Origin of the sequence: Cognatilysobacter xinjiangensis (assembly GCF_014651995.1) — a bacterium.
Taxonomy (GTDB): Bacteria; Pseudomonadota; Gammaproteobacteria; order Xanthomonadales; family Xanthomonadaceae; genus Cognatilysobacter; species Cognatilysobacter xinjiangensis.
Genome location: NZ_BMXY01000003.1, coordinates 111,246 through 165,215, shown reverse-complemented (window position 1 = coordinate 165,215; position 53,970 = coordinate 111,246). Strand labels below are relative to the sequence as shown.

The window sequence follows — 53,970 nt, the reverse complement described above, 5'->3', positions numbered from 1 at the left end:
CGTGCTGGTGCACTGGCGCGATCGCATCGAGTGCCGCGCCGGCACGCGCGAGTCGGCCATGCACCTGCTGATGTGCCTGCAGATGGGCGTGCCGGTGCTCGCAGTGCTGTTCCTCGAGGTCACCGCGCCGGTGTTCCTGCTCTCCACCGCGCTGGTCGCGCTGCATGGCTGGACGTCCTGGCGCGATTCGCGCTTCGCCGACAGCGTGCGGCGCATTGGCCCGACCGAGCAGAAGATCCACGTGGCGCTCGATGCGGTGCCGTGGTTCGGCCTCGCGCTGATCGCGCTGCTGCATCGCGACGCGTTGGTGCCGCTGCTGCAGGCCGGTCCGGCCGACTGGTCGGTGCGCTGGCGCGAGCCGCCGTTCGCGCGGGCGACCATCATCACGGTGCTGCTCACGTCGGCCGTGTTCGGGGTGTTGCCTTCCGCGCTCGAACTGGCGCGCGCGTGGCGTACGGTGCGACGCGCCGCGCTGTGAGGCCCGGCGGCGCTGCGGCACACTGGGGCGTCCCTCGCCGGAGCCCACCATGTCGACGCCCGAGACCGTCCCGGTCGATCCCGCCTTCGCCGCCCGTGCCCGCCTCGATGCCGACGGCGCCGCCCGCCTGCGCGAGCGCGCGGCGCGCGATCCCGACGGCGTCTGGCGCGAGCTCGCCGGCCGGCTCGAGTGGATGCGCGCGCCAACCGAGATCCGCGACGTCAGCTTCGACCGCGACGACTTCCGCATCCGCTGGTATGCGGACGGCGAGCTCAACGCCAGCGTCAGCTGCCTCGATCGCCACCTCGACGCGCGCGGCGACCGCACCGCGCTGATCGTCGAGCCGGACGATCCGGCCGGCGAGGCGCAGCGCATCAGCTACCGCGAGCTGCATGCGCGCGTCTGCCGGCTCGGCAACGCGCTGCGCAACCTCGGCGTGCGCCGCGGCGACCGCGTCACGATCTATCTGCCGATGACTGCCGACGCGGTGGTCGCGATGCTGGCCTGCGCGCGCATCGGCGCGGTGCACTCGGTGGTGTTCGGCGGCTTCGCGCCGCAGTCGATCGCCGACCGCATCGCCGACTGCCGCAGCAAGCTGGTCATCACCGCCGACGAGGGCTGCCGCGGCGGCCGGCGCGTGCCGCTCAAGGCGAACGTCGATGCCGCACTGAAGCTGGCGGGCACGAATTCGGTGGAGACCGTGCTGGTGGTGCGCCATACCGGCGCCGGCATCGACATGCAGATGCCGCGCGACCGCTGGATGCACGCGGTGGTCGACGGCCAGCCGGACGTCTGCGAGCCCGAGCGCATGAACGCCGAGGACCCGCTGTTCATCCTCTACACCTCGGGCAGCACCGGAAAGCCCAAGGGCGTGCTGCACACCACCGGCGGCTATCTCGCATGGGCGGCGTGGACGCACGAACAGGTGTTCGACCTGCGCGAGGACGACGTCTACTGGTGCACCGCCGACGTCGGCTGGATCACCGGTCACAGCTACGTCGTCTACGGCCCGCTGGCCAACGGCGCGACGCAGGTGGTGTTCGAGGGCGTGCCGAACTACCCCGACGTCTCGCGCTTCTGGAACGTCGTCGACCGCCATCGCGTGACGATCTTCTACACCGCCCCCACGGCGATCCGCGCGCTGATGCGCGAGGGCGAGGCGCCGGTCAAGCGCGCCTCGCGCGCGTCGCTGCGCGTGCTGGGCAGCGTCGGCGAACCGATCAATCCGGAAGCCTGGCGCTGGTACTACGAGGTCGTCGGCGACTCGCGCTGCCCGATCGTCGATACGTGGTGGCAGACCGAGACCGGCGGCATCCTGATCTCGCCGCTGCCCGGCGCCGGCCCGCTCAAGCCCGGTTCGGCGACGAAGCCGCTGCCGGGCATCCGCGCCGCGCTGGTCGATGCCGAGGGCCGCGCCGTCGAGGGCGAAGGCGAGGGCAACCTCGTGCTGCTCGATTCCTGGCCGGGCCAGATGCGCACCGTCTATGGCGACCATGCGCGCTTCATCGAAACGTACTTCTCGACGTATCCAGGCATGTACTTCACCGGCGACGGCGCGCGACGCGATGCCGATGGCGACTACTGGATCACCGGCCGCGTCGACGACGTGCTCAACATCAGCGGCCACCGAATCGGCACCGCGGAAGTCGAGAGCGCGCTGGTCGCGCACCGCGATGTGGCCGAGGCCGCGGTGGTCGGCTATCCGCACGACATCAAGGGCCAGGGCCTGCATGCCTACGTGACGCTGAAGGCGGGCGTCGAGCCGACGGATGCTTTGCGCGCCGAACTCGTGCAGTGCGTGCGCAGCGCGATCGGCGCGATCGCGACGCCCGACCGCATCCAGTGGGCGCCGGGCCTGCCGAAGACGCGCTCGGGCAAGATCATGCGCCGCATCCTGCGCAAGATCGCCGAGGGCGCGGCCGACCAGCTCGGCGACACCTCGACGCTGGCCGAGCCCGCGGTGGTGGAGACGCTGGTCGCCGATGCGCGCGCCTGGTCGTGATGCATTGATGTGCAGCGGCGCCGCGGCCGTGCGGCATCCATCGCGATGACGCTGGCCACGCTGTCGACGCCTCACCTGTCGATGCCGCCGCTGCAGGCGCGGCACGAGGCGCTGTACACCGCGCTGTACGCCGACCCGCGGGTGATGTCGCGCATCGCCGCGCCGCTCGCGCCCGACGAGGCACGGCGCGCGTTCGCCGCGGCGTTGTCCGCGCTCGACGATCCCGAGCCCGCCCTGCGCACCTGGGCGGTGCTCGAACGCGATACCGGCCGTGCGTTGGGCATCGGCGCGATGATCCGTCGCGAACGCGACACCGAACTCGGCCTGATGCTGCTGCCCGCGGCCTGGAACGCACGCTACTCGCACGAGGTGATCGACGCGCTGGTCGCGCATGCGTTCGACGGCCTCGGCATCGATCGGCTGGTCGGCATCTGCCGCGCCGGCGCCAACGAGCGCATGTCGCGCCGCCTGTTGCGCGCGCACGGTTTCGTCGACGTGACGCCCGACCGGCCCGGCACCGCGCAGTGGGCGCTGGACCGCGGCGACTGGCTGCAGCCGGTTGGCATGCCGCCCGCGGCGGGGTAGGGTGGGCCGGTCGTCGTTGGGGAGCGACTGCGTGGACATCGAGAGCGCGCGACCGGGCCATCTGGCCTGCGTCGGGCTGGGAATGCTGCTGGGCGGCCATCTGGCCCCGCGCGCCCGCGCCTACCTGGAACAGGCCGACGTCGTCTTCGTGGCCGCGTCGGACGCGGTCGTCGAGCTCTGGGTGCAGTCCATCCGCGCCGACGCACGCAGCCTCCAGCCCTACTACGCGGAGGGCAAGCCGCGCCGGCAGACCTACCGCGAGATGATCGAGGCGATGCTGGCCGAGGTGCGCGCCGGCCGTCGCGTCTGCGCCGCGTTCTACGGCCACCCCGGCGTGTTCGCACAGGTGCCGCACGACGCCATCGCGCAGGCCCGTGCCGAAGGCCTCGCTGCGGTGATGGAGCCCGGCGTCTCGGCCGAGGCCTGCCTCTACGCCGACCTCGGCATCGATCCCGGCCGCTGGGGCTGCCAGCACTACGAGGCCACCCAGTTCCTGCTCTACCAGCGCCGCATCGACCCGACCGCGCACCTGGTGCTGTGGCAGGTCGGCGTGGTCGGCGACGCGGCCTGCCGCCGTTATGCGTCCACGCGCGCGCATCGCCAGTTGCTGGTCGACCGCCTGCTCGCCGACTACCCACCGGAGCATGAGGTGGTGGTCTACGAGGCCGCCACGTTGCCGATCGCCACGCCGCGCATGGAACGCCTGCCGCTCTCGCGCCTGGCGGGCGCCGAGTTGTCCATGCAGTCCACGCTGGTGGTGCCGCCCGCGCGGCCGCCCGTGCCCGATCCCGCGATGCGCGCGCTGTTCGCGCGCCTCGACGCCGATTCCGACGCCGTACCTGCCTGAAACGAGGAGTTCCTCCATGTCCAGCCTGCCGCTCCTGCTCGAACAGCTCGCCTGCACGCCTTACGGTGACGACGCCTTCGTCGCCGCCGTCGACGGCCTCGAGCCCGAACTGCGCGCCGCCCTGCTCGGCCGCGACACCGCCGGGCTCGTCGCCGCGCTCAGCGGCCGGCCGGTGATGGCCTGCCTGATCATGTCGCCGGACGAGGAATCGCCCGAGCCGGCCGAGCAGCCGGACGAGGACGAGCCGGGCAGCGAGGACGCTCCGGGCGCGTAAAGCGTTATGCTCAGCTCGGATTCAGTCTCCGAGCCGAGCGCGGAGTCGCGGCATGGCAATCCATTCCCTGCGGTCGTTGCTGCTGGGGGCAGGCCTGTTCCTGCTCCCCGCGATGGCGTGCGCGACGTCCTTCGCCGATCGCCTGCGTGAGGCCGATGCGGTGCGCAGCGGGGATTCGGCGCGCTTCGTGGCACTGGTCGATGGCCTCGCCCGCGACCGCGACCGGGCCGACGAGTCCGAGCTTCGCCACCTTCGCCTGCTGCAGGACTACCGGCGCGCGTTCGCGGGCGATTACCAGGGCGCCTCGGCCGATGCGATGGCGCTCGTCGAGCAGGCACCCGAGCCGGTACTGCGCTACCGCGCCGCGTTGCTGGTCAGCAACATCGCCGCGCTCAAGCGCGACTACCTCGTCGGCCTGCGTTACCTCGATCGTGCGCTGTCGATGCGCGACCGCATCGAAGATCCGGCGATCCGCAACCTCAGCGGCACGGTCGCCGGCACGCTCTACAACGAATTCGGCCATTACGAGCTCGCGCTCAATGAAGCCGAGCGCGTGCTCGCCGACCATCCTGACCCGCACAACCGCTGCGGCGCACGGCAGATCCGCGCGCGTGCGCTCAACGGACTGGGACGCACGCTGGACGAGGGGCGCGACATCCAGGAGGCGATCGCCGACTGCGCCGCGCAACGGCAGCCGATGGCGGTCAACGCCATTCGCGCCACGCTGGCCGAGTATTGGGCGGCGCACGGGCGTCGCAAGCAGGCGATCGCGCTGCTGGAGAAGAACCTGCCGGAGACGCTCGACACGGGCTACACCCGCCTGATCGGCGAAGTGCGCCAGCTTCTCGCGCAGTTCCATCTCGACGAGGGCGACGTCGCCAAGGCCCAGGCCCAGGCGCGCGCCATCGTCACCGCGCCCGGCCAGGACCCGACCTCGTTGGCGACCGTCGTCGCGCACCGCGTGCTCTACCTGGCGGCGATGCAGCGCGGCGACACCGCCGAGGCCTTCCGCCACTACCGCCTCTACGCCGAGGCCGACAAGGCGCGGCTGGACGACATCAAGGCGCGCGAATACGCGTTCCAGCTCAGCCGCCATGAGATCAAGCAGAAGAACCAGTCGATCGCGCTGCTGACCAGCAAGAACCGCCTGCTGAGCCTGCAGCAGGAGGTCGACCGCCGCACCAAGTGGAACTTCAGCCTGGCCATCGCGCTGCTGCTGGTGCTGGTGGCCTCGTTCGGCTACTGGGGCTGGCGCGCGCGCCGCATGCACGGCTCGCTGCGCCGTCTCGCCGAGACCGACGGGCTGACCGGGCTGGCCAACCGTCGCCATTTCCGCGAGCGATCCGAAGCCGTGCTCGCGGCCTGCGCCGAGCGACGGCGCCCGGTCAGCGTGCTGCTGCTCGACCTCGACCACTTCAAGCAGATCAACGACCAGTGCGGCCATGCCGCCGGCGACTGGGTGCTGCGCGAGGTCGCGCGCGTCGGGCGTCTGCATTGCCGCGAGCAGGATCTGTTCGGACGACTCGGCGGCGAGGAGTTCGCGCTGACGCTGGTCGACTGCGATGCCGATGCGGCCATGCGCACGGCCGAGGCCTGCCGCCGCGCGATCGCCTCGATCGACGCAGGGTCCACCGGCTGCGGGCTGCCGGTGACGGCGAGCGTCGGGGTGGTCGCCACCCGGGGCGCCTCGGACTACGACTACGAGGCGCTGATCGCCCATGCCGACGCGGCGATGTACCGCTCCAAGCTGGCCGGCCGCAACCGGGTGGCGCTGTACACGCCGCCGCCGGTACCCGGCGCCGGTCAGGCCGAGCCCGCGCTCGACCGCCGCAATGCCGAGGCGATGCTGCGCGAATACTGAGCCGTCGCTGCACGTCGACATGGTCGCGACACGCGGGCGGTAGCGTGGGGCCCACGCCCGAGCCGCGACGACCTCCGCATGGATGAGAACCGACGCATAGCGGACTACCTGCGTTCCACCGCCGACCTCACCGAGTACTTCCGCACCTGCCGGGAGACCGGGGACCTGACGCTGGTCGAGAGCGCGCTTCGCGACATGCCCGAATGGGCGACCTTCCACGAGGTCAAGAGCGCGCTCGGCGCGGCAGGCCTGCGCCTGAGCGTCACGCCGCTCACCGCCGCCGACAAGGTACTGCCCGATTACGTGGAGCGCCGTCGCGGCCCGCGCATGCACTGACCGCGACACGCATCGGCCGCGCAACAAAAAACCCGCCGGAAGGCGGGTTTTTCGCAGGAAAGCGATCGCAAGCCAGGGCTTACTTGATCTTGCCTTCCTTGTACGGCACGTGCTTGCGCACCACCGGATCGTACTTCTTGATTTCCATCTTGCCGGGCGTGTTCTTCTTGTTCTTGTCGGTCGTGTAGAAGTGACCGGTGCCGGCCGAGGAGATCAGGCGGATCTTGTCGCGCTTGGAAGCCATCGTCGTCTACTCCTCAGATCTTTTCGCCGCGGGCGCGAAGATCGGCGAGCACGGCGTCGATGCCGTTCTTGTCGATGGTGCGCAGGGCATTGGCGGAAATACGCAGCTTGACCCAGCGATTCTCCGAAGCGACCCAGAAGCGGCGCTCGTGGAGGTTCGGCTGGAAACGGCGGCGGGTCTTGTTGTTGGCGTGGGAGACGTTGTTACCCGTCACCGTACGCTTGCCGGTGACCTGGCATACCTTGGACATACGCACCTCGAGAGGTATTGGGCTTCCCTTGGCCAGGGAGGCGGCGGCCCCGACGCGCCTTGTGGGCGTCGCGCGATGCGGGCGGGGTGCCCACGCACGCAGGAAGCGCGGCGGGCGATTCGCAGGTGCCGGAAAACGCGCTTTCCGGTGGACGTCCGCGCCGATGGAAGACGGCGGACGCAGCGAGCCGCGCATTATGGCCGCAGATCCCTTTGCGGGCAAGCACTTACGCGTGCCGCGCCGCGGCGGGCCCGTTCAGCCGGGCGGCGCAGTGCTCAGTGCGGGGCGCGGTCGCGCCGCCAGCCGCGATGGCGGATGTCCAGCCACAGGCTGTAGACGGCGGTGAACGCCGGGAACAGGTTCTGGATCACGCCCACCGAGTCGCGCTTCTGCGAGAACACGAAGTAGCTCAGCGTCATCAGGCTGCCGACCACGCTCATGTACCAGAACAGGCGAGGGATCACCGGCTTGCCGGCACGGCGGCTGGCGGTGAACTGCACCAGCCAGCGCCCGCCGAACATGGCCGCGCCGACCAGGCCGATCAGTTTCCACGGCGAGGCATGCAGCCCCGTCCACGCGAGCCACGGGATCGGGCTGTTCATGAAGTCGCCCACCACGGTCAGACCTCCTCGGTCCGCGTGAGGCGCGAGCGGGTGATCAGCCAGGCCACGCCGCGCAGGTCGCGGATGCCGACCAGCGCGCGGTTCAAGTTGTTGTACTTCGACACGCCGGCGCCGCGCGGGCGGTGGTTCACCGGCACGCTCACCGTCTTCCAGCCGGCGCGCTGCATCAGCGCGGGCAGGTAGCGGTGCATGTGGTCGAAGTAGGGCAGGTCGAGGAAGGCCTCGCGCTCGAACAGCTTGATGCCGCAGCCGGTGTCGGGCGTGGAATCGCGCAGCATCCGCGAGCGGATCGCGTTGGCGATCTTCGACGCCCAGCGCTTGCTGCCGGTGTCCTTTCGCTGCACGCGCCAGCCGGCGAACAGTTTCACGTCGGCCGGCGACTCGTCGCGCATGGCGAGCAGCTTGGGAATGTCGGTCGGATCGTTCTGGCCGTCGCCATCGAGCGTGGCGATCCACGCGCCGCGCGCGGCCTTGACGCCGTTGCGCGTCGCCGTGCTCTGCCCGCTGTTGCTCAGGTGCCGCACGATGCGCAGCTCGGGCGCCTCGGCCTTCAGTGCCTGCAGCGCGGCGACGGTGTCGTCCTTCGAGCAGTCGTCGACGTAGACGATCTCGAACTCGGTGACGCCACGCAGGGCCTGCACGATCTCGCGTACCAGCGGCGCGACGTTGCCCGCCTCGTTGTAGACCGGAACGACGACGGAGAGCGGAAAAGCGGGCGTCATGGGGATCTCGATGGGTGGCCGCGTCCGTGCGACGGGGCTCGTGGGCCCGTTGGAGCGGCATTGTCGCCGATAGTTCCGCGGCCGCCGTCGCCGCAGGGCGACGCTGCGGTACGCCGCGCGCCTGCAGCCTCGACCGGGTTCGACCGCGGTCAGCCCGCGCGCGGGCCCCGCAGGCGCTCGAGCACGCCGTCCAGCGATTCGAGGTCGCTGTAGTGGATGACCAGCCGGCCCTTGTTGCCGCGGCCGTTGAGCACGTTGACCTTGGTGCCCAGCGTCTCCGCGAGCTCGCGCTCGAGCGCGACGATGTCGGCCTGCGGACGCGCCTTGGCCGCGCGCGGCTTCGCGCCGCCTGGCACTTGCCCCGCCATCAGCTGCTGCACGCGGTGCTCGACCTCGCGCACCGACCAGCCGTTTTCCGCGGCCTGCCGCGCGAGCGCGACGGCGGCCTGCGGCTGCAGCGGCAGCAATGCGCGCGCATGGCCCATCTCGATCGCGCGGGTTTCCACCAGCACGCGGATCTCGGGCGGCAATTCCAGCAGACGCAGCAGGTTCGACACCGCGGCGCGCGAACGGCCCACGGCTTCCGCGGCCTGCGCATGGGTGAGGTCGAACTCGTCGATCAGGCGCTGCAGCGCCTGCGCCTCTTCCAGCGGGTTGAGGTCCTCGCGCTGGATGTTCTCGATCAGCGCCATCGCGACCACGGTGCGGTCGTCGACCTCGCGCACCACCACCGGGATCTCGGCGAGGCCCGCGAGCTTGGACGCGCGCCAGCGGCGTTCGCCGGCGATGATCTCGTAGGTCTTGCCGCCGTGGTCGCGGATCTCGCGCACCACGATCGGCTGGATCACGCCCTGCGCCTTGATCGATTCCGACAGCTCGGCGAGCTTGGCTTCGTCCCAGTGGCGGCGCGGCTGGTACTTGCCGGCGACCAGCGCGTCGACGGGGAGCTGGCGCAGCGTGTCGCCCGGCTGCGCCTCGACGATCTGCGGCGCCTCCGCCGCGGCCTTCGGGCCGAGCAGCGCTTCCAGCCCGCGGCCGAGGCCGCGCTTCTTCGCCGTGCTCATGCCGCAGCCTCCTGCGCCTTCTTCGCCGCGACGTCGCGCTCGCGCGCACGGCGCACCACTTCGCCGGCGAGGCCGAGGTATGCCACGCCGCCGCGGCTGGCGCGGTCGTAGCCGACGATCGACTGGCCGTGGCTCGGCGCCTCCGCGAGGCGCACGTTGCGCGGCACGATGGTGCGGAAGACCTTGTCGCCGAAATGGTTGATGAGCTCGGCCGACACCGCGTTGGCGAGGTTGTTGCGCACGTCGAACATGGTGCGCAGCACGCCCTCGATCTCGAGCTTCGGATTCAGGCGCGCGCGAATGGCCTCGATCGTTTCGACCAGCGCCGAAATGCCTTCGAGCGCGTAGTACTCGCACTGCATCGGCACGATCACCGAGTCCGCGGCGGTCAGCGCGTTGAGCGTGAGCAGCGACAGCGCCGGCGGGCAGTCGATGAGGATGAAGTCGTAGTCGGCGCGCAGCGGTTCCAGCGCGGCCTTGAGCTGCTGCTCGCGCTCGCCGCGATCCATCAGCTGGATCTCGGCGGCGGTGAGGTCGATGTTGCCGGGCAGCAGGTCGAAGTCCTCGGCGGTGCGCACGATGGCGGATTTCGCGTCGGACTCGCCGAGCAGCACCTCGGTGATCGACGCCTCGATCGCGCGCTTGTCCACGCCCGAGCCCATCGTCGCGTTGCCCTGCGGATCGAGGTCGACCAGCAGCACCTTCTGCGGCGCGCGGGCGAGCCCGGCGGCGAGGTTCACGGCCGTGGTCGATCGCGATGATGCGGGCCATTCGGCTCGTTCCCCTGGCTGGCTGCGGTGGACGCGGAACGGAACCGGGCCGCCTGCGCGGCGGTCGGTCGGGTCCGCTCCGGACCGCCTAGGATACCCGCCCGCGCGCCGCACCATGAGGCGCGGAGCGCGCGGGCGGGCGCCGGTCATACTGTCGCGATGCCTGCCGACCTGCCCTCCGACCTTCGTCCGATGCTCGAGTCGGGCCTGACCGACCTCGGCCTCGACACCGCGCATGCCCCGCGCCTGCTCGCCTACCTGGCGCTGCTGGTGCGCTGGAACGCGACCTACAACCTCACCGCCATCCGCGACCCGCGCGAGATGGTGACCAAGCACCTGCTGGACTCGCTGGCCATGCACGCCTTCGTCGACCCGCTGGTCGCCTCGAACGGCGCGTTGGCCGACCTCGGCACCGGCGCCGGCCTGCCCGGCATCCCGCTGGCGATCGTCAAGCCGGGCCTGCGCGTCACGCTGGTCGAGAGCGCGGGCAAGAAGGCGCGCTTCATGCGCCAGGCGATCCGTGAGCTGGGGCTGGACGGCGCGCGCGTGGCCGAGTCGCGCATCGAGGCGCTGGACGAGCCAGGCGCCTACGCCGCGATCACCGCGCGCGCGCTGGCGACGATCCCGCTGATCCTCGAATTGGGCGGGCATCTGCTCGCCGGGGACGGCGTGCTGCTGGCGATGAAGGGCGTCCATCCCGCCGACGAGCTGGCGCAGCTGCCGGCCGGCTGGGTGCTGCGCGACAGCCGGCCGCTGCGGGTGCCGGGCCTGACCGCCGAGCGCCACCTGGTGACGGTCGGCCGCGCCTAGTCGGAAAAGCGCGGCCCGGCCGGGTGCCAGGCCAGCATGCCGACGAACCCGTCCAGCGGCAGGCGCCGCAGGGTCCAGTCGCCCGGTGCGCCGAGCGCGGCGTCCATGGCGACAAGGCGTGGCGCGGCCGCCGGATCTTCGAAGCCGTCGAAGCACAGCCGGTGCAGGCCGAAGGCCAGTCCGCGCCCATGCGCCTTCAGCACGGACTCCTTGGCGCACCACAGGCGCAGGAAGGCATCGGCGCGCCGGTCCTCGGGGAGGGCGGCAAGGCCGGCGGTCTCGCCCGGGGCGAAGTAGCGGTCGGCGAGTTCGAGCACGCGCGGGCGGGCCCGCGGGCGCTCGATATCGATGCCCACGCGCACGCCCTCGCCCAGCGCGATCGCCAGCCGGTCGCCGCTGTGGCTCCAGTTGCAGTCCCAGTCGCCGAGCTGCAGCGCGGGGCGGCCGTGCGGGCCGCGGCCGATCGCCAGCGCCGCCGGGTCCACGCCGAGTTCGGCGCCCAGCCAGGCGCGCGCGGCCGGCTCGGCCGCCGCCTTCGGCGGCAACGCGAGGTCGGCGACGAGCACCGGGCCGAAGCGGCGGGGGCGGGCGGAAGCGGGCATCGCGGCTGACCGGGCGGGGCCCGCAGCGTAAAGTAAGCCGCCGGGGAACGCAGGTCGGAACCAGCATGTCGGCGGTGGTCGGAACAGAACTCGACGGGGGCGCGCGCCTGCAGGCGCTGGTGACCGGCCCGTCCACGCGCGTGGTCGCCTACGACCACGGCCGCCCGGTCACCCGCGAGACCTTCGAGTCGCACGTGCGCGCCGTCGCCGGCACCTTGCCGCCGGCCGCGTACGCGGTGAACCTTTGCGAGGATCGCTACCGCTTCATCGTCGCGCTCGCCGCCGCCGCCCTGCGCGGGCAGGTGACGCTGCTGCCGTCCTCGCGCGCGCCGGCGGTGGTCGACGCCGTGCGGGTCGAGCACCCCGATTCGATCTGCATCGGCGACGGCATGCTCGATCCCGCGCCGCCCGGCTACCACCGCCTGCCCGACACGCTGCCCGCGCTCGACGGCCCGCCGCTGGAGATCGATGCAGACGCCGCGCTGGTGATCGGCTTCACGTCCGGCAGCACCGGCCAGCCCAAGCCCAACCTCAAGACGCTCGCGAGCTTCGTCGCCAGCACCGCGCAGAACCTCGCCGCGCTCGACGACCTGCTCGCGCCTGGCATCACCACGCCGCTGGTGGCGACGGTGCCGCCGCAGCACATGTACGGCATGGAGATGTCGGTGCTGCTGCCGCTGCTGGGCGATCTCGCCGTGCACGGCGGCCGCCCGTTCTTCCCGCAGGACGTCGCGCGTGCGCTCGCTGAATGCCCACGCCCCGCGCTGCTGGTCAGCACGCCGGTGCACCTGCGCGCGCTGGTGCAGGCGAGCGTCGACGATTCGTCGTTCCGCATGCCGCCGCTCGCGGGCATCGTCTCGGCCACGGCACCGCTGCCCGCCGAACTTGCGCGGGCCGCGGAGGCTGCGTTCGGCTGCGAGGTGCGCGAGATGTTCGGCTCGACCGAGACCTGCATCTTCGCGCGCCGCCGCACCGCGCAGGACGATGCATGGACGCTGTTGCCGGGCGTGCGACTGCATCCGCAGCCCGACGGCACGCTGGTCGACGCGCCGCATCTCGCCGCGCCGGTCGCGCTCGCCGACATCGTCGAGCTGCTGCCCGATGCGCGCTTCCGCCTCTGCGGTCGCAATGCCGATCTTCTCGAGATCGCCGGCAAGCGCGCTTCGCTCGGCGACCTCACGCGGCGACTGCTCGCGGTGCCGGGCGTTGTCGACGGCGTCGTCGTGCAGCTCGATGCGGATGCGCACGGCGTCGCGCGCATCGCCGCACTCGCGGTCGCGCCCACGCTCGATGCCGATGCGATCCTGCGCGTGCTGCGCACGCAGATGGATCCGGTGTTCCTGCCGCGCCGTCTCCGTTGCGTCGCATCATTGCCGCGCAACGAAACAGGCAAGCTCCCGCGTGCCACCGTCATCGAGCTGCTGCAGGGCTGAACGCACGGCCACTTTCACGCAATGCCGACGCCGCGCGTCGGCAAACGCCTGAAAACGCGGCGGATTTAATACGCGCCCGTCACAGCCGCCTTCCCAGACTGAGCTCGCCCCCATCGCAGGGGTGCCGAATTCACCCTCTGACTGGAAAGGAGAAACCCCATGAGCTTCATCATTTGGCTGATCGTCGGCGGCATCATCGGTTGGGTCGCCAGCATGATCATGCGGACCGACGCCCAGCAGGGCGCGCTCATGAACATCGTCGTCGGCATCGTCGGCGCGTTCCTCGGCGGCTGGCTGGGCGGCATGCTGCTGGGTGATGCGGGCAGCATCAACAACGGCGACTTCTCGCTGTCGGGCCTGCTGATGTCGCTGCTGGGCGCCGTCGTCCTGCTCGCCATCGTCAACCTGTTCCGTCGCGGCCGCGTGCGTTAACAGGCGACACGGTTTCGACGAAAAAGGCCCGGATTTCCGGGCCTTTTTCGTTATGCGGCTTCGTGCGAATCACTCGTGATCGCCGATCTCGACCCAAGCCGGCGCATGGTCGCTCGGCCGCTCCCACTTGCGCGGCTCCTTGTCGATGCCGGCGGCGACGCACCCGCTCTTCAGCGCGTCCGACACCAGCGTCAGGTCGATGCGCAGGCCGAGGTTGCGGCGGAACGCGAACTGGCGGTAGTCCCACCAGCTGAAGCTGCGATCGTCGGGATTGAGCGCGCGGAACGCGTCGTGCAGGCCGAGCGCGCGCAGGCGATCGAGTGCATCGCGTTCGGCGCGCGAGGTGAGGATGCGTTCCTCGTTCCAGTACACGGGATCGTGCACGTCGCGTTCGTCGGGCGCGATGTTGAAGTCGCCGAGCAGCACCAGCTTCGGATGCCGCGCGATCTCGCCCGACAGCCAGGCATGCAGCGCATCGAGCCAGCGCAGCTTGTAGGCGTACTTGTCGCTGCCCACCGACTGCCCGTTGACCACGTAGACATCGACGACACGCACGCCGTTCACCGTCGCGGCGAGCACGCGCTTCTGCTCGTCCTCGAAGTCGGGAATGCCGACCTGCACGTCCTCGATCGCGCCGCCGCCGGGGCCGTCCATGCGCGAGAGGATCGCCACGCCGTTGTAGGTCTTCTGCCCGGAGAACACGCTGCGGTAGCCCGCCGCCGCGAGCGCGGCGTCCGGGAACTTCGCATCCTCGAGCTTGGTTTCCTGCAGCGCGACCACGTCGGGGCGCGCGGCCGCGAGCCACTGCTCGAGGTGCGGGAGCCGCACGTTCAGGGAATTGACGTTCCAGCTGGCGATCTTCATGACGGAAGTCTAGCCGCAGCCGCCAGCCCGGCTGGCATGATCGCGGGCCCGAACCCGATCGCCCGGCCATGATGCCCATCGACCTGCGCAGCGACACCGTCACCCGTCCCACGGCCGCGATGCGCGAGGCGATGCTGCGCGCGGAGGTCGGCGACGACGTCTACGGCGAGGATCCGACGGTGATCGCGCTCCAAGAACGCGTGGCCGCCGACCTCGGCTTCGAGGCCGCGCTGTTCACGCCCAGCGGCACGCAGGCCAACCTCATCGGCCTGATGGCGCATTGCGCGCGCGGCGACGAATACATCGTCGGCATGGACGCGCATACCTACAAGTTCGAGGGCGGCGGCGCGGCGGTGCTCGGCTCGATCCAGCCGCAGCCGATTCCGCAGGCCGCCGACGGCAGCCTGCCGCTGGAGGTGGTCGAGCGCGCGATCAAGCCGGTCGACCCGCACTTCGCGCGCACGCGCCTGCTCGCGCTGGAGAACACCTGGCACGGCCGCGTTCTGCCGATGGGTTACCTGCGCGATGCGCGCGAGTTCTGCGACCACCACGGCCTCGCGCTGCACCTCGACGGCGCGCGCCTGTACAACGCCGCCGTCGCGCTCGGCGTGCCGGCCGGCGACATCGCGCGGCATTTCGACAGCGTGTCGGTCTGCCTGTCGAAGGGCCTCGGCGCGCCGGTGGGTTCGGTGCTCGCCGGCTCGCGCGTGTTGATCGAATCGGCGAAGCGCTGGCGCAAGGTCTGCGGCGGCGGCATGCGCCAGGCCGGCATCCTCGCCGCGGGCGCGTTGCACGCGCTCGACCACCACGTCGCGCGCCTGGCCGATGACCACCGCCGCGCCGACACGCTGGCGCGCGAACTCGCCGCGCTGGGCCTGCCCGCGCAGGCGCATACCAACATGGTGTTCGTCGACACGCCCGTCGAGCGCCAGGCCGCCTTGAAGGCGCACCTGGCCGCGCACGGCATCGTGATCTCGACCGGCTACCTGCCGACGATCCGCCTGGTCATGCACCTCGACGTGGACGACGATGGCGTCGCGCGCACCATCGAGGCGTTCCGCGCGTTCGCCTGATCAGCGCGCCAGCCAGCGGATCACGCGGTCCAGCCGCGAATAGGGCGGCCGCAGCAGGTCGGTGACGGCGAGGCGCCGCTGCTGGAACACCGGCAGCAGCTTGCTGAAGGTGTCGAAGCCGGCCTGCCCGTGGATCGCGCCCATGCCGCTGGGGCCGATGCCGCCGAACGGCAGGCCCTGCGCGCCGAAATGCAGCAGCGTGTCGTTGACGGTGACGCCGCCGGCGAGCGTGCCGTCGACCAGTGTCTCGACGTTCGCGCGCGCGTGGCTGAAGGGGTACATCGCCAACGGGCGCTCCAGCGACGCGATGCGCGCGACGGCGTCGTCCAGCGTGGCGTACGACAGAACCGGCAGGATCGGGCCGAAGATCTCCTCGCGCATCAGTCGCAATGACGACGGCGGGTCGACGACCAGCACCGGCGGCAGCAGGCGGGTGGCCGCGTCGCCGTCGCCGAACGGCGCGATCACCGTCGCGCCGGCCGCGCGTGCTTCCTCGACGTAACCGGAGAGTCGCGCGTACTGCGCGCCGTTGATGATGCGGGTGTAGTCGGGCGAGGCAGCGAGGTCGCCGTAACGCGCGCGAAGCTGCGCGAGGATCGCCTCGACGAACGCATCGCGGCGTGTCGCATCGACCAGCGCGTAGTCCACGCCGATACAGGTCTGCCCGGCGTTGAACCACTTGCCGGTGGCGATGCGCGCGGCGGCGGTTTCGACTTCGAAATCCGGGCAGACGATCGCCGGTGCCTTGCCGCCGAGTTCCAGCGTCACCGGCGTGAGGTTCGGCGCGGCCGCGGCCATGACCTTGCGGCCCACCGCGGTGGAGCCGGTGAAAAGCAGATGGTCGAACGGCAGCGCGGCGAAGTCGGCGCCGACGTCGGCGCCGCCGATGGCGACGGCGACGCGATCGCCCGGGAACACGTCGGCAAGCAACTCGCGCAGCCATTCGCTGGTGCGCGGCGTGTGCTCCGACGGTTTCAGGTAGACGTGGTTGCCGGCGGCGATCGCACTCACCAGCGGCACCAATGCAAGGTTGACCGGATAGTTCCAGGGCGCGATCACGCCGACCACGCCCACCGGCATCGGCCGCACTCGCGCGCGCGCCGGCCACAGGCGCCAGCCGACCTTCGCGCTGCGTGCGCGCGACCAGCGCCGCAGGTGCGCGAGGCAGTGGTCGATCTCGGCCAGCACGATCAGCGTCTCGGCTATGAGGTTCTCGTGCGCGGAGCGATGGCCGAAGTCGGCGCGGATCGCCGCGTCCATCGTCGATTGCCGCGCGTGGAAGGCCCCGCGCAGGCGGCGCAGGTCGGCCACGCGCTGCGCGAGGTCGGGCTTGCGCGCGCGCCAGGCGGCCTGCAGGCGCGCATGCGTGGCGACGAGTTCGGGATTCAGCGTGTTCATGCGTTCGGGCCGGCCGGCGGACGCCACAGCCTACAATCCGCGCATGGCGATCCGACCCTACCTCGAGCATTTCCCCGTCCTCGGCGCGCGTGCCTACGTCGACGAGGCGGCCACCGTCATCGGCGACGTCGTGCTCGGCGACGACACGTCCGTGTGGCCCGGCACGGTGATCCGCGGCGACGTCAACTTCATCCGCATCGGCGCGCGCACCAACGTGCAGGACGGCACGGTGATCCACGTCAGCCACGACGGCCCGCACGCCAAGCTCGGCGGCTTCGCCACGCGCATCGGCGACGACGTCACCATCGGCCACAAGGCGGTGATCCACGCCTGCGTGATCGAGGACGCGGTCCTGATCGGCATGGGCGCGATCGTGCTCGACGGCGCGGTGGTGCGAAAGCACGGCTTCGTCGGCGCCGGCACGGTAGTGCCGCCGGGCAAGGTGGTCGGCGAAGGTGAGCTGTGGCTCGGCAATCCGGGCAGGAAGGTGCGCATGCTCCGCGACGCCGAGATCGAAGGCCTGTACTACTCGGCGCAGCACTATGTGCGCCTCAAGGATAGCTATCTCGGCGGTGGCTGAGCGCCGCCGCGACCGGTAGAGTCGCGACGGGGAAATCCGAGGGACCAGTCCATGACGCAGCAGGACGCGCACGGCCGCGCGAGGCCATCCGTGGGTAGCGCGTCGCGCATCCGCTGACGCCGCGACGCCGCATGCTGCTCGATACGCATCTGGACGTGGTGACGCCCGAAGGCGTCGCCCTGCACCTGCCCGTCGCCGGGCCGGTGCCGCGCGCGCTGGCCTGGCTGATCGACTTCGCGCTGCGGCTGGCCGTCGTGTTCGTCGCCTCGATCGTGTTCGGCCTGCTCGGCCGCGCGGGCACGGGCTCGATGGCTGTGCTGATGTTCCTCGTGTACTGGTTCTATCCCGTCGCCTTCGAGGTGCTGTTCGACGGCCGCTCGCCCGGCAAGCGCGCGCTGGGGTTGCGCGTGATCGCGGCCGACGGCTCGCCGGTGGGCTGGCGCGCGTCGTTCACCCGCAACCTGCTGCGCGTGGTCGACATGCTGCCGTTCGGCTACGCGTTCGGCCTCGTCGCCTGCCTCGCCGATCCGGCCGGGCGCCGTCTGGGCGACATGATCGCGGGCACGCTGGTGGTGCACCTGCTGCCCGAACAGGACGCGCTGGCGGTGCCCGACATCGCACCGCAGCCGCCGCGTGAGCCGTTGCCGCAGGCCGAACAGGCGGCGATCGTCGCCTTCGCCGAGCGCGCGCCGCAGCTCACGCCCGCGCGTCGCGACGAGATCGCCGACATCGCCGCGCCGCTGGTGGAGGCCCGCGGCGCGCAGGCGGCGGAGAAGCTCTATGCGATCGCCGCCTGGCTGCTGGGACGCCGCGCATGAAGCAGGAAGCCTTCGTCGCGCGCCACCAGGCCGAATGGAGCGCCTTCGAGCACTGGCTCGACACGCGCGGCGCCAGCCCGCGTCGCGCACGTCGCACGCGCGCGGACGGCGCGCTCGACGACAGCGAGATTCCCGCGCGCTACCGGCGCCTGACCCAGCAGCTCGCGCTCGCGCTGCGCCGCGGCTACAGCCCGCAGCTCACCGCGCGCCTGCAGGGCCTGATGCAGCGCGGCCACGCCGTGCTCTACCGCACGCCGCCTCCGCACTGGCGCCGCCTCGCGGCCTTCCTCGTCGGCGGCTTCCCGCGGCTGGTGCGCGAGGAGGCCCGCTGCATGCTCGCCGCCGCGGCGATGCTCTACCTGCCGATGGTGCTGGTGTACGTCGCCATCCAGCTGCGGCCCGAGTTGTCCTCGGCGCTGTTCTCGCCGGTGCAGCTCACCGAATTCGAGTCGATGTACGACCCGACCGACCCCGTGCGCAAGCTCGGCCGCGACGGCGGCACCGATGTCGCGATGTTCGGCTTCTACATCTTCAACAACGTCTCGATCGCGTTCCGCACGTTCGCCTCCGGCGCGCTCGCCGCGGTCGGCTCGATCTTCGTGCTGGTGATGAACGGGCTGATCATGGGCGGCGTCGCCGGCCACCTGCACGCGGTGGGGCATGGCGACCCGTTCTGGCGCTTCGTCTGCGGGCATGCCTCGTTCGAGCTCACCGCCATCGTGATCGCCGGCGGCGCGGGCCTGCAGATCGGGCTGCGGCTGCTCGCGCCGGGCCGGCAGCGGCGCATCGACGCGCTCGTCGAAGGCGGCCGCCGCGGCGCGCTGCTCTGCGCCGGTGTCTTCCTGATGCTGGTGATCGCGGCCTTCATCGAGGCGTTCTGGTCGTCGATCGGCTGGATGCCGGCATCGGTGAAGTATTCGGTGGCGGCGCTGCTGTGGCTGCTGGTCGGCGCGTGGCTCTGGCGCGGCGGGCGCGGGCGCCTGCCGGGCGATGCGGACGGCGACACATGAGGGTCGATGCGATCACCGTGGTGCTGCGGCCGCGCTCGTCGTGGGAGGCGGTGGAGTTGGGCACCGCGCTGGTGCGCCGGCATGCGCGTGCGATCTGGACGCCGTGGCTGGCGGTCACGCTGCCGCTGTTCGCCGTCGCCAATGCGCTGGCGTTCTGGATCGGCGTGCCCACGCTCGCGGCGATCGCGATGTGGTGGCTTAAGCCGGTGTTCGACCGGGTGCCGCTGTTCGTGCTGTCGCGCGCGGTGTTCGGCGAGGTACCGGACACGCGCAGCACCCTGCGCGACGCGTTCCGCGGCGGCGGGCGCGCGATGCTCGGCTATCTCACCTGGCGACGCCTCGGCCCCGCGCGTTCGCTGCTGCTGCCCGTCGACGTGCTCGAGGGCGGCGATCCGCGGCAGGCGGGCGCGCGTCGGCGCGTGCTTGCCGGGCCGGCCTACGGCGTCGCCTCGCTGGCCACGCTCACCTTCCTCCACTTCGAGATGGCGCTCGCCTTCGGCTTGGCGCTGCTCGCGTTCCTGTTCGTGCCCAGCGAATACCTGCGCACCTCGTTCATGCTGCTCTGGCAGCACCTGCAGGACTCGCCGGCCTGGTTGCTGGTGATCGAGAACGCGTTGGCCTGGACGGCGACCAGCGTGCTGGAGCCGTTCTATGTCGGTGCGGGCTTCGGGCTCTACCTCAACCGCCGCACCGAGATTGAAGGCTGGGACATCGAGCTCGCGTTCCGTCGCCTGCGTGCGCGCCTGCTCGCCGCGGGCGGCGCCGCGTTGCTGCTCGGCGCGGTGTTCATGGCGCCGCTGCCGTCGATCGCGGCGACGCCGGAAGCGAAGCGCGCGCCCGGCTGCCCGCTGCCCACGCGCACCGAGCGTACGTTGCGCGAGGCTTTCGGCGAGGCCTATGTCGAACCGGGCGCGTTCCATGACGCCGTCGACCGCGCCTATGCCGACCCGCGCCTGCATCCGCAGCGCACGGTGTCGCAATGGAAACCGAAGAAGCCGCGCGAGGACCGCGGATCAATGCCGCTGCCGGCGTGGCTCGACCACATCGGCGCGCTGATCGGCACGCTCGGCCGCGCGGCGTTGTGGCTGCTCGCCGGTGGCGTGCTTCTGGCCCTCGTGCTCACCGCGAAGCACTGGCTGCCGTGGCTGCGCGGCCTCGCGATGCCGCCCGTCGCACGCGCCACGCCGGTCGGGGAGCAGGCCTCCGCGGCGGTCGAGCCGTTGCCGGACGACGTCGTCGCCAGCGTGCGTGCTCTGTGGGACGAGGGCCGCGCGCGCGATGCGCTGGCGCTGCTGTACCGCGGCGCCGTCGAGGCGATGGTGGCGGCCACCGGCCGCGAGCTGCCGCCGGGCGCGACCGAGGCGCAGTGCCTGCGTGCGTCGCAAGCGCTGCCCGAGGCGACGCGTCGCACGTTCGCGCGGGTGGTGCGGCTGTGGCAATACGCGGCCTATGCCGAGCGCCTGCCCGCGCAGGATGCGTTCGACGAAGCGCTCGCCGAGGCCGCGCGCCAGTTCGGGTGGCGCGCATGAAGTGGCGCATCGCCCTGCTGGTGCTGCTCGGCCTCGCGATCGCGGGCGGGCTCGTGGCCTGGTGGCTGCACACCTACGAGCGCGTGACCGAGAGCGTCGACATCCCGCGCACCGGCGAGGCGGCGAGCAATCCGCTGTTCGATCTCGGCGTGGTGCTGGAAAACGACGGCCGCACGGTCAGGCACTGGCGCCGCCTCGAACCTGCGGCGATGGCGCTCGGCCCGCACGACACGGTGCTGTACGACGGCGACCTGCGGCGCCTGCCCGCGCGCGTGGAGGCGCCGCTGCTCGACTGGCTGCGTGGCGGTGGCCATCTGATCGTGGCCGCCCCACCGGTCGACGTGGTCGGCGACACCTTCGAGCCCGGCGTCGATGAGCACCACGTGCGCGTGCCGCTGCTGGATGCGATGGGGGTGCACGCGCGGCTGGATCGCGCGCGCTGCAGCCGCGCGCCGCGCGGCCTGCCGGTCGAGCTGTGCATGGGCCGGCAGTTCGATGCGCCCGGCGCCGAGCCGCGCATCGGCGATGGTAAGGGCGACCTGTTCGCGCGCGTGGCGGTAGGGCGTGGCAGTGCCGACGTGGTCTCCAGCCTCGGTTTCCTCGACGAGGGCTCGCTGCGGCACCAGCACAACGCCGAGTTCGCCCACCAGTTGATCGCCCGCGGCGACCGTCGCGGCGCGGTGCACCTGGTGCACGTCAGCGACATGCCCTCGCTGTGGCTCACGCTGCTGCGCCACGGCTGGCCGGTGTGGCTGCCGCTGCTGCTCGCGCTGGCCGGCGGGCTGTGGGCGCGGATGCGCCGCTTCGGGCCGCAGGTGCCGTCGCCGGTCGCCGGCCGACGCTCGCTGCTCGAGCACGTCGCCGCCAGCGGCGCGCACCACTGGCGTTACGGCCGGGCCGACGCACTGCACCTCGCCATGCTCGACGCCTTCCACGCGCGCCTGCGCCGCCGCGACCCGCAGGCCGCCGCGCTGCAGGGCCACGTGCAGGTGCAGCGCCTGGTCGAGCGCACCGGCCTGCCCGAGGCGCAGGTCGTCGACGCGCTCACGCCTCCCGATCCGCGCGACCGCAAGGCGCTCGTCGCGCGCATCGCCACCCTCGTCCGCATGAGAACCCGGTTATGACCGACACCCTTCCCACCGCGCTCGGCAACGACGCGCTCGCCGAGAACGCCGCGCGCCTGCGCGAGGCGGTGTCCGGCGCATTCATCGGCCAGCCCGACGTGCTCGAGCAGATCCTCGTCGCGCTGCTGGCGGGCGGGCACGTGCTGATCGAGGGCGTGCCCGGCCTCGGCAAGACGCTGCTGGTGCGCGCGCTGGCGCAGGCGGTCGACTGCGATTACGCGCGCGTGCAGTTCACGCCTGACCTGATGCCCAGCGACATCAGCGGCCACGCGGTCTGGGACCCGAAGAGCGAGACCTTCTCGATCCGCCGCGGCCCGGTGTTCACCAACCTGCTGCTGGCCGACGAGATCAACCGCGCGCCCGCGAAGACGCAGGCCGCGCTGCTGGAAGCCATGGCCGAGCGCCAGGTCACCATCGAGGGCCAGAGCTTCGAGCTGCCGCCGCCGTTCATGGCGCTGGCCACGCAGAACCCGCTGGAGCACGAGGGCACGTATCCGCTGCCCGAGGCGCAACTCGACCGCTTCCTGCTCAAGGTGCTGATCGGCTATCCGCAGCGCGCCGACGAGGTGCGCATGGTGGCCGACGTCAGCCGCGGCGCGGCCAGCAGCTTCGACCTCTCGCGCGTGCCGCGCGTGCTCGGCCCCGGCGACATCGTCGCGATGCAGCAGGCCACCGCCGCGCTGCACGTGGACGACGCGGTGATCGACTACGCCGTGCGCGTCGCCGCGAGCACGCGTGACTGGGCCGGCATCGCGCTCGGCGCCGGCCCGCGCGGCTCGATCGCGCTGGTGCGCTGCGCGCGTGCGCAGGCGGTGCTCGCCGGCCGCGACTTCGTCACGCCCGACGACGTGCGCGAGGTCGCGCTGCCCGCGCTGCGCCACCGCATCACGCTGGCGCCGGAGCTGCAGCTGGAAGGCCAGTCGGCCGACGTCGTGCTGCGCGCGCTGCTCGCGCGCGTGGAAGCGCCGCGCCAGTGACCGGCCCGCGCGCCCGCGCCGAGCCCGCGCGACGCTGGCCGCGCCCGGCGCCGCCGTTGCTCGCGCTGCTCGCGGCGTGGGCGGCGATCGGCATCGCGGTGGTCGCGGGCCTTTTGCCCGTGATCGCTTGGTCGTGGGCCGGCATCGCCATCGGCGCGCCGGTACTGGTCGATCTCGCGCGCCTGCTGCGCCTGAAGCTGCCGTCGGTGCGGCGCGAGATGCCCGACACTTGGCCGGTGAGCGTGTCCACGCCGGTCACGCTGGTGTTCGACGACGTGCCGTCGCGCCTGCGCCTCGACGTGTTCGACCTGTCGCCCGGTGCCTGGCGCGTCGACGGGCTGCCGCGCCGGCTCGACCTGCGGCCGGGCGTGCAGGCGCGCGTCGACTACCGTCTGGCGCCGCAGGCGCGCGGCGATTTCGACTTCGACGCCACGCAGCTGCGGTTGCATTCGCCGTGGCGGCTGCTGCGCCGCGACGTGCTCGCCGGCGCGCCGCGCGCGGTACGCGTGTATCCCAACTTCGCGCCGCTGGCGAAGTTCGCCATGTTCAGTGCCGAACAGGCGTCGCGCCTGGTCGGTGCGCACCTCAAGCGCCGTCGTGGCGAAGGCACCGACTTCCACCAGATGCGCGAGTACCGCGTCGGCGATTCGATGCGGCAGATCGACTGGAAGGCGACCGCGCGCACGCGCCGGCTGGTCTCGCGCGAGTACCAGGACGAGCGCAACCAGCAGGTCGTGCTGCTGCTCGACACCGGCCGGCGCATGCTCGCGCGCGATCCATCGCCCGGCGGCGCGGGCGAGGCGATGAGCCATTTCGACCACGTGCTCGACGCGTCGCTGGTCGTCGGCTGGCTGGCGCTGCGGCAGGGCGATGCGGTCGGCCTGCTCGCGCACGGCGGCGATGCCGCCTGGGTGCCGCCGCAGCGCGGCGCGGCGGCGATCGACCGCCTGCTGCGCGCGACCTACGCGCTGCAGCCGCGGCCGGTCGCCACCGATTTCCTCGCCGCCGCGACCGACCTTGCGCTGCGCCAGCGGCGGCGCTCGCTGGTCATGCTGGTCACCAACCTGCGCGACGAGGACATGGACGACGTGCTCGCCGCGGCGCAGCTGCTGCGGCGGCGCCACGTGGTCTGCGTGGCCAGCCTGCGCGAGGCCGCCCTGGACCGTGCGATCGCGGCCGAGGTCACCGACCTGCCCGGCGCGCTTACCGCCGGCGCCACCGCGCAGTACCTCGCACGACGCGCCGAGGCGCATGACGCGCTGCGCAGCCATGGCGTGCTGGTGCTCGACGTCACGTGCGCGCAGCTGCCGGCCGCGCTGGTCGAGAAGTACCTCGCGGTGAAGCGCGACGGGCTGCTGTAGCCGCGCGTCAGGGCAGCTTGAACTTGCGCATCGCGCGCAGCGGCCAGATCGAGGTGAACTGCGCGCCGCCCACCAGCCGGTAGGCGGCCGACAGGCCCTGCTGCACGCCCATGCCCTCCAGCACGTCGCGCGCCTTGCGGAACGCGGTGCGCGGGTCGGCGGTCAGCATGAAGAGGTTGATCTCCTTCGCGCTGACGTCGTAACCCTCGAGCTCGACGCTGTCTTTCAGCACCTTCTTCAGCTCGTCCTCGACCGTGGCCAGGAACGCCTCGTCGGCGAGCGACTTGCGCCAGAACTTGATGACCAGCTGGTAGTCCATCGCGCGATTGTAGGCGGCCCGCGTGCAGGCCGGATCGACGCGCTCAGTGCGCGTTCGCCGCCTTGCGGCGCGAGGCTTCGTCGAGCAGCCGCGTTTCCGCTTCGCGCACGAGGCCCTGCGCGTAGATCGCCCACGCGAGGTAAGCGCGGATGCGCTGGAAGTAGCGATGGCCGAAGTTCTCGCGCGCGCGGATGCGGCGCTCGCAACGGCGCTTCTGCTCCTCGAGGTATTCGCGGATGCGGATCAGCTTGGCGCGCGCGGCGGGGATGCTCAGGCCGTCGAGCGCGAAGAACGGCAGCTCGCCGAACGCCGGATGCAGCGACAGCGGCGACTTGTTCCAGTTCACCGCGGCGATCGCGGCGAGCTGGCCCGGCGTGCCGGCGCGGCCGCAGTCGCAGCGCACCTGCCAGCGCAGCTCGTTCATCGCCAGGCTGGGCGCGCCGCCGCAGTCGGCGCAGGCGTTGAGCCAGCGCTGCGCGTCGAGCGGGTCATCGGGGCCGAAATCGAGCCAGGACGGGTCGATGTCGATGAAACGGTCGTCGGGCGTGGGCTGCAGGTGGTCGGATCGGGCGGTCATGGTTCTCCTCGGGCAAGGCGCAGCGACGGCCGTCCGGCCGGATCCCTGTCGTGAAGAGCGCCGCTCCCACTGAGCGTGGAGCCCGCGCATTGTCGCGCATGTGGCGTTAGGACGCGGACGCCGCCACCGCAACGCCGCGATGCGCGATCATCGCCCGGGACTTCACGGAGCCACGCATGCGCCGTCCCGCCTACCCGATCGCCGTCCTCGTCGTCGCGCTCGCCACGTTCGCCGCCTGCCGGCGCGATGCGCCGGCGCCTGCCGAAACGGGCCTCGCGACGCCGGTCGTCGCGCCCGTCGTCGACACCGCGCTCGTCCGCGCGATCCGCGAGCAGGCGCGCGACGTCGACGTGCAGGGCCGCGGGCGCGTGTCGAAGCTGTTGCCGGACGACAACGACGGCAGCCGCCACCAGCGCTTCGTGCTGCGCCTCGACGACGGCGGCACGGTGCTGGTCGCGCACAACATCGACGTCGCGCCGCGCATCGCCGGCCTCGCCATCGGCGACGAGGTCGAGTTCCGCGGCGAGTACGTGTGGAACGCGAAGGGCGGCGTGGTGCACTGGACGCATCGCGATCCGCGCGGCGCGCACGTCGGCGGCTGGCTGCGCCACGCGGGGCGCGCCTACGACTAGGGCGCGGTCGCCGCTTCCAGCATCGAAAGATGCGCGAGCGCGGCGGCGCGGTCGTTGCCGCACATCGAGGCCGAGGGCCGAAGCCCGCCGCAGACCGCGGGCCGGCGCGGATCGCCGAACAGCCGGCAGCGCAGCGCGTCGTCGAGCTGCACGCAGGCCACGCCTGCGGGCTTGCCGCCGGGCATGCCGGGAATCGGCGAGCTGATCGACGGCGCGATGCAGCAGGCCGCGCAGCCGGCGCGACAGGGCAGGCCGGCATCGGCCAGCGCATGCGGCGTCGGAAACGGGCGGCTCATCGCGGGGTCACGGCGCCGGCAGCTCGCGGCGCAGCACGTCGTACACCGGCGCGGTATCCGGCATCACGCCGTGCCAGAGCCGGAAGCTCTCGGCGGCCTGCTCGACCAGCATGCCGAGGCCGTCGATGCACGCCGCCGCGCCCCGCGCGCGCGCCGTTTCGAGAAACATCGCGGCATCCCGGCCGTAGCCGAGGTCGACCGCCGTCCAGCCATCGGCACCTGCGTGGAGGAACGGCCAGTCGATGGCCGTATCGCTGCGTGCGGCCGACGTGCTGTTGATGACGACGTCGAACACGGCGTCGTCCGCGTCATCCCATGCCAGCGCCCGCACGCGCGCGTCGTTCAAGCGCGCCGCCAGCGCGTCGCCGCGTGCGGAACTGCGGTTGCGGATCGCCAGCACCGCGATGCCCGCGTCCAGCAATGCCGGCGCCACGCCCGCCGCCGCGCCACCGGCGCCGATCAGCAGCACGCGCGCGCCGTCGAGGCGCAGGCCGTGGCGTTCGCGCAGGTCGCGCACCAGGCCGATGCCGTCGGTGTTGTCGCCATGCCAGCGCGGCGCGCCGCCGGCGGCATCGTCCACGCGCACCAGCGTGTTCACCGCATCGGCACGCGCGGCCCGCTCGCTGCGCGTCGTGCAGAGCGCGGCGGCGGCAGGCTTGTGCGGCAACGTCACGTTCGCGCCGCGGCCGCCTTCGCGTGCGAAGCGCTCGACGGCGACGGCGAAATCCTCCGGCGACGCCTCGATGCGCACGTAGTCCAGCGCGATGCCGCATTGCGCGGCGAACGCGGCATGGATCGCCGGCGAGCGCGAATGCGCGACGGGCTGGCCGAACACGGCGAATCGGTTACGGTGCATCGGTCCTCGACGGCCGGAAATCACGCGTGCGCACCGTACACCACCTCGTCCCGCTCGCGCTGCTGATCGCGATGCCCTGCACGGCGTTCGCGCCCTGGGGCATGGAAGGCGTCGGCATCGTCTCCACGCGCAACACCGAGCTTCGCGCCACGGTGCATCCCGACGGCAACAGCATCATCTGGAGCAGCCCGGACCGCGCCGGCGGGCCCGGCGGCGGCGACCTGTGGATCGCGCGGCGCATCGACGGCCGCTGGCAGGAGGCGCGCCCGCTCGCACTCAACACGACCGCCAGCGAAAGCGATCCCGCGTTCAGCGCGGACGGCCGCTGGCTGTACTTCGCCTCCGACCACGCGGGCGGCGTCGGCGGCAACGATCTCTACCGCGCGCCGTTCGTCGACGGTGAAGCCGGCACGCCGCAGAACCTCGGCACCGCGGTGAACACGCGCGGCGACGAGCGCTCGCCCATGCCCTTGCGCGACGGTCGCCGACTGCTGTTCGCGAGCGACGGCCGCCCCGGCGCGAAACGCCACGATCTTTACGTCGCAATCTGGCAGGGCGATGCGCTCACCAAGGTGCAGCCCGTGCCGGGCATCAACACTGATGACGACGAGTCCGACGCAATGTGGCTGGCCGACGGCGACGGCCTCGTGTTCGCGCGCTCGCAGGACCTCGCGAGCAAGCCGGTGCAGCTGCTGGTCGCGCGTTGCCGGGCCGGCGCCTACGTCGAGGCCGCGCCGCTCGCGCTCGCCTTCAATACGGAGGACGCGCGCACGCTGGCGCCGATGCCGGACTGGAACCGCCCGGTGGAGATGCTGCTCAGCGGCGCGGCGCCCTCGCCGAAGGCAGGCCGGCTCGACGTTTACCGCGTGCTGGTGCCGACGGTGAAAGGCGACGGCAGCTGCGGCTGAGCGCGCACGGATGTGCTGAAACGACGAAGCCGCCCGCAGGCGGCTTCGATCGCAACGCAGCGACGCGGCTTACGCGCTTTCGCGTAGCCAGCGCGCGGCATCGAGCGCGTAGTAGGTCAGCACCCCGTCGGCGCCCGCGCGCTTGATCGCGGTGAGCGCTTCCAGTGCGACCTTGCGCTCGTCCAGCCACCCGTTGATCGCGGCGGCCTTGAGCATCGCGAACTCGCCGCTGACCTGGTAGACGAACGTCGGTGCGCCGAATTCGTCCTTTACCCGCCGCACGATGTCCAGGTAGGGCAGGCCTGGCTTGATCATGATCATGTCGGCGCCTTCGGCGAGATCGAGCGAGACCTCGCGCAACGCCTCGTCGGAATTCGCCGGATCCATCTGGTACGTGGCCTTGTCGGCCTTGCCGAGCGCGGCGGCGCTGCCGACGGCATCGCGGAACGGTCCGTAGAACGCGCTCGCATACTTCGCGCTGTAGGCGAGGATGCGTGTGTGGATGTGATCGTCCATCTCCAGCGCCGCGCGGATCTCGCCGATGCGGCCGTCCATCATGTCGCTGGGCGCCACGATGTCGGCACCGGCGCGCGCATGGCTCAGCGCCTGCTTGACCAGCGCGTCGACCGTCTCGTCGTTGAGCACGTAGCCGTTCTCGTCGATCAGCCCGTCCTGCCCGTGCGAGGTGTATGGATCGAGCGCCACGTCGGTGATCACGCCGAGCTCGGGGAAGCGCGACTTGAGCGCGAACACCGCGCGCTGCACCAGGCCCTCGTCGTCCCAGGCCGCCGCCGCGTCGAGCGACTTCGCCTCGGGTGCGGTGACCGGGAACAGCGCGAGCGCGGGAATGCGCAGCTCGGCGGCCGTTTCGGCCACGCGCAGCAGCTCGTCGACCGACAGCCGCTCCACGCCCGGCATCGAGCCGACCGGCGCGCGACCGGCCAGTTCATGGACGAAGACGGGGTAGATCAGGTCGTTCGCGGTGAGGACCGTCTCGCGCATCAGCCGGCGCGAGAACTCGTCGCGGCGCATCCGCCGCGGGCGCACGTAGGGGTAGCTCATGCGCAAAGTTTACTCCTGCGCACGACCGGGGCCGGCGGGCGGCAGGGCCCAAGGTCAGCCGCGATTCGACGAGGTGGCATGGACGCGGGTCAGTACGCGAACACGCGACGGCGCCGCGGCTGCACGTGGACCACGTCGCCGCGCCGCGGCAGTGCGTCCGGCTCGCCGGCGCCGCCGACCTGGAGCGGCAGCGCTACTGGCGTCGATTTCCAGCGTCTGCCGGCCCGTCGACCGGTGATGCCCTGCAAGCCGCGACGTGCGGCCTCGACGGTCAGAAGGCGACTTGCGCGCGGGTGAACAGGGTCTTCTCGGTTTCACGGTCGCTGGCGGGCGCGCCGCCGTCGAAATCCGCTTCCGAGTAGTTCGTCATCAGCTTGAGGTTCTGGGTGAGGTACCAGTTCAGCCCGATCGTCCACGCACGCACGTGCCGCGCGGCGCTCGCGGGATCGGCGAAGAGCGGGAACGCTTGGTCGTCGACGCTGAGCGCGCCGACGCGCGCGGCGAGCTCGAACGCACCGAGGCCGTCGCCGGTGAACGGACGGTCGGGCTTGACCGTGCCGCGATAGGACGCGGCCTCGCCGGTCAGCACCCAGCTCGCGGCGAGCTGCCAGGCGCGGTTGTCGATGCGCGCCGCGGTGCCGCCGACGCGCACGTCCTGCGACGACTCGACGTACTCGCCGAGCAGGCCGACCGGCCCGTGGTACCAGTAGGCCTGCGGCGCGATGCGGCGGCGCGCGCCATCGGCCTGTACCGCGCCGCGATAGCCGAAGAACTGCGCCTGGCCCGGCGTGCGGTAGCGCGGCAACGCGGCGCTGCCTCCGCCGGTCACGTCGCCCGTGCTCGCCGCCAGACCGACGCCGAGCCCGGCCGCGGCGTTGTCCGCGCCGCGGAACGGCTCCCAGAAGACGCGCGCGGCGTATTCGAACGCATCGTCGCTGTTGGCCGAGGCGCCGTCGCGCCCGTCCGGCGCGCCGTTGAACACGCCGGCGGCGTAGGTCAGCGCGCCGCCGTCGAACTCGCCCTGCAACTGCACGCCGAGGTCGCGGCTGGGCGCGAGTTCCGACGACAGCCCGAGTTCGACGAAGGTATTGGCGCCCGAGGACTGCAGGCGCTCCAGGCCGACCGGCGCCTTGAACTTGCCCACGCGCAGCGTCGCGCGCGGGTCGAACTTCAGGTCGATGTAGGCATCGGAAATGCTCGCGCTGTCGCCAGCTAGCTCGGGCATCAGCCGGAAGCCGATGAGCTTGCCGAGGCTGCCTTCGAGCGTGGGCTGCGCGCGACGCAGCAGGAAGCCGTCGTTCTGCGGCAGCGCGTCGTCGCCGAGCCAGCTGCGTGCATCGGCCTGCACGAGACCGCGGAAACGCAGCTCCACGCCCTGCTCGGGCGGCGACTTCAGCGACACGCCCTTGTCGGCGCTGACGCTGAGCGTGGAGACGGATGCGGCCGACTGCGCGGTGGCCGGGGCCGATGCAGCGACGGCGGCCGGCGCATCACCCTGTGCGAGGCGACGCTCGATCGCCTTCAGGCGAGCGTCGAGCGCGGCGAGGCCGACGGCGTCCTCGTTGACCGCGATCCCCAGGCGCTGCTCGACCGCGCGCAGGCGCGCATCGAGCTGCTCCGCACTCGGCGGGGCCTGCTGCGCGCGGGCCGCGCCGCCGGCCAGGAGCAGCGCGAGCGCGAGAACGGAAGGACGAAGCGACATCGGGATCTCCTTGGGGCCCACTCAGGCGGGGGCTCATCGTGGCGGCTCGCAGTGGCCGGCAGGCAGTGTCCCGGCGCCGCGGCCCTGCGATGGACACGCGGGCGACGCCCCGGATCCATATCCATGGGCGCCCGCGATGGCGGGAACGGTGGGCCGCCTCGATGCGACGGTCGACCGTTTGTTGACCAGGCCGACGTCGAAGGCGCGTGAGCGCAGGTCGGCCTTAAGGCGGAAAAGGCATTGCGAGCCTGCCGCGACGGGCCTGGCCCGTGGATCAGAGCAGGCCGCCGCCCAAGCTCAGGCGGATCGCCGCGACCACCATCACGGCGACGTTGAGCAGCAGCCCCGCCTTGGCGCGCCCGCGATTCTCGCGACGCGTGGTGGCCACGCCGATCGCGGCGATCACCGCGCCGATCGCGGCGAAGGGGATTACCAGCCAGTTCATGATGCCCAGCAGCGGGATCAGCGCGAGCAGCATCCACAGCGCCATCGCGATGCCCCAGATCAGCGAAACCAGTCCCATCGTTCTTCTCCTCAGCCGTGACAGCCGTCGATTTCGAGCCGCAGTTCGCGGCGGCAGACGCGGGCGTGCAGCACCACGCGCGGCGCGTCGGGCAGGCGCGCGGCCAGTGCGGCGTCGACGCCCGCCAGCTCCTCCACCTCGCGGACGTAGGCCTTGAGCGGCGTCGCCGCGCCAGGCGTCGCCGGCAGGTCGGGGCGGTGCGTGCGGGCGACGTCGATCAGCGCGCCGATATTGGCGAGCGTCTCGTCGAGCTGCGCGGACACGCAGTCGTGGTGCAGCGATTCGTGGCCGCGGATCGACGCGGTGCCGGACAGCAGCAGCGGCATCGCGCCGGGCGGCAGCATCGCGCGGGCGAAACTCGGCGGCTGCGGGCCGTACTGGCGCGGATAGCGGTAGGCGCTGACCTGGCGCGGGTTTTCCAGCGGCGTGCCCGGCAGGCGCGACGCCAGCCAGTACACCTGCAGGCGCCCGTTCGCGCGGATGCGGCCGATCGCGGTCGCGGCCGGCAGCGTGTCGGTCGAGAAGCCTTCACCGAGGCCTTCGGCGCGGCCGATGCAGAAGTGCTTGTAGCGCTCCTCGTCGCCCTCGCCGAGAGTGATGTCGTCGATGTAGTTCCAGATGCGCAGCAGGTGCGGATAACCCAGCGACTCGGTGCGCGCGCGCAGCGCCGCATAGGCGTGGGCGGCGGCGGCGCGGATGTCGCCGTCGACTTCCGGCACGTCCATCGCCGCCATCAGCAGGCGGCCGTCGTGCGCGTAGGCGAGGTCGTCGACGCGACCGCTCGCCACCGTCGCGCCCGCGCGCCAGACCTCGAACGGCGCATCGCCCTGCGGTTCGAGCTCGACGCGGATCAGGCGAGGGTCGTCGTTGCGCGGCGCATCGCGGCCGAAGGCGACGACGGCGAGCACGTCGGGTCGGGCGAGCAGGGTGTCGAGCGGGTCATGCGAATACGTCACCGACAACGCCGGGGACTGCACGTTCAGCGGCAGCGTCATTGGGATTCCTGCAGGGTTTCGGCATCGAAGCCGGCACGCGCCTGGCGCCGGCGCGACAGCCAGCCGCGCAGCGCGTCGCGCCACATGCCGAGCGCGGTGAGCGCGTAGATGGCGCGGAACACGCGCAGCCGCCAGACCACCGGGCGCGCGTCGAACACGTCGCCGGCGAGCATCGACACCACGGCCTTCTCGACGCCGAGCACGTCGCGCGGATTGGCGAACAGGTGCTTCATCACCGGCGAGGTGAAGCGGTAGATGAACCACTTGAATTCGTCGATGCCGGCGTCGAACTGCGCCTGCATCGCGTCGAACAGCGCGGCCTCGCGCGCGGGCTCGCGCAGCGCGGCGTCCACCGCCCGCGCGGCCTGCTCGGCGCCGTGCATGGCGAGGTAGACGCCGGAGGAGAACATCGGGTCGACGAAGGCATAGGCGTCGCCGACCAGCAGCCAGCCCGGCCCGTGCATGCGCGTGCATTCGTAGGCGTAGTTGCCGGTGGCATGCACCGGTGCGATGCGCTCGCTGCCGATCATCCGCTCGGCCGCCTCGGGCACCGACTGGATGGTGCGCATCAGGAAGGCATCGCTGTCGCCGCCGCGCTGCTTGAGGTGCTCGGGTGAGCAGACCGCGCCGATGCTCATGACGTCGTCGCGCAGCGGGATGAACCACATCCAGCCGTGCGCGTGGCGGTAGATCGTGATGTTGCCGGCGTCCCCGCCCGGACGACGCGCGACGCCGCTGAAGTGGCTGAACACCGCCGCCGACTGGTGCCGGCGGTTGCGGCGCTTGAGCTTGAGCTGGCTGCCGAGCAGGGTGTCGCGCCCGGTGGCGTCGATCAGCATGCGCGGCCGCAGCGAATGCGCGCCGTCCGGGCCGGTGGCGAGCACGCGCGCGGGGCGGCCGTCATCGCCGAACTCCACGCGGGTGACCCGGGTCGCCTCGCGCGCATCGACGCCGGCTCCGCGCGCGTGCTCGAACAGCACCTGGTCGAATTCCTCGCGCTTGACCTGGAAGGCGTAATCGGCGCCGCCGCGCAGCGCGCGGTCGAAATGGAAGACGTTGTAGCGCCCGCCGTCGGCCGGGAAGTCGGCGCCGCGCTTGAGCACGCCGATCTCGCGTACCCTGTCGAGCACGCCGAGCCGCTCGAGGATGGGCATGTTCGCCGGCAGCAGCGATTCGCCGATGTGGAAGCGCGGATGCCGGGACTTCTCCAGCATCACCACCTTCCAGCCGGCCTTCGCGAGCAGGGTGGCCGTCGCGCTGCCCGCCGGGCCGCCGCCCACCACCAGCACATCACACGCCTCGGCGGCATCGATGGCAGAATTTCGCACCTCATTCATGGCATGAATGATACCGGGCGGGCCCCGCCGGACGGCCGCTTAACCGTTCACCCGCCCGCGGTCCACGGCAATGCGCCGGATCGTGCCCTTCGCTAGCTTCCATGGAAATGCCGATGTCGACCCAGACGCCTGCTGAAACCGAACTCGCCGAGCTGCTCGTCGAGAGCCTGAACCTCGAAGGCGTCAATGCCGCCGACATCGATCCCGAGGCGCCGCTGTTCGGCGACGGCCTGGGCCTGGACTCGATCGACGCGCTCGAACTCGCGCTCGCGATCAGCAAGCGCTACGGCTTCCAGCTGCGCAGCGACAGCGACGAGAACCGCCGCATCTTCGGCTCCCTGCGCGCGCTCGCCGAGCACGTGCAGGCCAACCGCACCGCCTGACATGAACGTCGCGCTCGCCCGGCTGCTGCTGAGCGCGGCGTATCCGCTGCTCGCGCATGCGGCGAGCGCCACGCACGATCCGCGGCTGGCCGCGCTCGCGCTGCTGGACATCGTGCTGATCCTGCTGGTGCTGCCGCTCGCGCAGCGCCGCGCGGGCGCCTGGCTGACGGTCGCCGGCGCGACGGCACTGCTGTGGTGGATGCAGCACTCGGTGCTGCTGCCCGTGCTTCTGCTGCTGCCGCCGGTGCTGTTCCCCTGGCTGGTGGCGTGGTGGTTCGCGCGCACCCTGCTGCCCGGCCGTGTGCCGCTGATCAGCCGCATCGTCGGCGGGCTGGAAGGCTGCGCGCCGGCCGACCTCGCGCCGCCTCTCAAGTCGTACACGCGTGGGTTGACCCGACTGTGGGCGATTGTGCTCGCCGGCATCGGCCTCGCGAACCTTCTGCTCGGCATCATCGCGGTGCCAGACGGCCTGCTGGTGCGGCTGGGCTATACGCCGGTGGTGACGGTGCCGCAGGTGATGTGGTCGCTGTTCGCCAACATGCTCGACTACGGCGTGGCCGGGCTGCTCATGGCCGTCGAATACCTGGTGCGCATCCGCCTGTTCCCGGATCGCCCCTACCGCAGCTTTCCGCAATTCATCCGCCGCCTGGGCGCGCTCGGTCCCGCCTTCTGGCGCGACGTGATGCGCTGAGCCGAGATCCATGTCCGCCTCGACCGACACCCTGACCGTCGCCGAGCCGCTGCCCCTGCGCGCGGCCTGGCTCGTCGCCAACACATTCCAGCTGCTGTTCACGCTCGCGTGGACGGCGGCCTGCATCACGCTCGCGCTGCTGGTGCGCGCGGTGACCGGCGATGCGCGCATCCCGTTGCGCATGGCGGCGTGGCTGTGGGCGCCCGGCCTGCTCGGCGGTGCCGGCGCGCGCGTGGACATCGAGGGCGTGGAAAACGTCGACTGGAGCCGGCCCTGCGTGCTGGTCGCCACGCACGAATCGATCATCGACATCTGCGCGCTGTTCCGCGCGGTGCCGGTGCCGCTGCGCTTCATGCTCAAGCAGGAGATGACGCGCGTGCCGTTCGTGGGCTGGTACGCGAAGGCGATGGGCATGTGCTTCATCGAACGCGACGGCAGCCGCGCGTCGATGGTGAAGAGCCTGCGCGCGGCCGGTGAAATCGTGAAGGCCGGACACGTGCTGTGCATCTTCCCGGAAGGCACGCGCAGCCGCGGCGGCGTGGTCGGCGAATTCAAGGCCGGCGCCTTCCAGGTCGCGATGGGCGGCGGCGTGCCGGTGGTGCCGGTGGCGATGACCGGTGCCGGCGCGGTGCTGCCCGCCTACAGCTTTCGCGTTCGTCCGGGCACGATCCGCGTGCGCATCGGGCAGCCGATCCATGCCCGGGGCAGCGGCGCCGAGGCCCGCGAGACGCTCGCCCGCGATGCGCGCCAAGCCGTGCTCGACCTGATCGCGAAGGACTGAGATGGAGTTCGTCGTCGACGCCGCGCATCCCGCGCTGCCCGGCCATTTCCCCGGCGATCCGATCGTGCCCGGCGTGGTGCTGCTCGACCGCGTGGTCGAGGCGATCGAGGCCGCGCACGGCCCACTCGCGCGCCTGCGCCTGCCGCAGGTGAAGTTCGTGCAGCCGCTGCGCCCGGGCGAGGCCGCGCGCGTGGAGCTCGACGGCGCCGCGCCGCGCTGGCGCTTCCGCATCCTGCGCGGCGACACGCTGCTCGCCAGCGGCGACGTCGCCGACAGGGACGCGGCATGAGCGACGACTGGAAGCAGCGCCCCGAGGGCGGCGGCTGGTTCGCGCTGTGGCTGATCCGCGCGATCGGCTGCTACGGCGGCCGCAGCGTCGCCCGTGCGCTGCTCTACCCGATCACGCTGTACTTCCTGCTGCGCCGCCCGTACGAGCGCGCGGCCTCGCGGCGCTTCCTCGATCGCGCGCTCGGCCGGCCGGCGACGCTGTGGGACATCGCGAAGCACATCCACACCTTCGCCTCGACCATCCTCGACCGCGTGTTCCTGCTCAGCGGCGAGCTCGATCGCTTCGACATCCGCACCCACGGCCTCGACGCGCTGCACGAGCCGCTCGACCGCGGGCAGGGCGTGCTGCTGTTCGGCTCGCACCTGGGCAGCTTCGACGCGATGCGCGTGCTCGGCACCAAGCGTCCGCAGACCAAGATCCGCGTGGTGCTCGACAAGCAGCACAACCCGTCGATGCAGGCGCTGCTCGACGCGCTGAATCCCGAGTTGGCGGCGAACATCATCGATGCCGGCATGGACGGCCCGTCGGTGCTGCTGGCGATCAAGGAAGCCACCGACGAGGGCGCGCTGGTGGCGCTGCTGGTCGACCGCGCGCAGCCGGGCACGCCGACGCTGGACGTGCCGTTCATGGGCGGCACCGCGGCCTTCCCGACCTCGCCCTGGCTGATCGCGGCCATGCTCAAGCTGCCGGTCTGCCTGGCCTGGGGCCTTTACAGGGGCGGCAACCGCTACGAGCTGGATTTCCGCATGTTCAGCGAGGGTCTCGTCGCCGACCGGCATAACCGCGCGGCGGTGATGGCCGACTGCGTGCGCCGCTACGCCGTGGCGCTCGAAGATCGCGCGCGGCAGGCGCCGTACAACTGGTTCAACTTCTTCGAATTCTGGCGCGACGACGATGCTGCGACGATTCCTGTTCCTCCTGCTGCCGATCGCCCTGCTGGCGCCGACGCTCCACGCCGCGTCGCCTGAGGTCGATGCCGGCTGGATCCTCGGCAAGCTGGCGCACCCCGCGCCGATGCGCACGCAGTTCGTCGAACTGCGCGGCTCGCGCCTTCTGAAGAAGCCGCTGCGCATCGAGGGCGAGTACGCGCGCCCGGCCGAGGACACGCTGGTGCGCGAAGTGCGCGTGCCCTACGCGGAGGTGTCGACCATCCGCGCCGACAAGGTGACGATCGCGCGCGGCAAGTCGTCGAACACGTATCCGCTCTCGCGCGCGCCGCAGCTCGCCGGCCTGCAGGACAGCTTCGGCGCGCTGCTCGCGGGTGACCGCGCGCGCATCGAGCGTGCGTTCCGCCTCGAAGCCGCCGGAACGCGCGAGCGCTGGACGCTGCGCATGCTGCCGAAGGACGCGCGCATGGCCGGCGTCGTGCGCGACATCGTGCTGCACGGTCGCGGCGCCGAGCTGCGCTGCATCGAGACGCAGCCGGCGAAGGGCGACCTGCAGCGCACGCTGCTGGCGGGCGCGGCGGTGTCGGCGGCCGGCGTCGATGACGCGGCACGCCTGGCGACGCTTTGCCGCGGCGACGCCGCTCGATGACGGTCGAACGCCGCGCGCTCACCCCGCGCCTGCGGATCGTCCTCGCCCTGGTCTGGCTCGCGCTGCTCGCCGCGCTCGGCTGGGCCGCGGGCCGCTCGCTGGATCTCGGCGGCGACCTGCGCAAGTTCATGCCCGCGCCGCGCACGCCCGCGCAGCGCCTGCTGATCGACGAGCTCGGCGAAGGCCCGGGCGCGCGGCTGCTGCTGCTCGCGATCGAGGGCGCGCCGCAGGACGCACTGGCCGCGCAGTCGCGTGCGCTCGCGACGAAGCTGCGCGCCACGCCCGGCATCGCGCTGGTCGCCAACGGCGATGCCGACCTGTCGGCGATTCCCGAGCGCCTGCGCCCGTATCGCTACCTGCTCTCCGACACCGCCGCGACCGGCGGGCTCGGCGCGGCCGCGCTCACCGATCAGCTGCAGCAGCGCGTCGCCGACCTCGGCTCGCCGATGGCCGCTGCGATCGAGCCTGTCATCGAGCGCGATCCGACGCTGGAGATGCTCACGCTCGCGCAGCGCTGGGAGCCCGCCGCGTCGCCGCAGAAGATCGACGGCCTGTGGTTCGACCGCGCCGGCCGCCGCGCGCTGCTCGCGGTGCAGACTGGCGCGGCCGGCTTCGATCCCAAGGCGCAGGAAACCGCGGTGGCGTCGATCCACGCCGCCTTCGACGAGGTGCGCGGCGCGACGCCTTCACGGCTCACGCTCACCGGCCCGGGCGCATTCGCGGTCGATGTCGCCGGCCGCACGCAGAGCGAGGCCAGCCTGATCGGCACCATCGACACGATCTGCTTCGTGCTGCTGCTGTGGATCGGCTACCGCTCGTGGAAGGCGCCGCTGCTGGGCGCGTTGCCGCTCGCCACGGCGGGCCTCACCGGCCTCGCGGCGGTCGCGTTCGCCTTCGACGGCGTGCACGGCATCACCGTGGCCTTCGGCTTCACCCTGATCGGCGTCGCCCAGGACTATCCGATCCATCTCTTCAGCCACCAGCGCCCCGGCGTGTCGCCCTGGGCCAGCGCGCGTGCGCTGTGGCCGACGTTGGGCACCGGCGTCGCCTCGACCTGCATCGCCTACATGACGTTCCTCGTGTCGGGCGTGGACGGCCTGCGCCAGCTGGCCGTGTTCACCATCGTCGGCCTCGGCAGCGCGGCGCTGGCCTCGCGCTTCCTGCTGCCGGGGCTGATCGATCCGGCGCCGCGCGACGTCGCCGCGTCGCTACGGCTGCGCGCGTTGTGGGCGCGCATCGCGCGCGGGCCGCGGCTGGGCGTCGGCGCGGGGCTGGTGGCGGCGGTGCTGCTGCTCGCCGCGGCGAAGTTCGCCCCCGGCCCGTTCTGGGAGAACGATCTTTCCAAGCTCACGCCGGTGCCCGCGGCCGCGCTCGCGAAGGATGCCGAGCTGCGCGGCGAACTCGGTGCGCCGGACGTGCGCTACATCGTCGCCTTGCCCGCGCGCGACGAACAGGCCGCGCTCCAGGCCAGCGAACGCCTGCTGCCGGTGCTCGAGCGCCTGCGCGCGCAGCGTGTGATCGCCGGCTACGACCTCGCCGCGCGCTACGTGCCCAGCGCCGCCACCCAGCGCGAGCGCCAGCAGCGGCTGCCGTCGGCCGACATGCTGCGGCGCGACCTCGCCACCGCGCTCGCCGACAGCCCGTTCCTGCCCGATGCGTTCGACGGCTTCGTCGAGGACGTCGGGACCGCGCGCACCGCCGCGCCGCTCACCCCGCGCGATCTCGCCGGCACACCCTTGGCGAGCGCGGTCGAGGGCCTGCTGGTCTCGCGCGGCGACGGCGCCACCGCGCTGGTCACGCTCACCGGCCTCGCCGATCCCGCCGTGGCGTCGCGCGCACTCGCCGGCAGCGGCGCGCAGCTGATGGACCTCAAGCAGGCGTCGGAATCGCTGGTCGCCGATTACCGCGGCCGCGTGCTGTGGGCGCTGGCGCTGGCCGCCGTGCTGCTCGCCGCGACGGTCTGGATCGCGCTGCGCTCGCCGCGCCGCGTGGTGCGCGTGCTCGCGCCGATGGCGCTGACCACGCTGCTGATCCTCGCCGTGCTGCGCCTGTGCGGCGTCGAGCTGAACCTGTTCCACCTCGTCGCGCTGATCCTCGCGGCCGGGCTGGGGCTCGACTACGCGCTGTTCTTCGACCACGCGGGCGACGACCCGGACGAGCAGGTGCGCGCGCTGCACGCGATCCTGGTCTGCTCGGCCACCACGCTGCTGGTGTTCTCGCTGCTCGGGCTGTCGAGCATCCCGGTGCTGCGCGCGATCGGCCTCACCGTCGCGATCGGCGTGGTGGCCAACTTCGTGCTCGCGCTGGCGATCGTGCGCCATGCGCCGCCCGCGGAGGCCGCATGAGCGACGCGTTCGACAGCCGCGAGGCGATCGCCTGCCTGATCCCGCATGCCGGCCGCATGTGCCTGTGGCAGCGCGTGGTCGAATGGAACGACACGCGCATTCGCCTCGAAGCCTTCGACCACGTGGCGCCCGACCATCCGCTGCGCCACCGCGGGCGCCTGCACGCGGTGCACCTGGCCGAGTACGGCGCGCAGGCGATGGCGGTGCATGGCGGGCTGCGTGCCCTGCGGGCCGGGGGCGGCGCGCGGCCGGGCCTGCTGGTCGCGCTGCGCGGCGTCTCGCTCATGCGCGATCGCATCGACGATCTCGACGGCGCGCTGGACGGCGAGGCCGAGGTGCTGGTGGAGAGCGCGACCGGTGCGCAGTACGCGTTCGTCATCCGCCACGCCGGCGAGGTGGTCGCCGAGGGCCGTGCCGCGGTGATCCACCCCCAGGGTTGACGCTCAGTGGCGCGCGAAGCGCGCCTCGTCCGTTGATGCGATGCCGGCCTGCGTGCTCTTGCGCAGCGTCAGCGCCTCGTCGGCACGCTCGAACACGGCCAGCGGATTCTCGGTGCCCGAACGGCTGCCCGCGGCCGCCGCGAGTGCGGTGGTGCCGAGCGCGACGGCCGTGGCCTGGCCCACGCGTTCGATGGCCTGCAGACGCTCGTCGGCCGCATCGCCTTCCAGCGTGAGCACGAATTCCGGGCCGCCGGCGAGGCGGCTCATCGATTCGCCGCCGGCGAGCAGGCGCTCGAGCGCGCGCTCGCACTGCAGCAGCGCCTGCTCGACGTGGCGATGCCCGTGCCGGCGCACCGTCTCCGCGTAGTCCTGCAACTGCAGGATCGCCACCGAATAGCGCGACGTCGGCCGTGCCTCGCCGCCCGCGCTCGGCGAGGCCTGGATCGCCGCGGCGCGTTGCGCCTCCAGCAGTTGCCGGCGCGATTCGAGCAGGTTCATCGCGATGCGCGCCAGCGAGGCCAGCGCCTCGCGCTGCGTGTCGTCGAGCGTGCGCGGCGCATGGTCGATCACGCAGACCGTGCCGACCGCGGTGCCATGCGGCGTCACCAGCGGCATGCCCGCGTAGAAGCGGATGCCGAGCCCGCCGGTCACGTCCGGATGATCGCGGAATCGCGGGTCGTTGGCGGCGTCGCGCACTTCCATCAGCAGCTGCGGCTCGCGGATCGCGTGGTCGCAGAAGGCCAGCGCGCGCGGCGTCTGCGTCGACTCGATGCCCACGCGCGACTTGAACCACTGCCGGTCGCGGTCGATCAGCGACATCGTCGCCACCGGCGCGCCGCACAGGCGCGCGGCGAGCCGCACGATGTCGTCATAGGCCTCCTCGGGCAGGGAGTCGACGATGCGATAGGTATCGAGGTCGCGCTGGCGCTGTGTCTCGGACATGGTGCCTTCCGTGCGGATGCCGAGCGCCATTCTTCCGATGCCGGTATTCGACGCGCAATGAAGACGGGCACGTGCTGCGCCCCGCGCCGCGGCGGATGCGCCGATCTGCGACACAGGCCACGTCTGCGACAATGACCGCTTCTTCACACGGAATCCGACGATGGCCCTGCGACGCGCACTGGTGACCGGCGGCAGCGGCGACCTGGGCGGCGCGATCGCGCTCCGCCTGGCGCGCGACGGCGCGCACGTGATCGTGCATGCCAACCGCGGTGTGGAACGTGCGCAGTCGGTGGTCGAGGCCATCCGCGCGGCGGGCGGCTCGGCCGAAGCGGTCGCCTTCGACGTTGCCGACGCCGACGCGAGCGGCGAAGCGATCGCGCGCATCCTCGAAGCCGGAGCGGTGCAGATCGTCGTCAACAACGCCGGCATCCACGACGACGCGCCGCTCGCGGGCATGTCGCGCGAGCAGTGGACGCGCGTGATCGATGTGTCGCTGCACGGCTTCTACAACGTCACCCAGCCGCTGCTGCTGCCGATGGCACGCGGGCGCTGGGGGCGCATCGTCAGCATCTCTTCCGTCGCGGCGGTCACCGGCAACCGCGGTCAGGCGAACTACGCCGCGGCGAAGGCGGCGCTGCACGGCGCGTCGAAATCGCTGGCGCGCGAGATGGCCAGCCGCGGCATCACCGTGAACGTGGTGGCGCCGGGCGTGATCGAAGGCGCGATGGCGAAGGACGCGTTTCCGATCGAGACCATCAAGCAGATCGTGCCCGCCGCACGCGCCGGTCGGCCGGAGGAAGTGGCTGCACTGGTCGGCTTTCTCTGCGGCGACGATGCCGGCTACGTGACCGGGCAGGTCATCGGCGTCAACGGCGGCATGGCGTAGCGCCTGCTACACCCGTTTCCGCGCCGGTGCTTCGACCGGCAGGAGACGCCCCATGATCCGACGCCTCGCTGCCCGGCTGCTGCTGCCGCTGGTCCTCGCCTTCGCCTTCGTTCCCGCCGCCGCGGCGCGCGCGCCGGACATCGCCGACGATGCCCGCAATCCGCCGCCGCCCGTCGCGCTGTCGAGCTTCGACCGCTTCCGCGTCGAGCCCATCGCGATGAGCGAGGAGATCGCGCGGCACAAGGGCAACGTGGTCGCGCGGCAGTACCTGCAGGTCGATCTCGACGAGCGCGTGCCCAAGCTGATCGAGCCGTGGAACGCGCGCGAGTCGACCACCGGGCGCACGCTGCTGGTGAAGCCGGAGGTCGAGGCGATCCGCTTCATCACCGGCGGCAAGCGGCTGCTCGCCGGCGGTTTCGCCGGCAACTCCTGGGCGGTGCTGCGGCTGCGGCTGGTCGATGCCGACAGCGGCGAGCTGATCGCCGAGCCGCGTTTCTACCAGCGCGCGCACGGCATCTTCGCCGGCTACAGCCTGGGCGCGGCGGACAAGCTGATGCTCGCGCGGCTCTCCGACATGGCCGCGGCCTACCTGCGCGACAACTTCGACGCGCCGCGCGGCAGCACGGTGGCGACGTCCACGGCGAAGATGGACTGAGTGCACGCCCGGTTCATCGCCGCGCGCGAAGATGGCGGCGATCCGCCAGGAGACCGCCATGTCCCCGCCTCCGTTCGTTCCCGTCGTCCTCGCCGCGCTGCTCGCCGGCTGCGCGAGCGCCTCGCACGTGATGATCTCCGACCCGCGCCCGCCGATCGCGGTCGAGCAGGTGCGCATCTACGTACAGCCGCCGCAAACGCGCTATGTCGAGATCGCGCTGCTCGACGCCAGCACCGGCGAGTTCACCTACGGCGCGCAGAACCGCGACAACACGCTGATGAACCGCCTGCGCGCGGAAGCCGCGAAACTCGGCGCCAACGGCGTGCTGCTGCAGGAGCGCGGACAGGTGCCCTCGGGCAGCGGCGTGGGCATCGGCGTCGGCGGCGGTGGCCGCCACGTCGGTGGCGGCGTGAGCGTGGGCATCAACGCACCGAAGGAACGCGCGCGCGCCGTGGCGATCTGGGTGCCCGACGCGCCGGGCGGCTGAGGCCTTACGCGATCGCGTCGGCCGGCGCGGTCTCGGCGTACCACGCGGCGTCGAGCAGCGGCTGCGCCGGCGCAGGGTGGCCGTCGAGCAGCATGTCCAGCGAGCCGCCGTCGATGTCGGGATGGCGACGCCGCGCATGCGCGAGCAGTTCGGCGGCGAGGTCGTGCATGCGCGCCACGTCGCCGCGCATGCGCTCGACGAAGGCCGCGGGCTCGAGCGTGTCGCCCAGCTGGCGGTTGAGCTCGTGGAACCAGCCGATGCGGTACTGGTCGAGCAGGCGGCCGTCGGCCGGCGCGGTGTCGTCGCCCTCGGCCTTGTTGCGCGCGCCCCAGTCGCGCAGCAACGCCTGAATGCCGAGGTTGAGCATGCGCGCCTGCCCGAACAGCGGGCGCAGCGTACCCAGCACCGGCAGCGAGGCGAGGTGGCCGGAGAAGAACAGCGGCGCGAGCAGCGACCAGTAGTACGTGTAGTCCCAGATGATCTTCAGCGGCATCACCTGCGAGTCGCCGAACAGGCGGTACTGGTCCTGGTAGAGCGTCAGCGTGTTCTCGTAGAACGAGAAATAGAGCTGCTGGTACAGCTGCGCCATCGCTTCGATCGGCTTGCCGGCGCGATCGGCCTCGATGAGCTCGCAGATGTAGGTATTGCTGATCGCGATGAAGTCGCTGCCGGGCGAATAGAACGGGTCGAGGAACACACCGGCCTCGCCGGTGATCGCCCAGCGCTCGCCGGAGAACACCTGCCTGGCGCCGTGCGAGAAATGCCGCAGGAACATGAAGTCCTGCAGCGCATGGCCGCCGGCTTCGAGCGACGCGGCCACGCGCGGCTGGTGCCGGCGCAGCCAGGCCATCGCCTTCTCGTGCGTGTTCATGGTGTCCAGCGGATGCAGGTCGCCGTCGCAGACGATGCCCAGCGAATGCTGGTCCGACGACAGCGGGATCAACCAGAACCAGTAGCCCTCGCCGCACATGTGGTTGGTCGAGCGCCAACGGTCCGGCGGCGTGCAGCGTCCCAGCCAGTCGGTGTCGGTCGACCAGTCGCGCGGGTCGATGTGGCCGGACACGCGCCACCACGCGGAGTTCGCGTTGTGCTCGTTCGGCTGCACGAGGTCGAGCTTGCGCTTGATCAGCGCGGCGCGGCCGCTGGCGTCCACCACCCAGCGCGCGGACAGCGCGTGCGCCTCGCCGTCGGCCTCGTAGCGCACCGCGTGCGCGTCGCCGCCGCTGCCGAAATCGAGGCCGCGCACCGCGGCGCCGTCGACGATCGCGATGCCTTCGGCACGCGCGCGCTCGGTCAGGAAGTTCTCGAAGCGGCCGCGGTCGATCTGCCAGGAGGCCGTGGGCAGCAGGCGGCTGACGCCGAGCTCGGTGCAGGCGTCGACGTCCATGCGGCCGTCGCTGAAGAAGAAGCGGAAGCCGAACTTGCGGATGTGTTCCTCGTCCAGGTGCCGGCGCAGGCCGAGCACGTGGGCGAAGTAGTGCGCGCCGATCTCGACGGTGGACTCGCCGACCTTGAACGCGCCTTCGCGAACCGGATGGCGGTGGCGCTCGATCACGGTGATGCGCAGCGAAGGCTCGCGCTGGCGCAGCTGCAGGGCGAGGGTGAGGCCGGCCAGGCCGCCCCCGAGGATCGCGACGTCGACATCGGTCTGGGGTGCGGCGTTGGTCATGGTCAGCCTGTCCGGGCTTGGGCGACGCCCGCGGGCGCGGTGAACTCGCCGCTGGGGTCGTGGATGATCACGGGCGTGGCCCGCGTACGTCGGTATTCGGCGGCCACGTTGCCGTAGGCGAACACCTGGCCCACCACGTGCGAGGTGATGCGCCAGAGGTCGCGCAACGGGCGGAAATGGCTCTTGCGGAATTTCACCGGGCCGCCGGCCGCCTGGTAGCGCGATTCGATCGGCACCGCCACGCAGCGCACGCCGAGCTGGCGCGAGGCCGAGATCAGGATCTGCGCCTCGTAGACGAAATCCTCGCCCGGGATGTCGCCCAGCGCGCAGACCGAGGCCGGGTAGAAGCGCTGGCCGCTCTGGCTGTCGGCGAGGCGGAAGCCGCAACCGATCGCGATGCCCCAGTCGCCGAACTCGTTGGCCAAGCGCCGGTAGGTCGGCTGGCGCGAACGCTTGCGCAGGCGCGCGCCGATGACGATGTGCTCGGGATACGCGTTGGCGGCCTCGAGCAGGCGCGGAATGTCGTCGGCCGAATGCTGGCCGTCGCCGTCCATGCTGATCACGCCGCGGAAGCCGCGGCGCATCGCCTCCGCGAAGCCGTCGCGCAGGCCCGCGCCCTTGCCCATGCGCGTGGCATGGCGGATCACCGTGATCGGCAGGTCGGCCACGCGTTCGACCGTGTCGTCGTCGGAGCCGTCGTCGATCAGGATGACGTTCGGGCACTGCGCGAGCGCGCCTTCCACGACGTCGCGGATCCGCAGCGCCTCGTTGAGCGCCGGGATCACGATGGCGATGTCGCGGGCGACGATCGGCTCAGCCATGCAGGATCTCCACGTCGAGCACGCGGCCGGGGCCGGCCTTGAGCGTGCAGCGCGGCGCATTCGCCGCGAGTGCCTCGAACAGCGGCAGCATCGGCCGCATCGCATTCTGCGGCGCGCGCGCGAGCAGCGCACCCGCGGGCTCGGCCGGCTCGCCGTCGCGCAGCGCGAGGCCGACGCGCGGCCCGCCGTCGCGGCGCGACAGCACCAGCGCGCCGCCGAGCAGGCCGCTGCTGGGCTGCACCTTCGCCAGCGGGCCGGTGGACGCGCTGTCGTAGGCGACCAGAAGCACGGCGTCGCTGCCGGTCGCGAGTTGCACGCAGGCCTCGACGAGGCCCTGCGCGAAGGTCGCGTCGAACGCACTGATCGAGGTCGCCGGTTCCATCGCGCCGGCACCGATCGTCCAGTAGCCCGCGGCCGCGTTGTGCACCGAGTTGTGGAAGCGGATCGGCGAGATCGCAGTGGGCTGCTCGGCGAGCGTCGCGCACATGTAGTCGGTGATCGCGAGATCGCCGTGCATGGAGGCGAACACCGACGGCAGCGTCTTCGGATCGCGGCCGGCGGCGGTGCAGGCCGCGAGCGCGACGTCGAGCGCGACCGCGACGCTGTCGGGCGCGCGGCGGCGCTCGTTGGGCGGCAGCAGCTGCGGCGACGGGCGCACCGGCGCGCTGTCGGGCAGCACGCCCTGCCGTACGAGCGCGATCGCGTCCTGCCACGTGGGAACGCCCGGCGCCCAGAAACCGACGCCTTCGATCCGGGCCGTCAACGTCATGCGGCCACCCGGCCGAACAGCAGCGAGCAGTTGTTGCCGCCGAAGCCGAAGGAATTGTTCATCGCGTAACGGATCTCGCGGCGTGCGGGGTCGAAGCGGATCTGCGGGCCGCAGACCTCGTCGGGCGTGGACGCGCCGAGCGTGCCCGGCAGCTCGCCGCTTTCCAGCGCGAGCAGCGCGATCACCGATTCGACGATGCCGGCGGCGCCCAGGGTGTGGCCCGTCCACGCCTTGGTCGAGCTCGCGTGCAGCGTGTCGGGAAACAGCGCCTTCACCGCGATCGACTCGGCGCGGTCGTTCGCCGGCGTGGCGGTGCCGTGCAGGTTGAGGTAGCCGACCTCGCCCGCGTCGATGCCGCCGCGCGCGAGCGCCTGGCGCATCGCGAGCTGCGCGCCGAGGCCTTCCGGATGCGGCGCGGACATGTGGTGCGCATCGGAGGATTCGCCGTAGCCGCGCAACTGCAGGCCGGTGTCGCCGTCACGCGCGCGCTCGACCACCGCGAAGCCGCCCGCCTCGCCCAGCGACAGCCCGTCGCGCGTGGCGTCGAACGGTTTGCAGGGATTCGTCGACACCAGCTGCAGCGAGTTGAAGCCGAACAGCACGCTGCCGCAGAGCGTGTCGACGCCGCCGACGATCGCCGCATCGGCCATGCCGGCTTGGATCAGCCGTGCCGCCTGCGCGAACACCTTCGCGCTCGACGAGCAGGCGGTGGCCACGGTGACGCAGGGGCCACGCGCGCCGGTGGCCTGCTGCACGAAATCGCCGGGCGAGTGCACGGTATGCACGATCGCGCGGCGCAGGTCGGCGGGGAAGGTCGGCGCGCCGTCGGTGTCGGGCTCGAGGCGGGTGTAGGCCTCCTCGGTCGCGCCGATGCTGGAGGTCGAGGTGCCGATCACCACGGCGACGCGCTCGGCGCCGTGCGTCGAGATGGCCGCGCGCACCGCGTCGAGCACGCCGTCCTGCCGCAGCGCGATCCATGCCAGCCGGTTGTTGCGGCATTCCCAGCGCGACCACTCGGCCGGAAGCGGCGCGTCCTCGACGCCGTCGACGCGGCCGATCCACGTGTCCAGCCGCTCGGCGCCGAAGTCGTTGCGACGCAGGCCGCTGCGGCCCTCGCGCAGCGCGTCACGATGCGCGTCGAGCCCGCGGCCGAGCGCACTGGTGGCGGTGAACGCCCGGATCGCCAGCGGCGGCATGGGCAAAGCGTCGGACGACGGCACGATCTGTTCTCCGGGCAGGGCCGGGAAGTATGCCAGCCGTCCCCATGACGGACGTTCCTATCCCGTATCCTGCGCGGGCCGGACGGGGGTCCGGCCTGAACGGTATCGCCATGTCGTCCCGTGCCGCCCACCAGTTCACCCTGTTCAGGGATCGCGACGTGCTCCACGCGGGGCTGGTCGCGGTGGCCGTGTGCGTGCTGTCGGCGGGGCTGGTCTATCTGGCCTACCTGGTCCACGTGGTCCGCACCGCCTGGCGCGCGCCCTGCGACCCAGCCTGCGGCGCGCACCTGCTGCTGTTCGGCAAGCACGTGCCGGAAGGCCGGGTGGACGGCGATTTCGCCGCGCGCCTGGACCGCGCCGCCGCGCTCTGGCGCGCGCAGCCGCAGCGGCGCTTCGTGCTGCTCGGCGGCGGGCCGCAGGGCAGGCCGACCGAGGCGGAGATCGCACGTCGCGAACTGTTCGCGCGCGGGCTATCGCAGGACGCGCCGCTGCAGCTCGAATCGGCCTCGCGCGACACCGTGCAGAACCTGCGCAACGCGCGTCAGATGCTCGGCGACGCGGTGCGCGAGCGGGTGACGCTGCTGTCCAACCGTTATCACCTGGCCCGTTGCGCGCTGTTCGCGCGCCAGCTGGGCTTCGACGTCGAACTCTGCGCCGCCGAGCCGCGCCTGCCGCTGCACCCGCGCACCTTCGTACGACTCGCCGGCGAAGCCGCCTACGTCTGCCTGGCCGACATCGGCACGCGCTGGGCGCGGCTCACGCGCAACCAGCGGATGCTGGCGCGGGTGACCTAGCGCGTTCGAGGCGCGTGTGCCGGGCGAATGGCACGCGCGCCGCGGAACCCTCGGCCGACGCGTCCGGACAGTCCGCCTCCGATCACCGGCACCGCTTTGTCGGCGGCACAGCCATGTCGACACCGATGTCGCGCTGACCTCTTGATCGCAGCACGCGAAGTCGGTCGCGCATGGAAGCCGGAAACGAAAACGCCCGCATCGCTGCGGGCGTTTTTCGTTTCCCGGGGACGGGAGGCCTCAGCCCTTCTTCGCCTTCTGCTGCGGCACGAACTGCTCGCGCACCGCCTTGGCCAGGAGCTTCGGCGGCAGCAGGCCCTGGTCGAGCAGGAAATCGTTGAAGGCCTTGCGGTCGAAGCGGTCGCCGAGCGCGATTTCGGTTTCGGTGCGCAGCTGCATGATCTGGCTGTAGCCGTGGAAGTAGCTGCCGGCCTGGCCCGGCGAGCGCACGGTGTAGCGATCGACTTCCTGGCGCGCCATCGCCTTCGACAGCCCGACCTTGTCGACCAGCCAGGCGAACGCGGTGTCGCGGTCGGTGAGGCCGAGGTTGAGCATCGGGTCGAGCATCGCGCGGCTGGCGCGCAGCAGGCGCAGCTGCAACGCGATCAGCTGGCCGTCGAGCGGCTCGTACGGAACCATCTCGGCCTCGGCGTACAGCGCCCAGCCTTCGACGTTGACCGAGTTGAACGCGTACAGCGTGCGCGCCAGCGAGATGCCGCGCTCGACCATCGCGGTGAACTGCAGCTCGTGGCCCGGGCGGCCTTCGTGCGCGGAAAGCGTCCACGCGCCGGCCGGGTAGTTGAAGTCGTCGTAGGGGCCGTCCGCGCCGGCGTTCGGGTTCGACAGCGGCAGCACGAAGGTGCCCTGCTGGCCGGTATTGCCCACCAGCGGCGCGGGCAGGAAGTGCGGCGCGGGCTGCGCGGCGCTTTCGGCCGGCGTGCCCACGCGCATCTGCATCGGGCGGTTGGGCAGTTCGACGACCTTGTTCGCGGCGATCAGGCGATCGAGCTCGGGCATCACCACCGTGCGGTAGTGCGATTCGATCTTGTCGTTGGGGATCGGCGTCTTCTTGAGCTGGCGGATCACCGCGACGTAGTCGGTATCGCTCCAGCCGTGCGCCTTGGCCACCAGCGGCGCGATCTGCTGCATCGCGTTGCGGGTCTCGGCGAACTCCAGCTGCGCGCGCTCGATCAGCGTACGCGGGTCGATGTCGATGCCCACGCCCTTGAGCGCCAGCGTGTACAGCTCCGGCGGCAGCGCGTAGGTGGTGCGTGCGGTCGGCAGCACGGTCGACTTCGTCCACACGGCGTAGTCGGCGAGCTGCCTGTCGAGCTCGGCGAGCGCGGGGCCGGCCTCGACCTTGTACTTCGCGAACAGGTCCTTGATGCCGCTGCGGTAGGTGTCGAGGTTGTCCAGCGACTGCTGCACCTCGATCTGCGTGGGCTGCAGCAGGCCGGCCTGCGCGCGTTCCTCGTAGCGCTGGCGCGCGAGCGTCGCCAGCGGCGTGCTGCCCGGCGCCTGGCCGACGTAGGCCTGCAGGCGCTTGACCGCCATCGCGCGGCGCTCGGGCGCGGTCTGGTCCGACAGCAGACCCTGCAGGCCGCCGAACACGGTCTGGCCGACGTCCAGCCACGGGCGCGTCATGCGCTCGCCGACCTCGCTGCCCTCGATCGCATCGTCCGCGGCCTGGATCAGGATTTCGATGTCCTGGCGGACGTTCGGGTCCGTCTCGGTCGCGAGCTTGGCGCGCAGCTCGTCGCGCGCCCTCGCGGTCGCGGCGCGGAAGCGCGCCTGGTAGTCGGGGCCGAAGTCGAAGACCTTGTCGTCGAAGCCCGGCACGCCGAAGAACGAGAGCTGCTCGGGCTGGAACGGCGCCTGCGCCTTCAGCAGGATCTGCGCGTACTGGTTGCTCTTGGCGACCCAGGCCGGCGCGGGCTTGGGCGCGGTCTTGGCGGCCGGCGTGGCGGGCGCGGCGAGGGCGACGCCCGGCGCGGCGAGCGCCAGGGCGAGGGCGAGAACGAGCGGCTTGGTCATGGCGTCATCGGCTCCGGGAATGCGGCGAGGATGGCGCGGCGGCCGCGAGGCGGCCATGCGCCGAAGGTCACGTCAGCGCTTGAGGCAGCGGTCGAGGAAATCCTCGGTGATGCGCAGCCGGTGCAGCAGGTCCTTGCCCTTGAGGCCGTGCTTGGCGCCGGGGTAGGTCATCAGCTCGAACGGCTGGCCGCGCTGCTGCAGCGCGCTCATCAGCACGGTGGAATTGCCGAACAGCACGTTGTCGTCGGCCATGCCGTGGATCAGCAGCAGCTTGGGCGCGTTCTCGCCGACGAGCCCGTCGACGTGCTCCAGCACGCGCGCGGCCTGGTAGCCCTTCGGATTGCGCGCGGGCAGGTCCATGTAGCGCTCGGTGTAGTGCGTGTCGTACAGGCCCCAGTCGGTGACCGGCGCGCCGGCGACGCCGCAGGCGTAGTCGCCCTCGCCGCGCGCGAGCAGCATCAGCGTCATGTAGCCGCCGTTGCTCCAGCCGTAGACGCCGACGCGGTCCTTGTCGATGCCCGGCTGCGACGTGAGCCAGTGCAGCGCGGCGCGCTGGTCGTCGACCTCCACCGTGCCCTGCCTGCCGTAGAGCGCGCCGCCGAAGGCCGCGCCGCGACGCGGGGTGCCGCGGTTGTCGACCGAGAACACCACGTAGCCCTGCTGCGCGAGGTACTGGTTGAGATCCGGCGCCCACGTCTGCTTGACCGTCTGCGAGGCCGGCCCGCCGTACACGTTCACCACCACCGGGTACTTCTTCGACGCGTCGAAACCGGCCGGGCGGATCAGCGAGTAGTGCAGCGTCGTGCGCCCGTCGGCGGCCTTCAACGTGCCGAACTCCACTGGCAGGTGCGCGGCGCGGAACGGCGCGTACGGATGCTTCGGGTCGGCGAGGTCGTTCCTCAGCAGCGTGGCGATCTCGCTGCCGTCGGCGCGGTGCAGTACCAGCTGCGGCGGCGTGGTCGGGCTCGACCAGGCATCGACGTACACGCTCGCGTTCGCGGCGAACGTGGCGCCGTGCCAGCCGGCCTGCTTCGACAGCTTCTCGATCGCGCCGCCCTTGAGCGGCACGCGGTAGAGCTGCAGCTGCGTCGGCGATTCGCGGCCCGCGCTGAAGTACACCCAGCCGTTGGCCTGGTCGACCGCGAGCAGGTCGTCCACCGGCCAGTCGCCCGAGGTCAGCGCGGTGGCGCGGCCCTTGTCGTCGACCACGTACAGATGCTCGAAGCCGCTGCGCTCGCTGCTCCACAGGAAGCGCCCGTCGTCGAGGAAGCGCAGCGCATCGTGCAGCGGCACCCAGGTCTTCGAGGTCTCCGTCACCAGCGTGCGCTGCTTGCCACTCGCGAGTTCCGTCTCGATGAGCTCCAGGCGGCGCTGGTCGCGCGACTGGCGCTGGAACGTGAGGCGCTGTGGATCGCGCCAGGTGACGCGCGCGAGGTAGATGTCCTCGTTCTTGCCCAGATCGATCCAGCGCGGCGCGGGCGTCGCGGCGGCGGGATCGATCACGCCCAACTTCACCGTCACGTTCGTCTCGCCAGCGGCCGGATAGCGCTGCTCGACGACTTCGGTGCGGTCCGGATACACCTCGTAGCGCTTCTGCACCGGCACCTTCGATTCGTCGATGCGGGCGAAGGCGATGGCCGAATCGTCCGGCGCCCACCAGTAGCCGGTGTGGCGGCCCATCTCCTCGTCGGCGACGAATTCGGCGACGCCGTTGCCGATGGTCTCGCTGCCGTCGAAGGTGAGCTGGCGCTGCACGCCGCTGGCGAGATCGATCACCCACAGGTTGCGGCCGCGCACGAAGCTCACGTACTTGCCGGCCGGCGAGATCTTCGGATCGGTCGCGAAGCCCTGCTTGTCGGTGAGCTTGCGCACCGCGGCCTTGCCCGACTTCGACAGGTCATACAGGTAGAGCTCGCCGCCGAGCGGGAACAGCAGCGTCTTCCCATCCGGTGAGAACTGGTAGTCGACGATGCCGGAGAGCGCGGCGATGCGCTGGCGCTCGCGGCGCGCCTTTTCCTCGTCGCTCAGCACTTCCGCGCCCGGAAGCACGTCGTCGGAATCGACCAGCAGGCGGGTGCCGCCGCTGGCGATGTCATGGGCCCACAGGTCCAGCCGGTTGCGGTCGCGTTCCTTGCCGCGCAGGAAGGTGACGCGCGTCCCATCCGGCGACACCTTCGGCCGCGCGAGGCTCGGGCCCGACAGCGGCGCATCGCCGGCGAGGGCCTGAAGCGTAAGGCGGGAGGGCGGCGCGGGGGTCTCGGCGGCGGCGGGAAAGCTCAAGGCGGCGCTCAGCAGGAGGGCAGGGAGAACAGCACGAAGCCGGAGTCGGTTCATGGCGGGTCGTATCGCGGGAGTCGGGCGAGTGTAGGCCGGAGGGGGTGCTGGCTGAACAAGGATTTCTTCACGCGGTGCTGATACGGTGGTGGGCCATGCCCCCCTCCGCCTCCCTGCGCGGGCGTCTTCGCGACGCCACCGCCGCCGCGCACGCGCGCATCGATTCGCAGGTCGGCGATGCCGTGGCGGATGTACCCGGCTACGCGGCCTTCCTGCGCGGTATGCACGGCTTCGTGCGCCATGCGCGACAGGTGCTCGGCAATGCCGACGACCTGGCCGCCTGCGAGCGCGCACTGGCCGATGACCTCGTCGTCCTCGCCCATGCCCCGGTCGACATCGACGTCGATCTCGGCGACGGCGCCAGCCGGGAGATGGCCCGCCTCGGCTGGCGCTACGTCATCGCCGGCTCCTCGCTGGGCGCGCGCGTGCTGCTGCGCCGCGCCGAGGCGTTGGGCTTCACCGAAACCCACGGCGCGAGCTACCTCGCGCTGCATGCGCGCGGCGATGCCTGGCGCACGCTGCTCTCCACCCTCGAATCGCTGCGGTTGAGCCCGGCTGACGAGGCCTGCGCCTGCGAGGGCGCCAACGATGCCTTCCAATGCGTCGAGCACTGCCTCGACGCCGGCCGATCCGGACTCGCCGCATGACCCGAATGACCACCGTCGATGCCGACGGCTGCACCAAGGAACCGATCCACCTCTCCGGCGCGATCCAGTCGCACGGCTATCTCGTCAGCTGCGCGATGCCCGATTGGACCGTGCGTCACGTGTCCGCCAACATCGACCAGCTGCTCGACGTGCCGGTGGACGCGCTGCTCGGCCATAGCCTGCGCGATTACTTCAGCGAGGACGTGCTGCAGACGGTGCTCGACACGCAGTCGCTGGTCAGCCCCGGCGCGCTCGCGCAGCGCGCGGGCCAGGCCAACCTCGGCCCGCTCGGCACCGCCTGCGATCTTGTGGTGCACGTCGCCGACGACCTCGTGCACATCGAGATCGAGCCGCGCCACGAGCGCGGCCCATCGCCGCAGCCGACCGCGCTCGCGCAGTCGATGATCGCGGCGGTCGCACAGGACTCGCACGGCAACTTCCACGACTACGTCGCCGCGCAGGTGCGCGAGCTCACCGGCTACGACCGCGTGATGGTCTACCGCTTTCTGCACGACGGCACCGGCGAGGTGATCGCCGAGGCCGTGGCCGACGACATGGACCCCTACCTCGGCCTGCGCTACCCGGCCTCGGACATCCCGCCGCAGGCGCGCGCGCTGTACCTGCGCAACCGCCTGCGGGTGATCCCGGACGTCGACTACGTGCCGCAGCCGATCATTCCCGGCGTCACGCCGGACGGCGCGCCGCTCGACCTCTCGCAGCACGCGCTGCGCAGCGTGTCGCCGATCCACCTCGAATACCTGCGCAACATGGGCGTGGCCGCGTCGATGTCGATCTCGATCATCGCCGGCGGCCGTCTGTGGGGCCTGATCGCCTGCCACCACCACAGCCCGCGGCTGGTGCCGCCGGCGATCCGCGCCGCGGCCGACCTGTTCGGCCTGTTCGTCTCGATGCGCGTGGCCTCGGGCGACCAGCAGAAGACGATGGCGCACTTCGAGCACGCGCAGCAGTTGCGCGA

58 protein-coding genes and 1 pseudogene (2 of these 59 running past the window's edge) are annotated in these 53,970 nt (G+C 71.8%); 34 read left to right on the top strand and 25 right to left on the bottom strand.

What is annotated here, in order from left to right; translation table 11 throughout:
• The 7 genes from IE066_RS11565 to IE066_RS11535 form a co-directional block, all read left to right on the top strand.
• On the top strand, positions 1-478 hold the 3' portion of the coding sequence (locus IE066_RS11565) for a diguanylate cyclase (RefSeq protein WP_189450006.1). It extends 86 nt beyond the left edge of the window; only the last 478 of its 564 coding nucleotides appear in the window; the start codon falls outside the window, past its left edge; it ends in the stop codon at positions 476-478.
• Between the two features lie 49 nt (positions 479-527).
• Positions 528-2,480: an acetate--CoA ligase gene (gene acs, locus IE066_RS11560; RefSeq protein WP_189450004.1), complete on the top strand. Its 1,953-nt coding sequence runs from the start codon at positions 528-530 to the stop codon at positions 2,478-2,480.
• Between the two features lie 45 nt (positions 2,481-2,525).
• The gene (locus IE066_RS11555; protein WP_189450001.1) at positions 2,526-3,065 is read left to right on the top strand and encodes a GNAT family N-acetyltransferase; all 540 of its coding nucleotides are present in this window, start codon (positions 2,526-2,528) and stop codon (positions 3,063-3,065) included.
• 31 nt (positions 3,066-3,096) lie between these two features.
• Positions 3,097-3,912: an SAM-dependent methyltransferase gene (locus IE066_RS11550; protein ID WP_308427447.1), complete on the top strand. Its 816-nt coding sequence runs from the start codon at positions 3,097-3,099 to the stop codon at positions 3,910-3,912.
• 16 nt (positions 3,913-3,928) lie between these two features.
• The gene (locus IE066_RS11545; protein WP_189449999.1) at positions 3,929-4,186 is read left to right on the top strand and encodes a hypothetical protein; all 258 of its coding nucleotides are present in this window, start codon (positions 3,929-3,931) and stop codon (positions 4,184-4,186) included.
• A 52-nt stretch (positions 4,187-4,238) separates the two neighbouring features.
• Positions 4,239-6,047, top strand: a complete 1,809-nt coding sequence (locus IE066_RS11540; RefSeq protein ID WP_189449996.1) for a tetratricopeptide repeat-containing diguanylate cyclase — start codon at positions 4,239-4,241, stop codon at positions 6,045-6,047.
• 78 nt (positions 6,048-6,125) lie between these two features.
• Positions 6,126-6,383 (top strand): hypothetical protein, encoded by a 258-nt coding sequence (locus IE066_RS11535; protein ID WP_189449994.1) that lies wholly within the window; start codon positions 6,126-6,128, stop codon positions 6,381-6,383.
• Between the two features lie 79 nt (positions 6,384-6,462).
• Here IE066_RS11535 and rpmG read toward each other — a convergent pair whose 3' ends face one another.
• The 6 genes and pseudogenes from rpmG to IE066_RS11505 all read right to left on the bottom strand — a co-directional run.
• Positions 6,463-6,627 (bottom strand): 50S ribosomal protein L33, encoded by a 165-nt coding sequence (rpmG, locus tag IE066_RS11530; RefSeq protein WP_036137644.1) that lies wholly within the window; start codon positions 6,625-6,627, stop codon positions 6,463-6,465.
• 13 nt (positions 6,628-6,640) lie between these two features.
• Positions 6,641-6,877, bottom strand: a complete 237-nt coding sequence (gene rpmB, locus IE066_RS11525) for a 50S ribosomal protein L28 (protein WP_133477832.1) — start codon at positions 6,875-6,877, stop codon at positions 6,641-6,643.
• Between the two features lie 275 nt (positions 6,878-7,152).
• On the bottom strand, positions 7,153-7,479 hold the full coding sequence (locus IE066_RS11520; protein ID WP_425488939.1) for a lipid-A-disaccharide synthase N-terminal domain-containing protein: 327 nt from the start codon (positions 7,477-7,479) through the stop codon (positions 7,153-7,155).
• Positions 7,480-7,496: 17 nt separating this feature from the next.
• Positions 7,497-8,222 carry a glycosyltransferase family 2 protein gene (locus IE066_RS11515; protein ID WP_189449990.1) on the bottom strand — a complete coding sequence of 242 codons (726 nt, stop codon included), beginning with the start codon at positions 8,220-8,222 and terminating at the stop codon, positions 7,497-7,499.
• Between the two features lie 149 nt (positions 8,223-8,371).
• The gene (locus IE066_RS11510) at positions 8,372-9,286 is read right to left on the bottom strand and encodes a ParB/RepB/Spo0J family partition protein (protein ID WP_189449988.1); all 915 of its coding nucleotides are present in this window, start codon (positions 9,284-9,286) and stop codon (positions 8,372-8,374) included.
• A pseudogene (locus tag IE066_RS11505) lies at positions 9,283-10,041 on the bottom strand (ParA family protein); the annotation flags it as partial. The gene IE066_RS11510 and the pseudogene IE066_RS11505, both read right to left, overlap by 4 nt.
• Before the next feature lie 174 nt (positions 10,042-10,215).
• On the opposite strand from IE066_RS11505, the gene rsmG reads away from it, so the two are divergent.
• Positions 10,216-10,866, top strand: coding sequence for a 16S rRNA (guanine(527)-N(7))-methyltransferase RsmG (gene rsmG, locus IE066_RS11500; protein ID WP_189449985.1), 651 nt, complete (start codon positions 10,216-10,218; stop codon positions 10,864-10,866).
• Here rsmG and IE066_RS11495 read toward each other — a convergent pair.
• On the bottom strand, positions 10,863-11,468 hold the full coding sequence (locus tag IE066_RS11495; RefSeq protein ID WP_189449983.1) for a 4'-phosphopantetheinyl transferase family protein: 606 nt from the start codon (positions 11,466-11,468) through the stop codon (positions 10,863-10,865). The genes rsmG and IE066_RS11495 overlap by 4 nt on opposite strands.
• Before the next feature lie 65 nt (positions 11,469-11,533).
• On the opposite strand from IE066_RS11495, the gene IE066_RS11490 reads away from it, so the two are divergent.
• Together IE066_RS11490 and IE066_RS11485 are read left to right on the top strand one after the other, a co-directional pair.
• Positions 11,534-12,901, top strand: a complete 1,368-nt coding sequence (locus IE066_RS11490; protein ID WP_189449980.1) for an AMP-binding protein — start codon at positions 11,534-11,536, stop codon at positions 12,899-12,901.
• Positions 12,902-13,060: 159 nt separating this feature from the next.
• Positions 13,061-13,333, top strand: coding sequence for a GlsB/YeaQ/YmgE family stress response membrane protein (locus tag IE066_RS11485; protein WP_189449978.1), 273 nt, complete (start codon positions 13,061-13,063; stop codon positions 13,331-13,333).
• A 69-nt stretch (positions 13,334-13,402) separates the two neighbouring features.
• On the opposite strand, the gene xth is transcribed toward IE066_RS11485, so the two are convergent.
• Complete coding sequence (xth, locus tag IE066_RS11480) at positions 13,403-14,197, bottom strand: exodeoxyribonuclease III (RefSeq protein WP_189449975.1); 795 nt, start codon at positions 14,195-14,197, stop codon at positions 13,403-13,405.
• Positions 14,198-14,265: 68 nt separating this feature from the next.
• Between xth and ltaE the strand changes: the two genes are divergently transcribed.
• Entirely contained in the window at positions 14,266-15,270 is a 1,005-nt protein-coding gene (ltaE, locus tag IE066_RS11475; RefSeq protein ID WP_189449973.1) for a low-specificity L-threonine aldolase, read from the top strand.
• Here ltaE and IE066_RS11470 read toward each other — a convergent pair whose 3' ends face one another.
• Positions 15,271-16,668, bottom strand: a complete 1,398-nt coding sequence (locus tag IE066_RS11470; protein WP_189449971.1) for a coniferyl aldehyde dehydrogenase — start codon at positions 16,666-16,668, stop codon at positions 15,271-15,273.
• Between the two features lie 43 nt (positions 16,669-16,711).
• On the opposite strand from IE066_RS11470, the gene IE066_RS11465 reads away from it, so the two are divergent.
• The 7 genes from IE066_RS11465 (at position 16,712) to IE066_RS11435 (ending at position 24,067) form a co-directional block, all read left to right on the top strand.
• Positions 16,712-17,248 carry a gamma carbonic anhydrase family protein gene (locus IE066_RS11465; protein WP_229790793.1) on the top strand — a complete coding sequence of 179 codons (537 nt, stop codon included), beginning with the start codon at positions 16,712-16,714 and terminating at the stop codon, positions 17,246-17,248.
• A 131-nt stretch (positions 17,249-17,379) separates the two neighbouring features.
• A complete protein-coding gene (locus tag IE066_RS11460) occupies positions 17,380-18,066 on the top strand; it encodes an RDD family protein (RefSeq protein WP_189449968.1) in 687 nt (228 codons plus the stop codon).
• Complete coding sequence (locus IE066_RS11455; protein WP_189449967.1) at positions 18,063-19,076, top strand: stage II sporulation protein M; 1,014 nt, start codon at positions 18,063-18,065, stop codon at positions 19,074-19,076. The genes IE066_RS11460 and IE066_RS11455 overlap by 4 nt, the downstream gene beginning before the upstream one ends.
• Positions 19,073-20,605 (top strand): DUF4129 domain-containing protein, encoded by a 1,533-nt coding sequence (locus IE066_RS11450; protein ID WP_189449964.1) that lies wholly within the window; start codon positions 19,073-19,075, stop codon positions 20,603-20,605. The genes IE066_RS11455 and IE066_RS11450 overlap by 4 nt, the downstream gene beginning before the upstream one ends.
• On the top strand, positions 20,602-21,729 hold the full coding sequence (locus tag IE066_RS11445; protein WP_189449961.1) for a DUF4350 domain-containing protein: 1,128 nt from the start codon (positions 20,602-20,604) through the stop codon (positions 21,727-21,729). Before IE066_RS11450 ends, IE066_RS11445 begins: the two co-directional genes overlap by 4 nt.
• Positions 21,726-22,706: an AAA family ATPase gene (locus IE066_RS11440; RefSeq protein ID WP_189449959.1), complete on the top strand. Its 981-nt coding sequence runs from the start codon at positions 21,726-21,728 to the stop codon at positions 22,704-22,706. The genes IE066_RS11445 and IE066_RS11440 overlap by 4 nt, the downstream gene beginning before the upstream one ends.
• The gene (locus IE066_RS11435) at positions 22,703-24,067 is read left to right on the top strand and encodes a DUF58 domain-containing protein (protein ID WP_229790792.1); all 1,365 of its coding nucleotides are present in this window, start codon (positions 22,703-22,705) and stop codon (positions 24,065-24,067) included. Before IE066_RS11440 ends, IE066_RS11435 begins: the two co-directional genes overlap by 4 nt.
• A 7-nt stretch (positions 24,068-24,074) precedes the next feature.
• Here IE066_RS11435 and IE066_RS11430 read toward each other — a convergent pair whose 3' ends face one another.
• Together IE066_RS11430 and IE066_RS11425 are read right to left on the bottom strand one after the other, a co-directional pair.
• The gene (locus tag IE066_RS11430; protein WP_189449951.1) at positions 24,075-24,386 is read right to left on the bottom strand and encodes a hypothetical protein; all 312 of its coding nucleotides are present in this window, start codon (positions 24,384-24,386) and stop codon (positions 24,075-24,077) included.
• A gap of 43 nt (positions 24,387-24,429) precedes the next feature.
• Positions 24,430-24,963, bottom strand: a complete 534-nt coding sequence (locus IE066_RS11425) for a hypothetical protein (RefSeq protein ID WP_189449949.1) — start codon at positions 24,961-24,963, stop codon at positions 24,430-24,432.
• 176 nt (positions 24,964-25,139) lie between these two features.
• Here IE066_RS11425 and IE066_RS11420 point away from each other — a divergent pair, with 176 nt between their 5' ends.
• Positions 25,140-25,595 carry a DUF3465 domain-containing protein gene (locus tag IE066_RS11420; protein WP_189449946.1) on the top strand — a complete coding sequence of 152 codons (456 nt, stop codon included), beginning with the start codon at positions 25,140-25,142 and terminating at the stop codon, positions 25,593-25,595.
• Here the strand turns inward: IE066_RS11420 and IE066_RS11415 are convergent.
• Positions 25,592-25,891, bottom strand: coding sequence for a YkgJ family cysteine cluster protein (locus IE066_RS11415; RefSeq protein ID WP_189449945.1), 300 nt, complete (start codon positions 25,889-25,891; stop codon positions 25,592-25,594). The genes IE066_RS11420 and IE066_RS11415 overlap by 4 nt on opposite strands.
• A gap of 7 nt (positions 25,892-25,898) precedes the next feature.
• Positions 25,899-26,747 (bottom strand): shikimate dehydrogenase, encoded by an 849-nt coding sequence (aroE, locus tag IE066_RS11410; RefSeq protein ID WP_189449942.1) that lies wholly within the window; start codon positions 26,745-26,747, stop codon positions 25,899-25,901.
• A gap of 26 nt (positions 26,748-26,773) precedes the next feature.
• Between aroE and IE066_RS11405 the strand changes: the two genes are divergently transcribed.
• Entirely contained in the window at positions 26,774-27,655 is an 882-nt protein-coding gene (locus IE066_RS11405) for a TolB family protein (protein ID WP_229790791.1), read from the top strand.
• Positions 27,656-27,724: 69 nt separating this feature from the next.
• Here IE066_RS11405 and hemB read toward each other — a convergent pair whose 3' ends face one another.
• The 5 genes from hemB to IE066_RS11380 form a co-directional block, all read right to left on the bottom strand.
• Complete coding sequence (gene hemB, locus IE066_RS11400) at positions 27,725-28,717, bottom strand: porphobilinogen synthase (RefSeq protein ID WP_189449939.1); 993 nt, start codon at positions 28,715-28,717, stop codon at positions 27,725-27,727.
• A 271-nt stretch (positions 28,718-28,988) separates the two neighbouring features.
• Positions 28,989-30,419 (bottom strand): OprO/OprP family phosphate-selective porin, encoded by a 1,431-nt coding sequence (locus IE066_RS11395; RefSeq protein ID WP_189449936.1) that lies wholly within the window; start codon positions 30,417-30,419, stop codon positions 28,989-28,991.
• Positions 30,420-30,693: 274 nt separating this feature from the next.
• Positions 30,694-30,942, bottom strand: a complete 249-nt coding sequence (locus IE066_RS11390; protein ID WP_189449934.1) for a hypothetical protein — start codon at positions 30,940-30,942, stop codon at positions 30,694-30,696.
• A gap of 11 nt (positions 30,943-30,953) precedes the next feature.
• Positions 30,954-31,937, bottom strand: a complete 984-nt coding sequence (locus tag IE066_RS11385) for a chorismate transformation FkbO/Hyg5 family protein (protein WP_229790790.1) — start codon at positions 31,935-31,937, stop codon at positions 30,954-30,956.
• Positions 31,934-33,274 (bottom strand): NAD(P)/FAD-dependent oxidoreductase, encoded by a 1,341-nt coding sequence (locus IE066_RS11380; protein ID WP_189449931.1) that lies wholly within the window; start codon positions 33,272-33,274, stop codon positions 31,934-31,936. The genes IE066_RS11385 and IE066_RS11380 overlap by 4 nt, the downstream gene beginning before the upstream one ends.
• 113 nt (positions 33,275-33,387) lie before the next feature.
• Here IE066_RS11380 and IE066_RS11375 point away from each other — a divergent pair, with 113 nt between their 5' ends.
• From IE066_RS11375 to IE066_RS11340, 8 genes are read left to right on the top strand one after another with little or no spacing between them, the layout of a single operon-like run.
• The gene (locus IE066_RS11375) at positions 33,388-33,657 is read left to right on the top strand and encodes a phosphopantetheine-binding protein (RefSeq protein ID WP_189449929.1); all 270 of its coding nucleotides are present in this window, start codon (positions 33,388-33,390) and stop codon (positions 33,655-33,657) included.
• A 1-nt stretch (position 33,658) separates the two neighbouring features.
• Complete coding sequence (locus IE066_RS11370; RefSeq protein WP_189449927.1) at positions 33,659-34,348, top strand: COG4648 family protein; 690 nt, start codon at positions 33,659-33,661, stop codon at positions 34,346-34,348.
• Between the two features lie 10 nt (positions 34,349-34,358).
• Complete coding sequence (locus tag IE066_RS11365; RefSeq protein WP_189449925.1) at positions 34,359-35,129, top strand: lysophospholipid acyltransferase family protein; 771 nt, start codon at positions 34,359-34,361, stop codon at positions 35,127-35,129.
• Position 35,130: 1 nt separating this feature from the next.
• Positions 35,131-35,418, top strand: coding sequence for an ApeI family dehydratase (locus IE066_RS11360; RefSeq protein WP_189449922.1), 288 nt, complete (start codon positions 35,131-35,133; stop codon positions 35,416-35,418).
• The gene (locus IE066_RS11355) at positions 35,415-36,386 is read left to right on the top strand and encodes a lysophospholipid acyltransferase family protein (RefSeq protein ID WP_189449920.1); all 972 of its coding nucleotides are present in this window, start codon (positions 35,415-35,417) and stop codon (positions 36,384-36,386) included. Before IE066_RS11360 ends, IE066_RS11355 begins: the two co-directional genes overlap by 4 nt.
• Complete coding sequence (locus IE066_RS11350; protein WP_189449918.1) at positions 36,313-36,954, top strand: LolA-related protein; 642 nt, start codon at positions 36,313-36,315, stop codon at positions 36,952-36,954. Before IE066_RS11355 ends, IE066_RS11350 begins: the two co-directional genes overlap by 74 nt.
• Entirely contained in the window at positions 36,951-39,299 is a 2,349-nt protein-coding gene (locus tag IE066_RS11345; RefSeq protein WP_189449916.1) for an MMPL family transporter, read from the top strand. The genes IE066_RS11350 and IE066_RS11345 overlap by 4 nt, the downstream gene beginning before the upstream one ends.
• Entirely contained in the window at positions 39,296-39,739 is a 444-nt protein-coding gene (locus IE066_RS11340) for a hotdog family protein (RefSeq protein WP_189449914.1), read from the top strand. The genes IE066_RS11345 and IE066_RS11340 overlap by 4 nt, the downstream gene beginning before the upstream one ends.
• A gap of 3 nt (positions 39,740-39,742) precedes the next feature.
• Here the strand turns inward: IE066_RS11340 and IE066_RS11335 are convergent, their stop codons facing one another.
• On the bottom strand, positions 39,743-40,681 hold the full coding sequence (locus tag IE066_RS11335) for a GAF domain-containing protein (RefSeq protein ID WP_189449912.1): 939 nt from the start codon (positions 40,679-40,681) through the stop codon (positions 39,743-39,745).
• 160 nt (positions 40,682-40,841) lie between these two features.
• Between IE066_RS11335 and fabG the strand changes: the two genes are divergently transcribed.
• The 3 genes from fabG to IE066_RS11320 are packed head-to-tail and all read left to right on the top strand — an operon-like array spanning position 40,842 to position 42,709.
• Positions 40,842-41,567 (top strand): 3-oxoacyl-ACP reductase FabG, encoded by a 726-nt coding sequence (gene fabG / locus IE066_RS11330; protein ID WP_189449910.1) that lies wholly within the window; start codon positions 40,842-40,844, stop codon positions 41,565-41,567.
• A gap of 52 nt (positions 41,568-41,619) precedes the next feature.
• Positions 41,620-42,222, top strand: a complete 603-nt coding sequence (locus tag IE066_RS11325) for a hypothetical protein (RefSeq protein WP_189449907.1) — start codon at positions 41,620-41,622, stop codon at positions 42,220-42,222.
• Between the two features lie 58 nt (positions 42,223-42,280).
• The gene (locus tag IE066_RS11320; RefSeq protein WP_189449905.1) at positions 42,281-42,709 is read left to right on the top strand and encodes a hypothetical protein; all 429 of its coding nucleotides are present in this window, start codon (positions 42,281-42,283) and stop codon (positions 42,707-42,709) included.
• 4 nt (positions 42,710-42,713) lie between these two features.
• Here IE066_RS11320 and IE066_RS11315 read toward each other — a convergent pair whose 3' ends face one another.
• Genes IE066_RS11315 through IE066_RS11300 form a run of 4 tightly spaced genes read right to left on the bottom strand, consistent with a single transcriptional unit; the run spans position 42,714 to position 47,164 of the window.
• Positions 42,714-44,378, bottom strand: coding sequence for an NAD(P)/FAD-dependent oxidoreductase (locus IE066_RS11315; RefSeq protein ID WP_189449902.1), 1,665 nt, complete (start codon positions 44,376-44,378; stop codon positions 42,714-42,716).
• 2 nt (positions 44,379-44,380) lie between these two features.
• The gene (locus IE066_RS11310) at positions 44,381-45,199 is read right to left on the bottom strand and encodes a glycosyltransferase family 2 protein (protein WP_189449899.1); all 819 of its coding nucleotides are present in this window, start codon (positions 45,197-45,199) and stop codon (positions 44,381-44,383) included.
• A complete protein-coding gene (locus IE066_RS11305; protein ID WP_189449896.1) occupies positions 45,192-45,968 on the bottom strand; it encodes a beta-ketoacyl synthase chain length factor in 777 nt (258 codons plus the stop codon). Before IE066_RS11305 ends, IE066_RS11310 begins: the two co-directional genes overlap by 8 nt.
• Positions 45,965-47,164 (bottom strand): beta-ketoacyl-[acyl-carrier-protein] synthase family protein, encoded by a 1,200-nt coding sequence (locus IE066_RS11300; protein WP_189450370.1) that lies wholly within the window; start codon positions 47,162-47,164, stop codon positions 45,965-45,967. Before IE066_RS11300 ends, IE066_RS11305 begins: the two co-directional genes overlap by 4 nt.
• A gap of 134 nt (positions 47,165-47,298) precedes the next feature.
• On the opposite strand from IE066_RS11300, the gene IE066_RS11295 reads away from it, so the two are divergent.
• Positions 47,299-47,982, top strand: coding sequence for a YdcF family protein (locus IE066_RS11295; RefSeq protein WP_189449895.1), 684 nt, complete (start codon positions 47,299-47,301; stop codon positions 47,980-47,982).
• Between the two features lie 237 nt (positions 47,983-48,219).
• Here IE066_RS11295 and IE066_RS11290 read toward each other — a convergent pair whose 3' ends face one another.
• Positions 48,220-50,013, bottom strand: coding sequence for a DUF885 domain-containing protein (locus IE066_RS11290; protein WP_189449894.1), 1,794 nt, complete (start codon positions 50,011-50,013; stop codon positions 48,220-48,222).
• Positions 50,014-50,085: 72 nt separating this feature from the next.
• Positions 50,086-52,347, bottom strand: a complete 2,262-nt coding sequence (locus tag IE066_RS11285; RefSeq protein WP_189449893.1) for a S9 family peptidase — start codon at positions 52,345-52,347, stop codon at positions 50,086-50,088.
• Positions 52,348-52,442: 95 nt separating this feature from the next.
• Here IE066_RS11285 and IE066_RS11280 point away from each other — a divergent pair, with 95 nt between their 5' ends.
• Together IE066_RS11280 and IE066_RS11275 are read left to right on the top strand one after the other, a co-directional pair.
• Positions 52,443-52,994 carry a biliverdin-producing heme oxygenase gene (locus IE066_RS11280; RefSeq protein ID WP_189449891.1) on the top strand — a complete coding sequence of 184 codons (552 nt, stop codon included), beginning with the start codon at positions 52,443-52,445 and terminating at the stop codon, positions 52,992-52,994.
• Positions 52,991-53,970: the 5' portion of a GAF domain-containing protein gene (locus IE066_RS11275; protein ID WP_189449889.1), read on the top strand. 718 nt of this gene lie beyond the right edge of the window; the window shows 980 of its 1,698 coding nt (coding positions 1-980); the start codon lies at positions 52,991-52,993; its stop codon lies beyond the right edge, outside the window. Before IE066_RS11280 ends, IE066_RS11275 begins: the two co-directional genes overlap by 4 nt.

Coding starts and splice junctions, on each gene's coding strand:
- IE066_RS11490 (WP_189449980.1), top strand. CDS start 11,534: ATGTCGGCGGTGGTCGGAACAGAACTCGACGGGGGCGCGCGCCTGCAG.
- IE066_RS11495 (WP_189449983.1), bottom strand. CDS start 11,468: ATGCCCGCTTCCGCCCGCCCCCGCCGCTTCGGCCCGGTGCTCGTCGCC.
- IE066_RS11395 (WP_189449936.1), bottom strand. CDS start 30,419: ATGTCGCTTCGTCCTTCCGTTCTCGCGCTCGCGCTGCTCCTGGCCGGC.
- IE066_RS11385 (WP_229790790.1), bottom strand. CDS start 31,937: ATGACGCTGCCGCTGAACGTGCAGTCCCCGGCGTTGTCGGTGACGTAT.
- IE066_RS11415 (WP_189449945.1), bottom strand. CDS start 25,891: ATGAGCCGCCCGTTTCCGACGCCGCATGCGCTGGCCGATGCCGGCCTG.
- IE066_RS11425 (WP_189449949.1), bottom strand. CDS start 24,963: ATGACCGCCCGATCCGACCACCTGCAGCCCACGCCCGACGACCGTTTC.
- IE066_RS11325 (WP_189449907.1), top strand. CDS start 41,620: ATGATCCGACGCCTCGCTGCCCGGCTGCTGCTGCCGCTGGTCCTCGCC.
- IE066_RS11340 (WP_189449914.1), top strand. CDS start 39,296: ATGAGCGACGCGTTCGACAGCCGCGAGGCGATCGCCTGCCTGATCCCG.
- IE066_RS11510 (WP_189449988.1), bottom strand. CDS start 9,286: ATGAGCACGGCGAAGAAGCGCGGCCTCGGCCGCGGGCTGGAAGCGCTG.
- IE066_RS11380 (WP_189449931.1), bottom strand. CDS start 33,274: ATGAATGAGGTGCGAAATTCTGCCATCGATGCCGCCGAGGCGTGTGAT.
- IE066_RS11515 (WP_189449990.1), bottom strand. CDS start 8,222: ATGACGCCCGCTTTTCCGCTCTCCGTCGTCGTTCCGGTCTACAACGAG.
- IE066_RS11320 (WP_189449905.1), top strand. CDS start 42,281: ATGTCCCCGCCTCCGTTCGTTCCCGTCGTCCTCGCCGCGCTGCTCGCC.
- IE066_RS11420 (WP_189449946.1), top strand. CDS start 25,140: ATGCGCCGTCCCGCCTACCCGATCGCCGTCCTCGTCGTCGCGCTCGCC.
- IE066_RS11540 (WP_189449996.1), top strand. CDS start 4,239: ATGGCAATCCATTCCCTGCGGTCGTTGCTGCTGGGGGCAGGCCTGTTC.
- IE066_RS11360 (WP_189449922.1), top strand. CDS start 35,131: ATGGAGTTCGTCGTCGACGCCGCGCATCCCGCGCTGCCCGGCCATTTC.
- IE066_RS11430 (WP_189449951.1), bottom strand. CDS start 24,386: ATGGACTACCAGCTGGTCATCAAGTTCTGGCGCAAGTCGCTCGCCGAC.
- IE066_RS11460 (WP_189449968.1), top strand. CDS start 17,380: ATGCTGCTCGATACGCATCTGGACGTGGTGACGCCCGAAGGCGTCGCC.
- IE066_RS11280 (WP_189449891.1), top strand. CDS start 52,443: ATGCCCCCCTCCGCCTCCCTGCGCGGGCGTCTTCGCGACGCCACCGCC.
- IE066_RS11465 (WP_229790793.1), top strand. CDS start 16,712: ATGGCGATCCGACCCTACCTCGAGCATTTCCCCGTCCTCGGCGCGCGT.
- ltaE (WP_189449973.1), top strand. CDS start 14,266: ATGATGCCCATCGACCTGCGCAGCGACACCGTCACCCGTCCCACGGCC.
- aroE (WP_189449942.1), bottom strand. CDS start 26,747: ATGCACCGTAACCGATTCGCCGTGTTCGGCCAGCCCGTCGCGCATTCG.
- IE066_RS11310 (WP_189449899.1), bottom strand. CDS start 45,199: ATGGCTGAGCCGATCGTCGCCCGCGACATCGCCATCGTGATCCCGGCG.
- rsmG (WP_189449985.1), top strand. CDS start 10,216: ATGCCTGCCGACCTGCCCTCCGACCTTCGTCCGATGCTCGAGTCGGGC.
- IE066_RS11520 (WP_425488939.1), bottom strand. CDS start 7,479: ATGAACAGCCCGATCCCGTGGCTCGCGTGGACGGGGCTGCATGCCTCG.
- IE066_RS11305 (WP_189449896.1), bottom strand. CDS start 45,968: ATGACGTTGACGGCCCGGATCGAAGGCGTCGGTTTCTGGGCGCCGGGC.
- IE066_RS11545 (WP_189449999.1), top strand. CDS start 3,929: ATGTCCAGCCTGCCGCTCCTGCTCGAACAGCTCGCCTGCACGCCTTAC.
- IE066_RS11390 (WP_189449934.1), bottom strand. CDS start 30,942: ATGGGACTGGTTTCGCTGATCTGGGGCATCGCGATGGCGCTGTGGATG.
- IE066_RS11370 (WP_189449927.1), top strand. CDS start 33,659: ATGAACGTCGCGCTCGCCCGGCTGCTGCTGAGCGCGGCGTATCCGCTG.
- IE066_RS11345 (WP_189449916.1), top strand. CDS start 36,951: ATGACGGTCGAACGCCGCGCGCTCACCCCGCGCCTGCGGATCGTCCTC.
- IE066_RS11285 (WP_189449893.1), bottom strand. CDS start 52,347: ATGAACCGACTCCGGCTTCGTGCTGTTCTCCCTGCCCTCCTGCTGAGC.
- rpmB (WP_133477832.1), bottom strand. CDS start 6,877: ATGTCCAAGGTATGCCAGGTCACCGGCAAGCGTACGGTGACGGGTAAC.
- IE066_RS11485 (WP_189449978.1), top strand. CDS start 13,061: ATGAGCTTCATCATTTGGCTGATCGTCGGCGGCATCATCGGTTGGGTC.
- IE066_RS11355 (WP_189449920.1), top strand. CDS start 35,415: ATGAGCGACGACTGGAAGCAGCGCCCCGAGGGCGGCGGCTGGTTCGCG.
- IE066_RS11335 (WP_189449912.1), bottom strand. CDS start 40,681: ATGTCCGAGACACAGCGCCAGCGCGACCTCGATACCTATCGCATCGTC.
- IE066_RS11375 (WP_189449929.1), top strand. CDS start 33,388: ATGTCGACCCAGACGCCTGCTGAAACCGAACTCGCCGAGCTGCTCGTC.
- IE066_RS11445 (WP_189449961.1), top strand. CDS start 20,602: ATGAAGTGGCGCATCGCCCTGCTGGTGCTGCTCGGCCTCGCGATCGCG.
- IE066_RS11290 (WP_189449894.1), bottom strand. CDS start 50,013: ATGACCAAGCCGCTCGTTCTCGCCCTCGCCCTGGCGCTCGCCGCGCCG.
- IE066_RS11300 (WP_189450370.1), bottom strand. CDS start 47,164: ATGCCGCCGCTGGCGATCCGGGCGTTCACCGCCACCAGTGCGCTCGGC.
- IE066_RS11315 (WP_189449902.1), bottom strand. CDS start 44,378: ATGACCAACGCCGCACCCCAGACCGATGTCGACGTCGCGATCCTCGGG.
- IE066_RS11440 (WP_189449959.1), top strand. CDS start 21,726: ATGACCGACACCCTTCCCACCGCGCTCGGCAACGACGCGCTCGCCGAG.
- IE066_RS11365 (WP_189449925.1), top strand. CDS start 34,359: ATGTCCGCCTCGACCGACACCCTGACCGTCGCCGAGCCGCTGCCCCTG.
- rpmG (WP_036137644.1), bottom strand. CDS start 6,627: ATGGCTTCCAAGCGCGACAAGATCCGCCTGATCTCCTCGGCCGGCACC.
- xth (WP_189449975.1), bottom strand. CDS start 14,197: ATGAAGATCGCCAGCTGGAACGTCAATTCCCTGAACGTGCGGCTCCCG.
- IE066_RS11470 (WP_189449971.1), bottom strand. CDS start 16,668: ATGAACACGCTGAATCCCGAACTCGTCGCCACGCATGCGCGCCTGCAG.
- IE066_RS11555 (WP_189450001.1), top strand. CDS start 2,526: ATGACGCTGGCCACGCTGTCGACGCCTCACCTGTCGATGCCGCCGCTG.
- fabG (WP_189449910.1), top strand. CDS start 40,842: ATGGCCCTGCGACGCGCACTGGTGACCGGCGGCAGCGGCGACCTGGGC.
- IE066_RS11455 (WP_189449967.1), top strand. CDS start 18,063: ATGAAGCAGGAAGCCTTCGTCGCGCGCCACCAGGCCGAATGGAGCGCC.
- IE066_RS11295 (WP_189449895.1), top strand. CDS start 47,299: ATGTCGTCCCGTGCCGCCCACCAGTTCACCCTGTTCAGGGATCGCGAC.
- IE066_RS11350 (WP_189449918.1), top strand. CDS start 36,313: ATGCTGCGACGATTCCTGTTCCTCCTGCTGCCGATCGCCCTGCTGGCG.
- IE066_RS11450 (WP_189449964.1), top strand. CDS start 19,073: ATGAGGGTCGATGCGATCACCGTGGTGCTGCGGCCGCGCTCGTCGTGG.
- hemB (WP_189449939.1), bottom strand. CDS start 28,717: ATGAGCTACCCCTACGTGCGCCCGCGGCGGATGCGCCGCGACGAGTTC.
- acs (WP_189450004.1), top strand. CDS start 528: ATGTCGACGCCCGAGACCGTCCCGGTCGATCCCGCCTTCGCCGCCCGT.
- IE066_RS11535 (WP_189449994.1), top strand. CDS start 6,126: ATGGATGAGAACCGACGCATAGCGGACTACCTGCGTTCCACCGCCGAC.